The organism is Acetivibrio saccincola (genome assembly GCF_002844395.1).
Lineage (GTDB): Bacteria > Bacillota > Clostridia > Acetivibrionales > Acetivibrionaceae > Herbivorax > Herbivorax saccincola.
Genome location: NZ_CP025197.1, coordinates 57672 through 115342, shown reverse-complemented (window position 1 = coordinate 115342; position 57671 = coordinate 57672). Strand labels below are relative to the sequence as shown.

Genomic DNA, 57671 nt, shown 5'->3' with positions numbered 1-57671 from the left:
CACTCTTTAAAATTAGAAAAAAAGGATGGCAAATGGCTGATATCAAAGGAATGGTACACCGACCCTTTTGCAGATTCACTGAATTTAGATGATATAAAAAAAGAAGAATTTAAAGAATATGTATTAAACTCAAAGCCCGCTGATCTTTCCAATATAAATCCAAGAAGAATAAGTGCCGTAGAATATGCAGACAAGTATTGCGGGGCTGCGGCTGATGAGGAATACAGATACAGCTATAATAAAAAATATAAGGATTACAATCCTTTAGGAGGTGACTGTGCAAATTTTGCATCCCAGATTTTACACGAAGGGGGAGGTTTTAAAAAGGATTATACCTGGAAATATGAAAAAGACGGAAGCAAGGCCTGGGTAAATGCACAAGCTTTTAAAGACTACATGCTTTACAGCGGCAGAGGCTCCCTTATTGCAAGGGGTACTTACAATCAGGTATTTAAAAACTCCTTTAAACTTTTACCGGGTGATTTTATTGCCTATGAGAAAAAGGGAAAGGTAACCCATATATCAGTGATTACAGGAGTTGATTCTAAAGGCTATGCACTGGTAAACTGCCATAATACCGACAGATACAGAGTTCCCTGGGATCTGGGCTGGAGTAATAAGGACATAGTTTTTTGGCTGGTTAGGGTTAATTATTAAAATATACCGCCACATTTTTAAAATATGGCGGTATATTCAACTTTACCGGGCAGGGATGATAATTCTCATACCAGGATAGATAATATCCGGATTTTCTATTCTGTTTACTGCAATTAAACGCTGCAAGCTCACATTGAATCTATTGGCTATAGAAAATAATGTATCCCCTGGCTGTACAATATATACCTTTGGGAAACCAGGTCCAGGCTGCATAGGCATCCTTGGTATTATAAGCCTTTGACCGGGATATATTAAATCAGGATTTTCTATATTGTTGGCTCTCACAATTGCAGCAACTGTTGTGTTGAATCTATTTGCTATTGACGCCAAAGTATCCCCCGGGCGTACAATATAAATTGTCATAACCCCCGGCATACCAGGCATTTGCCTCATATCATTCCAGTACATGCCATTGCAGTACATGTCATCTTCATAGTATAAATAATCACAATCATAATCATAATACATGAAAACTCCCTCCTCGTTTACATAAATCCTTCTATTTTATATTATGAAAAGGGAGTGAAAATGTTTCCATTTCAAGAGGTCGCAAACTTTTTAGTTCCTGTTATCTATAGCATTATCCATACCACTCACACCTTTATAGCCAAAAGACCTGAAATCATATCCTGTAGGATTTTGAAATACCTTTAATTTAAACTCAGGAACTACAGCTAATATATGGTCAAAAATATCAGCCTGAATCCCTTCATATTCAACCCAGTTGGTGGTTTTTGTAAATGCGTAAACTTCTATTGGAAGACCGTATTCTCCCGGAGGCAGCTGTCTCACCATCTGAATCATATTCTTATTAATCCCGGGATGGTTTTTAAGATAATTACTGACATACGCCCTAAACACCCCTATATTAGTAAGTCTTCTTCCATTTACCTTTACAGAAGCATCAATATTATTTTTCTTGTTATACTCTGCAATTTCCTTTTGCTTTTTCATTATGTGGTCTTTTAAATAATGTATTTTTTTAAATTCGTCAATCATTTCATCTGTACAAAAAGTAATGCTGGATGTATCAATGTAAACAGAACGCTTTATCCTTCTTCCGCCTGTTTCCACCATTCCCCTCCAGTTTTTTAAAGAGTCTGATACAAGTTTGTATGTAGGGATGGTTGTAATTGTTTTATCAAAATTCTGCACTTTCACAGTGTTTAAAGATATATCAATTACATACCCGTCTGCACCGTAATTAGACATTTCAATCCAATCCCCCACCCTTACCATGTCATTGGAGGACAATTGAATTCCTGCTACAAGCCCTAGTATGGAGTCCTGGAAAATAAGCAAAACAACAGCGGAAAGCGCTCCTAAACCTCCCAAAAGAACCAAAGGGTTTTGCCCTATAATCTCAGCAATAATTAATATTCCCCCGATAACAAAAACAAAAACTTTAACTATCTGGATAAACCCTTTAATAGGTCTTGTTTTAGATATTTCAAAATTATTATAAATATCATTTACTGAATTTAAAAAAGCACTTATAACAAACATTACCACCAAGGTAATGTAAACCGTTACACCTGTGTATATTTTAGCTTCCACATTCTCCGGAAAAACCGGTGCAAAAGCGTATATAATTATAGCCGGAACAATATGGGACATCCTTTGAAAAACCCTTCTCTCAAGCATAATGGTATCCCATTTGAATCTGTTGTTTCTAATGTAGTGGGCCAGGATTTTTAAAATAACTTTTTTTGTTATTAAATTTGCCATAAAGCTTACCAGCCCTACAAAAACAGCCATCAAGATATAAAATAAATAATTTGCAATTTCACTATTCATCCCATATCCCGTTAATACATTTAAAATGTATTCCCTCATTGAATTATCCCTCCAAAATACTATGCCGGATTTATTTAATATAGTACATTATTTATGACTTATAAATTTATCTTGTATTATACGTTAATCCCTTCTTTCTGTAAAGCTTCCGGACAGAAATTTTAGTACTGCAAAAAACAAAGAAAAAGCAGCTTTTGCTGCCTTAAAGCCTGTTATTTAGTATTAAAACCAAATACTAAAATCCGTTTTTTATATTAGGATAGTACTTCAATTTTCCCTCCAGCATCTCTTATTGAATCAAGTAAGCCTCCTAATCCGCCCCCCCACTCAAAATTGGAAGGCGTAATATGAGGCATATACCTCCCGGAGAAGTAAGTTCTACCAAGTTTAGTAGGTTTATGGTTGCTCCTGGTGGTATAGAGACACGTAATACTGTACCTGGAAGTTGAGGGCAAAATTCTTTTTTAAATGAATTTGATTTTCCACAAGACGATGACCTACAATCCCTTGAATCAACCCAAAATCTGAATATTCCATAATAAAACCTCCTATATTTTCTTCTGTTATATAATATTCAGAGAAAACATAAAGTGTTAACATAAAGTTTTGGATTGTATGTCATCTTTTACAAAGCTTAAAATGAAAATACTTTATTTTTTTGCAGTATGTTTATATACAGAAAGACCATTCTAAATATTTAGAACAGTCTTTCTGCATATGTCTTTAAAAAAGCTTTATTTGTTTTTTAACAACTACTTCTTGCTTTAATTAAACTATTCTCCTACCACCATTTCATTGTATTTTGACCATTCTTGTGCAGAACCGTCATATATTTTTACATTCTTGTATCCTAGCATCTCTGTTAAGACAAATGCCACGCAGTTAGCATAACCGCCAACGCCGCAGTAAACGATTATTTCTTTATTTTGTTTGTTGCGTCCGATTACATTTTCCACAATTGCTTTTAACTCGTTTACACTCTTATATGACCAGTCTTCATTCCAAATCTCAGGTGCAGGTAAAGACTTAGCTGTAGGAATGTGTCCTGGAACCGGTGCATAAGGCTCAATAACTTCTCCTGTATAAACTTCATAATCCCTTGCATCTAGGAGTATTACCTTGCCAAGCTTTTTCTCAACATATTCCATTGAAACAATCATTTCATCTTTAACTTTGCTCTTGTACTTGGACGGACGTACATCAGGCACTTCAGTGGTAACAAATCTGCCTTCTGCAGCCCACTTGTCAAAACCACCATCTAAAATGGAAACTTTTTCAACACCTGCATATATTAAGGTATTTGCAGCCCTGTTTGCATTACCGATAGCATATGGATTTTCAGGTGTAGGAAGTGATGTAACTATTACTACATGTGAACCTTTCTTTAATCCTGCAGCACTCATAAAGTCAAATAAATCTTCTTTTTCAGGCATTTCAAGGAGAAGATCGTCTTCCATTGTAAGCCATGCTGAAAACGGAACTATGTAAGGTATGTTAATAGAGCCTTCTATATGCCCTGCTTGATATTCTTCTTCACTTCTGATGTCAATTATAACAAGATTTCCCTTTTTGATATTGTTAGCTAACCATTCTGTTGAAACAACCGGACCACCAGGACCTTTTCCTTCCGGCGGACCTCCCTTACCTTTTCCTCCCCCGCATGCAAACGCAACGCTGTTAAACATAAGTGAAACAATAAGTAGCACAATTGTTGAGAACCAAAATATTCTCTTTTTCATTTTTGTCCTCCTCTTTCTTTTTCTTTTTCTTTTTCTTTTTTCTATTCTTATAATACCCATTTTCTATTCTTATAATACCCATGGGTAAGAATAGCATAAATACAATGAAATTCAAAATACATGGTAAATTTTATTCTTATATAAAATTTTACCTGCCCTTACTAATTGGGTCAAGTACTATTTTTTCTAGGACATTGGCTATTTTATCCTAAAACCATGTTAAATACTGCTTTTTAACAAATAAAAAAAAAGACTTTCTTCAAAGTCTTGCTAAGGCCTTGCTGTTAGATTTTAGTGTTCATCAAAATGTTATGACAGCTAAAATAAACAAAAATATTTATATTTTGGCGCCCTTATTTTTTGACATAAAAAATCCAACCTATAACTAATGCTATAAGTCTGGAGTAAATGTATTAAACATTAAAAAATGTTTAATACTGGGCAGACCTGCGGTACCCTCCGCCACCTCTTTTTGACTCAAAGCTCTTTTTAATATCATGCATTCTTTCGTCACTATCTTTCATAAACTTTGCCAAAAGTTCTTCAAAAGAGCCTTTAACCACATTCTGCTGGCTCCAGTCAATCTCTTCCGGCCTGGATGACTTGGCAGAAGGTTTTTTTGACTCCTGGGCTCTTTTAATAGACAGACTAATTCTTCCTTTGTCATCTACGGAAATAATTTTCACTTTTACCATCTGATTTTCCTTAAGATGAGCTTTAATATCTTTAACGTACTCTTCAGCAACTTCAGAGATGTGAACCAGTCCTGTTTGGCCATCAGATAGTTGGACAAAAGCACCAAAATTTGTTATGCCTGAAACTTTTCCGTCAACAATTTTTCCTACTTCAACGAGCATAAAATAAATATTCCTCCTGATCAATTAAAGTACTTTGATTATATAATATGAAGCTGGCTTAAGTCAAGTACCAAAATTTTTAAAGCACAAATAAAAACATCATAATAAGTAAATGCAATATAATAACATGAATAAAAATACCTGGATAAATTACCTGTTTATATCAACAAATACCCTCTCCCCTTCTTTAACCAGCCCCAATTCCTTCCTTGCTATTGCCTCAATATATTCATCTGATAAAACTCTTTCCCTTTCTTCCAAAAGCTTTTCATTAAGCTCTCTTTCTTCTTCTATTTTTAAAGCCAGCTCTTCCATTTCTGCCCGTTGAGCGTTTAAAATACTCTGCTGTTTAATAATTATAACTGAAAGGTTGGTTACACCAATCAAAAGAACTATTATTAAAAACCAATTTGGTCTTTTTCTTTTGTTCATAGAAATTACTCTCCCTTAGTTATACTATCTTAAATATTCTACACCTGTTAGAAAAATCCTTCTTACTATATTTTTTTTCTTATAATATTTATAAACCTTTTAAAACCTTTGAATTTTCCCATGTTAATTTTACATAACTTTTTAGTTTTACAAAAGACCCTCCTTATACGTTTATAAACAAATCTTATCGGAGCCATACATACCCTGCAGACAATTTTAACCGGCAAAAGTAGTGCACTTAATATGCTCACTATTATTTTATAAATAATCCTTACGAAAAACAAAAATATTTTCATTACAAAACTGCTTAGTACCACAGCGTATAAAACTATCCCCAAAACCGTTCCAATAATAAGGTATCCCCGTATTTCCCCCTCATTGCTGTAGTAAAGCACAGCAAACAGGACAAGGGCTACAATTATCCAGTATATAAAATCTTCAAAGTATACCAAAATATTGCCGGACTTTATTGTCTTTCTTCTTATCCTGAAAATATCGTATATAAATGCAATAATCATTCCCCCAAGGATGGAGCACAAAAAAACATATGCCTGATTACTAACTGAAACCCACAATTTTCATCACTTATCCTCTACTTGAACATTTTTGCCCAAAAACCCGTTCCCTTTGACCTGCCCCCGTCCCTGTCACTGTAATAAAGCCCTGTGATATATCCTTCTATATTAAGTTCTGAACTGTCTATGCTTAATTTATTGATATGAAGATCCTCTCCTTTTATAACCAAGGTCCCCATTTCTGTTTCCACCACTACACTTTCCTCATCAAAACTTTCTACATCAAGTACCCCTGAAATGCTCATCCTCTCCCTGTTTTCCATCAAAATATTCTGAACAAGTGGTTTAGACATTTTTTTATCGTCAATCATCATCCATCCCTCCTCTTTAAAGGTATATTGATATGTATGCATGTACTATATTAAAAATGCCAAATTTGTTTATAAAATTGCTTATTATATTGTTTATTAAATAGTTCATTAAATAGTTTATTATATTGCTTATATTTTCTTAACTTGTGTTTTTAATTAATTTATGTTTATAAATATTTTTAAATAAAAAAAGCCGTCCATACTGACAGGCTCTTTTCAAGTATCATATTTTGTATTTCCCTTATTTTATTCTATACATTTCTTTTGCGTCCGCTTTAGAAACATGTTCATTTACAGATAAAACTTCTACTACTGTAGTGTTGTTTCCTAACTGGATTTCCACCACATCCCCCACCTTTACCTCTGTCCCGGGTTTAACAACTTTGCCGTTGATTTTTACTTTTCCCTGCTGGCAGGCTTCATTGGCCAATGTACGTCTTTTTATCAGTCTTGATACTTTCAGGTATTTATCTATCCTCATTGCAGCAAAACCCTTTCTAAATAATTTTAAACATTTTAAAATACATAAAATTTAAAACCTCTAAAACTGCGCAAAAAAAGGCTTCTAAAATGCAAGAAGCCCTTCTTTTTTACACTTGTTTTCAAATAATACCGCTTACATATTATTGATTTACTAAATCCTTTAAATTTTTTCCTACTTTAAACACAGGTGCTTTAGTTGCAGGAATTATTATTTCTTCTTTTGTCTGTGGGTTTCTGCCTTTTCTTTCTGCCCTCTGCCTTACTTCAAATGTTCCAAAGCCCACTAGCTGAATTTTTTCACCTCTTGCCAATCCTTCCTCAACACTTGCAATAAAAGCATTGAGGGCTTTTTCAGCATCTTTCTTTGATAGCTGACTCTTTTCTGCCATACTTGCTATTAATTCAGTTTTGTTCATTTCACAATCCTCCTGTTATTTTATTGTCTTTGCCACATGAAAACATGTGTTTCTTTTCATTATTTATTTTAAAGCTATTTTTATAACACTTATACACTTCTTTTATCTAAAGCATTATTCGATATATGTTTTTAAATTCCTTCTTAAATTCTAATTTTTTTGCAAATTTTTTTAGTTATTTGTATTTTGCCTTTTCCCACAGTTCTTCCATCTCGTCTAATGACATTTCCTCTAAGGTTTTCCCTTGTTTTTTTGCTTCACTTTCAATAAACCCGAACCTCTTTATAAACTTATTTATAGTACCGGTTAAAGCAAGTTCCGGCTGGACTTTTAAAAACCTAGATAAATTTACTATGGAAAATAATACATCCCCTATTTCATCATTTATTCTTGCCACATCTTTGCTGTTATATACATCTTTTAGCTCTTCTAATTCTTCATAAACTTTAGAAATTACATCTTCTATATTATCCCAGTCAAAACCTACCTGTGCAGCCTTCTGCTGAATTTTATAACTCCTCATTAATGCAGGAAGATTTGAAGGAACATCTTTTAAAACATCTGTATGACTGGTAATGCCCTTTTCTTTTTTCTTTATAGCTTCCCAGTTGGACACAACATCATCTGCCGTTTCTGCTTTTTCTGTACCAAAGACATGGGTATGTCTTGTAACCATCTTTTTGCATACCCCTGTTATAATTTCATCCATTCCAAATCCTTCATTTTCAGTGGATATCTGAGCGTGAAATACAATTTGCAAAAGAAGGTCACCAAGCTCTTCACACAGCTTGTCCTTATCATTTAAATCAATTGCTTCCAAAACCTCATATGTTTCCTCTATTAAGTACTTTTTTAAACTTTCGTGAGTTTGCTCCCTGTCCCAGGGGCAGCCCTTTTCACTTCTTAATAATTTCATAATATCAATTAAATCGGAAAAAGTGTATTTTTCTTTTAACATATAATTAGATCCTCCCCGTTTATTAGTATACCACCATTAATTTGCTGTTATCAATTATACCACTTCTCTGCCATGGGAGAAACTTTTTTGGGTATTGAATTTTTTGAGCATTAAAGGAAAAGAGTTTTGCAGTTATGTATGATTATACAATAAAAGGGAATATTGCAAAAGCATTTACTGCATTTTAAGCAATATTCCCTTATTCTAAAAACCTGGATACTTTTAATATTTTAATTACTGTTCCATCTGTTTTCCTAAGAAACTTGCAGCTGCCTGGGCAAGTTTTGCTTCCACCTCTCCCATTCTGATATTAGGGTCTGTTGATAAAAAGATAACTGCACCTATAGGATCCCCTTCTGATATTATAGGGCTTACCACTTGTGCAGAATAATGCCTGTCCGGGGATTCTTCCGCTAAAATATTAATGGTTTTTTCCCCCGGTGCTTCTACTATAAATGTAACCTTATCTTCCATTATTTTTTCCAAATCAGGACTTAGTGGTTTTTCCATAAATTCTTTTTTTGATGTACCGGAAACTGCTATTATTGTATCCCTGTCAGAAATACATGTTACATGACCGCTTGTTTTGTGGAGTGATTCTGCATACTGGGCAGCAAAATCGCTGAGCTCACCTATAGGCGAATATTTTTTTAATATAACTTCCCCTTCTCTATCGGTAAATATTTCGAGAGGATCACCTTCTCTAATTTTTAAAGTCCTTCTGATTTCCTTCGGGATTACTACCCTTCCCAGGTCATCTATTCTCCTGACTATTCCAGTCGCCTTCAATTTATTTGCCTCCTTTTTATCTTTTTTTACGTTTAATTTTAACTACAGTTTTATTATTCATTTTTTATTGGAGTTTTATACATTATAGGCGAATTATGATAACATTCTCTTTTAAAGCACAATTAAAGCAGGTTAAAAGCCCATAAATTACTTAAAATAAAATGCAAAAAAACCCCGCCTCCAAAAAAACGGGGTTTTTGTCATAAATTAATTTTCTTTTTAAATTTATTTTACTTTAATTTTATTTTAAACTTATCTAACTTTTATTTTATTTAAAGCCTTTTCATTTAATTCTAAATTATAAATAGAATCCTTTGCCCATTCATCCAGTATTTTTTCATATTTTTCACCGGCAACCACACTTCTGACATTGTCCCTTTCATCTTCAAAGGAGGTTAGGCTCAATATTTCTATCACATTAAAACCCAGGTCTGTTTCTATAAGTTCTACATCCCCCACATTGCTTTTTACAGCCCAGTCTATTATCTCCTGTTCCATATCAGCACCCATTTTAACTTCAGTATTTTCCTCAAGTTCAACTTTTTTATCTTCAGCATATTTTGCTGCTACAGATATAAACCTTTTACCGTCTTTAATTTCTTTTAAAGCCTCTTCAGCTTTTTTCTTAGATTCCTCTATTTCTTCGTCAGTAAGCATTGTGTACCCGTTTGGCACATCCCTTTTATAAAACTTTGGCACATCCCTTTTATAAAACAATAAAATATTTGCAGTAGCTTTAATAAAGTTTCCGCTATTTTCTTTGAAATGGTCTTTTAATTCCTGTTCAGTAACTTTTATATTATTCTCCTGCTCTTTTAGTGCAAATTTATAACCTAAGTGCAGCTTTTCTACTATATTCCTGTACTCCTTTACAGATATTCCAAACCATTCTTTAAAGCTCTTTTCCGCTTGTTTCCTCGTACCTTCAAAACCTGACATCTGCCCTAGCAAAACATTTATAGAATCTTCAATGCTTTTGTAGTCATTATCATTTAAAAATAATCCCTGCTCCTTGGCTTTAAAATATTGAATCTTATATTTTTTTGCATTTTCAAGTGCATTTTGTTTTACCACCTCTGTTGCGTCAACACCATCAATTTTTGAATTCCAAAGGGCATCTATCTCTTCCTGGGTCTTATCCATTTCCATTACTCTTTTCTCGCTATAAAGAAAAAAACGGTATTCTGCCTCGGTTATTCTTTCCCCATTAATTATAGCCACATAACTTGTGGCATTAGAATATGCAAAATAAGCCACTAAAAGTGCCAGAACCAGCAGCGATGCTATGGATATAATTGCTCTTTTCTTTTTCAACACGATATCTCCTCACATTCTTTATTAAATTTTAAATATGATAAAATAGTCAGAACCCTGTTTAAAAAATTCCTGACAATAAATATTATAATAAATTGCAGCGGCTACTGCAATTCAATAATTTCTTGTAACAAAATCTTAATATCTTTTAGAAGATTTTTCCTAGGAGTGTCTTTGACTATAAATGTTATATATGATTTATTGCTGGCAGTAAAAAGTATCCTCCTTCTGTGTTTTTCCGTTAACTTACTAATTATGTTAATGTCTACATGTTTGTTCTCCATGAACTGCAGTATTACATTTTCTCCTTTTTCTTGAATAGATGAAAACCCGCATTTTTTTGCCAGTACTTTTAAATGGGCAATTTGTATAAGTGATTCTACAGCATCCGGTATTTCCCCATATCTGTCAATTAACTCATCCCTTATATCCAGCATATCTTTTTCATCTTGTATTGACGCTATCTTTTTATACATTTCAATTTTTTGATTTTCATCGCCTATATAACTGTCATCTATATAGGCACTCACTTTCAGGTCTACAGAAATCTCCACTTCTTCCTCTTCAGGCGCCGTACCCCTTAATTCATTTATAGCTTCTGAAAGAAGCCTTACATACATATCATATCCTACCAGGTCTATATTCCCATGCTGCTGGGCTCCCAGTAAATTACCTGCCCCCCTTATTTGCAAATCCCTCATGGCTATTTTAAATCCGGAACCAAATTCAGTAAACTCCTTTATTGCCTGAAGCCTTTTTTCCGCCACTTCAGAAAGCACTTTATCTTTTTTGTATGTTATATAGGCATAGGCAAGCCTGTTGGACCTTCCAACCCTGCCCCTTAGCTGGTATAGCTGGGCAAGTCCCATTTTGTCCGCGTCTTCCACTATAATGGTATTTACATTTGGCATGTCAAGACCTGATTCAATTATTGTTGTACAAACCAGTACATCATACTCACCTTCTACAAATTGCAGCATTATGTTTTCCAAATCTGTTTCTTTCATTTGCCCATGAGCCACCGCCACCCTTGCATCCGGCACCAGGTCTTTTATCTGAGCAGCTTTTACATTGATGGATCTTACCCTGTTAAACAGGTAAAAAACCTGTCCTCCTCTGGCAAGCTCCCTGTTAATTGCCTCCTTTATCACTTCAGGATTGTACTCCATTACATATGTCTGCACCGGATACCTTTCTTCAGGGGGATCTTCAATAATGCTTATATCCCGTATTCCCATAAGGGACATGTGCAGGGTTCTTGGAATAGGGGTAGCAGTAAGGGTAAGTACATCCACATTGGATTTCATTTTTTTGATGCGTTCCTTGTGCCTTACACCAAAACGCTGCTCCTCATCTATCACTAAAAGCCCTAAATCCTTAAATGCAATGTCCTTTTGAAGAAGCCTGTGGGTTCCTATAAGTATATCCACAATTCCTGCCTTTGTATCTTTTATAATTTTTTTCTGGTCGCTTTTGGATTTAAACCGGCTTATAACCTCCACCCTTACAGGAAAGTCCTTCATCCTATCTTTAAAATTTTCAAACTGCTGCTGTGCCAAAACGGTGGTGGGAACCAGATACGCCACCTGCTTTCCGTCCATCACCGCTTTAAATATGGCTCTTATGGCAACCTCAGTCTTTCCATAGCCCACATCCCCGCACAAAAGCCTATCCATTGGTTTGTCAGATTCCATGTCTTTTTTAATTTCTTCAATGCATTTTAACTGGTCTTCTGTCTCCTGATACGGGAATAAATCTTCAAACTGTTTCTGCCACACTGTATCTTCACTGTATTTATATCCCTTTGAAGTTTCCCTCTTGGCATACAGCTTAATAAGGTCTTCTGCCAATTCCATCAAAGACTCTTTTGCCTTTGCCTTTGTTTTTGCCCAGTCATTCCCCCCTAGTTTGCTAAGTTTTGGCGTCTTTCCCTCCGAACCTATGTATTTTTGAATTAAATCCAGCTGGTTTGTAGGCACATACAAAAAGTCCCCGTCATAATACCGGATTTTTAAATAGTCCTTTTTTATACCCTCCACTTCCAGCTGTTGAATACCTACATATTTTCCTATTCCATAAATCTGGTGGACAACATAGTCATTTATATTAAGGTCTGTAAATACGCTTATTTTCTGACCCTTATTTTTTTTACTAAAAGTTCTCTTTTTCTTTTTCTTTTCTCCAAAAAAATCCTTTCCGCTTATAATTACAAATTTTATGTCCTGGTACTCAAAGCCCGTTTGAAGGCTTCCCCCTGTTATAACCACCTGTCCCGGCAAAATTTCACCTGAAAATTCATCATAATAATTTGCCTCTATTCCTTCTTTTTTTAAATTTTCTTCTAATATACGCCCTCTGCTTTGCCCTCCTGACATCACCAGAATTCTGTATTTGTTTTCTTTCCATTTTCTTATATCATCTATTAAAATATCAAAATGTCCTTTGTAGGAGTTTAAAAGCTTAGAAGGTACTCTCTCCTCTGTTTCCAAAATATCAAAATACACCGGCTTGTTTTTATTGATATTTTCTAATATATACTCTAAGCTAACATAAATCTCAAAACTTTCCGGCAGTAAATACCCCTTTTCAAGAAATGCCTTGCAAAGCTCATAGTTTTCAAAAAGAAGACTTTCATACCTTGTTTCAAATTTTTTTGGTTCGTCTAAAAAAAACAATGTTTTTTCCAAATCCATATAATGTGTAATAATTGAAGGCTTATCAATAATGTAGGATATATATCTGTCCATTCCTGGAAAATAGTACTCTTCTTTAAATCTTTCCATATCACCTTTTATTTTTTCTTCTATCTTTTCTTTAAAGCCTTCTACATCTTTTTTACTTAATTTTTTTAAGTACTCATTAAGACTATTGGATATTTTATCTAAAATCTCATCCCTTCTTTTGTCATCATATATCAGTTCCCTGGCGGGTAAAATGGCGATTTCTTCTATTCTTTCCAAAGACCTTTGGGATATAACATCAAAAGTCCTTATAGAATCTATTTCATCATCAAAAAATTCAATTCTTACGGCATTTTCACTGTTTATTGGAAATATATCAACTATCCCGCCCCTTATGGCAAACTGTCCTTCCCCTTCTACCACCGACACCCTTTCATAGCCAATTACTACAAGGTTTTTTGAAATTTCAGTCAAATCCACAGTCTCTCCCACAGTAAAGGAGATGATGCTTTTTAAAAACAATTCCTTATCTATAAGCTTTCTTCCTATAGCCTCAGGACTTGTAATTACTATTTCATATTCACCGTTTAGGATTTTGTGCAAAGCCCTTATTCTCTCATAAGAGGAATCACGGCTTTTTGCCTCTATATCGTGAAACATAATTTCTTCCGGTGGAAAATATAAAACACCCTCTTCAAAAAAGTTTAAAAAATCCTCATAGGTCTTTCTTGCACTAATATCATTATTGGCAATGAATACACCTTTTAAGTTTAAATGCTTTAAAATAGCATAACTCATATGGGCTTTTTGGGATTGGGATGATCCACCTAAAGAAACTGAACCATCACCCTTTTTTATATCATTTAAAATATCATGGTACCGATTCATTTCCAAAAGCGGATCAATTAAATATTTTTTTGTTTTTGTATTCCTCATTTGCACTCAGTCCTCTGATATTTATAAATTGTTGAATTTGTTCATTGCCTGGTTAATGCCTTGACCTATTATTGCCTCAACGGCATCAGCAGCATTAACAACCGCCTGTGAAATTTTATCCTTTTCTTCCTTAGAAAATTTGCTTAATACATAGTCTGCCAAATCCCATCCTTCCGGAGGCTTATCAATTCCAATCCTCACCCTGGGGAATTCATCAGACATTATCTGATATATGACAGACTTCATTCCATTATGGGTTCCTGCACTTCCTTTAGGCCTCACCCTAATTTTACCAACAGGTAAATCTATATCATCATATATTATTATAATATTTCCCACAGGTATCTTATACCAACTAATAATATCCCTTACACTTTCCCCGCTAAGATTCATATATGTCTGGGGCATGACCAGAAGTACCTTTTTTCCTGAAATTACCCCTTCCCCGTAAAGTGCCTTAAACTTTACCTTTGACATTTTTATTTTATGCCTTAGGGCCAAAAGTTCAACAACCCAAAATCCAACATTGTGCCTTGTATCAGCGTACTTTCTTCCAGGGTTGCCAAGCCCCGTGACAACAATTAACTCATCCAAATCTCCCACCTCCCAGGATTTTAGGACATATTCTAAATTTAGGACAAATATCAAAATAATTCATAAAATAATAACTGCCCATTTGAGTATATAAACAGGCAGTGTTTGTTATTATTTTCACAACATTTTTCTAAAATACATTAATCTTTTTGAGTAAAGAGTGTACTTATGGACATATCCCCATATATTCTTTCTATAGCTTCTGCAAATACCGGTGCAACAGATAAGGATTTTATCTTTGGACTTCTCTTTTCCTCAGTTAAAGGAATTGTATTTAAAGTGATTAATTCCTTTAGTTCTGACTTTTCTATCCTTTCCACAGCATTACCGGACAGCACCCCATGGGTACAGCAGGCATATACTTCTTTTGCTCCCATTTCAGTCAAAGCATTGGCAGCATTTATAATGGTACCACCTGTATCTATAAGGTCGTCCACCAGTATTACCCTCTTATTGTTTACATCCCCGATTATGTTCATTATTTCAGATACATTTGCCTTTGGACGTCTCTTGTCAATGATAGCTAATGGAACATCCAGCCTTTCTGCAAACTTTCTCGATCTTGCAACACTTCCCACATCAGGGGAAACAACCACAACATCGCTGGTATCTTCAAATTTTTCTCTAAAGTGATTAGCAAGAATAGGCACACCCAGCAAATGATCTAACGGAATGTCAAAAAATCCTTGTAGTTGTGGTGCATGCAAATCCATTGTCAATATCCTGTCTGCTCCAGCAGTAGTCAATAAATTAGCTACAAGTTTTGCTGAAATAGGATCCCTTGCTTTAGCCTTTCTATCCTGCCTTGCATATCCATAGTATGGGATAACAGCTGTTATCCTTCCCGCCGATGCCCTCCTTAAAGCATCTATCATTATCAAAAGCTCCATAATGTTGTCATTAACCGGCCAACACAGGGATTGTATCAGGAAAACATCAGAACCTCTTACAACTTCATTGATTCCTATTGCACACTCACCATCACTGAACTTCCCCACATTTGCAAGTCCTAAAGGCAACCCGATTTTTTCTGCAATCTCCAGTGCCAATTCACGGTTTGAGTTGCCGGCAAAAATTTTTATATCCTTACCATGTAGATTCATCTTAAGATCCCCTCTTACTTCTTAATATTTTAATATTTTAATATTTTAATATTTTAAAAATTTACTAATCTTTTTTTAACAAACCTTTTTTCAAAACCCAGTTTTCCTTTATTACCTGCCTGCTTCTTGCAATAGCTAATGAATTTTCAGGTACTTCATCGGTAATGGTGGAACCTGCTGCAATATACGAATTTTTCTTAACTTCAACAGGTGAAACCAGGTTCACATTGCATCCCACAAATGAATTGTCTCCGATAATTGTCTTGTGCTTCTTCTGCCCGTCATAATTAACCACCACTACGCCACAACCTAAATTGACTTTCTTGCCAACTTCTGCATCTCCTACATATGTTAAGTGGGATATCTTTGTGCCGTCCCCGATTGATGAATTTTTTATTTCAACAAAATCACCTATCTTGACATTTTTACCCACATTACTTCCTGGTCTTAAATATGCAAAAGGACCTGTTTTTGTCTCATCATCTATACAGCTTTCCAATACAACGGAGTTTTTTATCTCAACTCTATTTCCAATTTTTGAGTTTTCAATTGTGCTTCCAGGTCCTATTATACACTCTTCTCCTATTTTTGTTTCTCCTTTAATTATAGTTGAAGGGTAAATGATGGTATCCATGCCTATTTCCACTTCAGAATCAATATATGTAGAATCAGGGTCTATAATTGTTACACCACTGGCCATTATTTTGTTTAGTATTCTCTTTCTAAGGACTTTAGCTGCTTCTGCCAGTTGAATCCTATCATTTATCCCGGCTAATTCTTCTCTGTCTTCAATTTTGACAGCACCTACTTTAAGCCCTTTATTTATTAATATCTTTATGGTGTCGGTAAGATAGTATTCTCCCTGGTCGTTTTTATTGTCAAGTTCTTTTAGTGCATCCCTTAATGCACTTATATCAAAGCAATAAATGCCTGAATTAATTTCCTTTATCTTCTTCTGTTCACAAGATGCGTCCCTGTCCTCAACAATTTCCACCACTTCATTTTGGCTGTTTCTGATTATCCTTCCGTATCCGGCGGGATTTTCAAAGTCTGCCGTAATTATTGTCGCAGCATTTCCTTTTTCTTTGTGATAATCAACGGCAAGTGAAATGGTATTTGAAGTGACAAGGGGCATATCCCCATACATTATAACGACCTGTCCTTCCCTGTTTTCAAGATATTCCTGAGCCTGGATAACTGCGTGTCCTGTTCCTAGCTGCTGTTCTTGTTTTGCATAAGAAACTTTATTTCCCATATATTCTTTTACTTCTTCCCCATTGCGGCCAATGACAAGTACAATTTCATCCACCCCGGAATTCTTTACGCACTGGTAAACCCACTCTACCATTGGCTTTCCACATATCTCGTGTAAAATCTTTGTCTTTTTCGACTTCATTCTTTTGCCCTCACCTGCAGCAAGGATGATAGCCATTAAGCGTTCCATATTATTCTCCTCCTTCAGATATAAGCTGCAATGAATACCACTATCTGATACCTGAATATTACCACCTAATATATTCTCTCACTTTTCCTTAATTTTTTCAACATTATGAAACACAAAAAAAAATAGAAAGGTATAAATATATATGAATATATAAATATATATATATAATAAAAAATCGTCAAAAACATACGTTAGGCATTAACGTTATGCTTTTCACGATATCATATTATTCTCAAAAAAAAATCTGCACCTTAAAACATTTTTTTCTTTATGAAGGCATTTTTCTTATAATTTATTTTACATAAAATAATTTATTCTTCTTCTGTGCCTTCTGCTTCTTCTTTTTGGTTTTCTTCTAACTCGGCAGCAGCTGTAATATACTCATACTTGTCCAATATAGCACTTTGTATTTTCCCTCTTGTCTCTGCATTGATAGGATGTGCAATATCCCTAAACTCGCCATCAGGAGCTTTTCTGCTAGGCATAGCTATAAAAAGCCCATTTTGGCTCTCTATAACCTTTATGTCGTGGACAACAAATTCATTGTCAAAGGTTACAGAAACAACTGCTTTCATTTTTCCTTCTGAATCAATTTTTCTGATTCTAACATCAGTAATTTCCATAAGATGTTACCACCTTCCGTAAATAATTGTGAATTCTCCGTGTATATTAATGTATTCGTCATTTTTTTTATTTTTCCTGCTTATTTTTATCATTTTATTATTTTATTAAAATATGTCTTATAAATACGTTAATTGTAGCTATTCCTGCAATAAATAATTTCATCTTTTGTTATAGCATTTCTCTTTCTTTTTTATATTATTCATTTTATTATTCATACAAAAATGTAAAAACACATTCTCTATATTAACTGTATTTTAATTTTACATTAAAATTTTGATTTTAGGCTTATATTCTAGTTAATTTTTTCATATAATAGTAATTGGATATTTAATATTTAATTTAATTATTGAACTATTGAATATTTAATTTGTAACATGTCAATTATTGTATAAGACGGTTATTGCATAAGATTATGTTAAAATATAATTATGTTAAAATATTTAGAAGTTTATAAATAATTTTTTACACGAATAGGAGTGTTATTTTTTGTTAAAATCAAATATTTTAAATTTAAACAATGTTAAACATGTTCATTTTATAGGCATAGGGGGAGTGAGCATGAGCGGTCTTGCGGAAATCCTCCTTAATATGGGGTACAAAGTGTCCGGTTCTGACCTGAACTCCTCATGTCTGACTTCCAAACTCACTGAAAAGGGAATTAAAGTATATATAGGACATAGTGAAGAAAATATAAAAAATCCTGATCTGGTGGTGTATACAGCTGCTGTAAAGAAAGACAACCCGGAACTTTTGAAATGTGAATTATTAAATATACCCGTTATAGAGCGTTCTGTGCTTTTAGGGGAAATAATGAAAACTTTTCCCTACAGTATCGCCGTATCAGGTACTCATGGTAAAACAACCACCACTTCCATGGTCTCAATGATACTTTTAGAATGCGGGTTTGACCCTACCATACATATAGGCGGGGAATTAAATGCCATAGGAGGAAATACACGCATTGGAGGAAATAAGTACTTTGTCTCTGAAGCTTGTGAATACGTTGAAAGCTTTTTAAAATTTTACCCTTTCCTTGCCATTGTTTTAAACATTGAAGAGGACCATCTGGACTACTTTAAAGACATAGAGCATATAAAGTCTTCATTTTTAAAATTTATGTCCCTTGTTCCTGAGGATGGCTACATAGTTGCAAATTGTGATGATGAAAATGTCACTTCATTGTTAAAACATATAAACTGCAATAAAATCACCTACGGCATCACCTCAAATGATGCAATGTGGAATGCAAAAGATATTGTTTTTGACCATGCAGGATGTGCTGCTTTTGATGTATATAAAAACGGCAAAAAAGTCATTGACATTAACTTAAAGCTTCCCGGAATACACAATGTAAGCAATGCCCTTGGTGCAATATCTGCATGTCATGCACTAGGTTGTGATTTTAAAGGCATTAAAGCAGGTTTGGAAAATTACACAGGTACCCACAGGCGCTTTGAACTAAAAGGAATAATTAATGATATTAAAGTAATTGATGACTATGCACATCATCCTTCGGAAATTAAAGCTACATTAAAGGCGTGTAAAAATATTTCTCACAGAAAAATCTGGTGTGTTTTCCAGCCTCATACTTATTCCAGGACAAAGCACTTGCTGGATGAATTTAAAGATGCCTTTTGTGATGCTGACATGGTAATAATAAGTGATATTTATTCCGCCCGTGAAGTGGATACCGGTGAAATCCACTCTCTGCAGCTGGTGGATAAAATAAAACACTACAACAAAAATGTCCTTTACATACCTGAATTTGAAAGCATTGTACAGCTTTTAAACAAACATGCCTCTCAAGGAGATGTTATAATAACCATGGGAGCCGGAAATATCAACAGCGTGGGAGAAATGTTTTTAAGAACAAAAAAAATAATAGCCGTAAGTTAATAAGACTTCACTTTATCTAAAGTGAAGTCTTATGTATAGCCTTTTATTTTTTAATATGTTTTATTTTTACTTTTTATCCTGGTCAATCATTGCAAATTTAATTTCCCCCTGGGCAGCAACCTGGCCATCAACGGTGGCAGTCACTTTTACCTTTCCCATACCCATCTTAAAAACTAAAAATTCTGCTTCAAGCCTTAATACATCACCTGGCACAACCTGCCTTCTAAACTTCATGGACTCTATGCCGGTAAATACCCCCAGCTTCCCTTTGTTTTCTTCAAGCATAAGTCCTGCCACACAAGCCGTCTGAGCCATTGCCTCCACTATCAGCACCCCGGGCATAATCGGATTTCCCGGAAAATGTCCTTGAAAAAAGGGTTCGTTAATAGAAACATTCTTTATAGCAACCGCCCTCTTACCCGGCTCTACTTCCTCTATTTTGTCAATTAGCAAAAAAGGATATCTGTGAGGGATAATATTTTGAATTTCAATATTTGACAACATTCCAATGCCTCCCCGATTGTTTTCGTTATTTTAGATGATAACCTATACACTCTTTCATGTCAATAGATGGGAAGGCCTTATTCATCTATGTTAATCATTTATGGTTTCTGTCAATGTATTTTTGGTACTTTGTATCGCCCCTATTATATCTGATACCGTCTGCCCATGACAATCTACCACAGAAGCAAACTCTTCAGATGCTGCAACTGTTTGTTTTGCAAACACCGCCGTTTCTTCCATAAGCTTTATCATTTCATCTTTATCAATTCTCATTTTATCTAAAGATATGTTTACATCATTTATTTCTTTGGAAATGGAAAATACTGCATCTGTAATGTTGTGAAAGGATTGGTTGGTATCTTCAACTGACTCTGTTTGATTTTTTATTGATTCTTTTAAATCTTCAACTGACCGGTTTATATCTGCATACCCTCTCACAATTTTGTCCATTAACTGACTTATTCCGACTGTGTGGTTTTGAGCCTGGTCTGAAAGTTTTTTAAAGTTTCCAGCCACCACAGCAAAACCACTTCCATACTTACCTGCTTTTGCAGCCTCAATGGTTGCGTTTAAAGCAAGATGTTTTGTCTGTTTGCTAATATCACTCATTATATCAACAAATTCGCTTACGCTTTTTATAATATCTGTGAAGTTTCTTACAGATTCCGTTATCTGGTCAGTCATTTCTATCGTCAACTGAAATTTTTCTTTAAGAAGATTAATGGAATTAAGCCCCGTACTGCAAAGCTCTTTTATATTTAATGTATCTGTTCTTACGCTGTTAAAATTATCAGAAATTGAATCCATATGCTCTGACAGTTTCTTAACAAAATTTGTACCTTCGTCAAGAGCTGCAGCCTGCTGGTTTAAAGGCATGGAGATACTATCTAAAGATTCGAAAAGTTTGTTTATGCTCTGATATCCTGTCTCTGAAAGACTTTGTAAGGATAAAAATAAATCATCAATAGAATTTTTGGCAGCTGCATTCTTCCTTTTTAAATCGCAATATTTTTCTGTTATTTCCTCCATGACTGCAAAAATTTTATTGTCATAATCTTTTACCTGAAATTCTCCTATGCACTCCCTGCACTTTTCTATAAGCTTTTTATATACTTTTTTATACAATCGGTTGGTTAGAAATAAAGTTATTAAGCATGCTGATAATACTAATAATGCCGCCAGCACCCCAAGCTTTATTTCTTTTGACAGGTAATTTATAATAACTCCTGAAAAAACAGCAAATAAAATTATGGAAATCACCGCTATTAAATGGTTTTTTTCTATTTTTATTTTCCTAAACCTTTTCACATTGTATCACTCCAAATATGCTATGAAAAAATAATCATATCGCAGAAGCTGGATACTTCTGCGATATTCCTGATACATTATCATCCCTGATGCCTTATTTATAGAACTTTCTGTCATTATACCTTTCTGTTCCTGAGGGTTCTGCTAAGCTGCTTGTATAAGTCTTCTGCCAATCCGTAGCTCCTGTTTTTTGAAGCTTCTTTAACCAACTCATCATCAAGCATACTTTCAAATATTTCCCGTCCTACAGACTTTGGGATTAAATCACTTCTAAATACCGTTGCCCTCATTTGTTTGTATACCATGTTAAGAAGCAGACCTTCAAATTCCCTGCAAACCTCTTTCAGGGCTTCTTCATCCTGGTTCTCATAAGCATTTAAAAGTCTTTTTTCAAATTCACCATCCTGATTTATTTCCCTGGTGTTGTAATTGATGTTGTAAAAATTTTTATTTGTTAGATTTCCTACAACTTTATTCGCATCCATATCATTTCACTTCCGTTATCTCTTTAGGTTATTTGCTATACCCAGCATATCATCCGCTGACTGGATAGCCTTTGAATTTATTTCATACGCCCTTTGGGCTACAATAAGCTTAACCATTTCTTCAACCACTTGGACATTTGATGATTCCAAAAAGTTTTGCCTTATACTGCTTCTTTTACCCATTTGATCATCCGGAACCGGCTGTCCTGAGGCAGGAGTAATTGCATAATTGTTGTTTCCTATGCTTTCTAATCCATATCTGTTGGGAAACTTTACTAGACCTATTCTTTGCCCTAAAGAAACCACATTCCCCTCTTCATCAGTATAACTAAGCTCTCCGTCTTCCCTGACACTGAGCCTTGAGATATCAACATCAATTATTATTTCCATACCGTTTTCATCTAAAACAGGGTACCCGTCTGATGTTGTAAGCATGTTTCCAAAGTCCGTCACACTTATTTTAAAACTCCCGTCACGGGTATAAACTATTTCCCCGCCGCGTCCTGCTACCATGAAAAAACCGTCCCCGTCTATTGCAAAGTCTAAAGGGTTGTCCGTTCTTTCCAGATTTCCCATTTGGAAGTTTTTAGATGTGGCAGCGGTTACCGCCCCATGTCCTACCTGTAAATTCACAGGTCTTCCTTCACCATCTAAAACTGACGCCCTTGTTAAAGTTTCATACAGCATATCTTTAAACTCAGCTCTTTCTTTTTTATACCCTGTTGTGTTGACATTTGAAAGGTTGTTGGATATAACATCAACATTAAACTGCTGTGCTTTCATACCTGAACTAGCTATCCAAAGTGCTCTCATCATAGGGCTTCATCCTCCTGTTATATTACTCTTTATACTGGCCTTTATATTATCCTTTACATTTATATCAACTTGCACTTATATTATCCTTTGCATTTATATCATAACTTGCATTACATTATCCTTTACATTTATAATGTTTTTTTGCATTTATATTGTCTTTTGCATTCATATAAGTTTTAATTATACCCTTTTTAACTTGCTTCTGTCCTGCTTCTACCATTTACACTATTCTTCTTATCTTATTCTTCCCACTTCATTTACTGCCTTTTCCAAAGCTTCATCATGTGCATGCAAAACTTTTTGATTTGCCTCATAGGCGCGCATAACTGTAATCATATTTACCATTTCCGTTATTGCATTTACATTTGACTGCTCTATGTACCCTTGCTTTACCGCCCCGGTAAATTCATTGGGAGGTGCTCCTGCTGCTTCAACAAGGTTTTCACCTATTTTCCTCAATGCATTTTCATTTTCAAACTCACTTATTAAAAGCCTTCCCACCGTTTGACCGTTTTCTAAAATAGTCCCATCTTCTAAAACGGTAAAATCCTCACTTCCTAAAGTGATAATTCCTCCTTCTCCCATGACAAAATAACCTTCTTTTGTTACCAGCTGCCCATTAGCATTTAATAAAAAGGCACCATCCCTTGTGTACCTTTGTACAAAATTCCCATTGTCTAATGGAACTGCAACAGTGAAGAAGGCTAAATCTGAATCCGCTATTGCCATATCAAGGCTTCTATCAGTTTTTGTAAGCTGTCCCCTTGCGTAATAAGTGAAAACTTCCCCAACATCATTTCCTAAATGCATGCCTCCAACCCTGCCTGTAGGGTTGTCAGTGCTTTTGCTGTCATTTATCCTCTTTACAAGCACTTCAGGAAAGCTTTCATATACAACAGTGTCCCTTTTATATGCATTTGTATTTACGTTTGCCAGATTATTGGATATTACATCCATTTGTTTGGTATTTGCAAGCATACTCCATCCGGAAGTGTAAAGACCTCTAATCATATGTTCTCTCCTAACAGATAAAAGATTTTTAGTTATATCACACTAGTTATATCGGAAATGTTTAAGAAATGCTTAACAATATCTCGAAATTTTTTTAAATTACAATTTGGTGTCCCGGACAGGAATCGAACCCGTATTAGTAGAACCGGAATCTACTGTCTTATCCATTAGACCACCGGGACATACCATAAGAATTGAAAACTAAAATCCCAATCAATATTATTACTACTTATAGTGTGGCTACTATTTATAATTTACTTCTATTTTCAGTCTAATTGTTATTTATAATTCAATATTTATTATAACCCAATATTTATTATAATCCAACGTATCTTTATTTACAATATAAAAAATCAAGAAAATTTCACATAAAAAGTTTTATAAGCCATGCGTTAACCAGATAATCAACTGTATATCCAAGTAGCATAACCCATGTAGATACCATAAAAAACACCAAAATTTTAAGTTTTTTGTGAAATGTATAAATTACATATATGCCCCGGGTTACAATGGCTGACTGCCATAAAACAATTATTATTTTAATAATCAGAAAATAACCTGAATATATCCTAAGCCCTGCTACATTTTCTCTAAATACTATATGCAGCAAAATATATATAGGGATAATTAAAAAATAAGACACTATATATACTTTCATTAATTTAATAAATTGTCCCTTTATATCAGTTATGCGTTTTCTAAGGGCAAAATTCTTAAATGCATCAAATAGAGGCATTGCAAAAAACACTGTATCCAAAAGCCCTGTTAAAATTATAATACAGAAGGTAAGGGAAATATTGTACACCAATACTTCCGGGGGTTTGTTGAAAAAATAAAAAGGTATCCTGTAAATAAGGGACATACCCAGTTTAAACAATCCAACCAATGCCAGCCCTATATATAAAGTGTGTAGTTTACTTGTTAATTTTTTAAAATAACTTTTTGGAAACAACAGCCTGTCAATAAGAAATTTTTTCACAATAAAACCCCTTAAAAAAATTATTAAAAGGAGCATATAAATTATGCTCCTTTTAATAATACATTATTTCTGTTTATATGTCTATTTCCAAAGTTTAAAAGGGATCTTTATAGTTTTCCCAGTTCTTGCTGTGAGATATCCATATACCTCTGTTAAAGTAAAATTGTCCTTCTCCTATAAACATATCTTTACGCTCAGTTTCCCCGCCTAAATGCCATCTTAGCCATGCTATCGTTGCAGGAATTCCGTCAAATGGTCCGCTTCCATGACCGCCACCTCTCATTTCACCATACCATATTGGTACTGTTGCCTGCCTGAAGTCATTCCTTGTATTTTCAAGGGCTAAATCGTCCTCCAATCCGCAAACAAGAGCGGTGGGCTTTCTCATTTTACTTGCTCCTGTACCGTCAAGAGAACCGCCATTCATGTGAATTGTAGTTGATATTCTAGGATCACTTGCAACACCATAAGCAGCTACTGAACCAAGTGAGTGTCCTCCTGCCGCAATCCTGCTTGTATCCAGTTTATTGTAGTATGGGCTGGACGGGTTGCTGTTTTGCTGTATAATCCAATCCAATGCTGCTTTCATTTCATCTCCTGAAAATGATGATTCTTCACTGTAAACCACAAAACCATGAGAAGCAACCTTGGTCATAGGTGATTCATAATAACTTGGATGAGATCCCCCGCCTGGTCCGTATAAAAATATTGGATGTGCTTCAACACCTAAACTTCCAAGATTGGCCGGCCTGAAAACCCACCCTTTTCTATTTGGTCCCACATCTTTGTCTATCACTACTTGAAATGGACCATAATCCTCTACACTGTCAACAGGAGGCAAAATTCTGGCATTGACAGGAGGATTTGACAGAAGTAGGATCAGGTGATGGCCCAGGTCAGTATCCTTGACCTGGGAATCTATCAATAATTTCTAATATATATCTTTGTAGAAGTGTAGCATCATTAGAATTAATGATTCCGTCCCCGTTGATATCGGCATTTCTAAATGCCTCCCCTGTAAGGGTTGTAATTTCTAATATATGTCTGGATAACAATGTGTAGTCGCTGGTGTTTATAGTTCCGTCTCTATTTATATCGCCTAAATTTCCGGTTGGCGGATTTGTGGGAACTGTTCCACCGCTGAATTCAAACCAGTCCACATTAACAGGACCTGAGAATACAAGATACAAGTCATTTTCTCCTGTAACATTGCTAATATCACAGCTTAATAGTTGATATGTATCCCAGTCACCTGTTGAAGGAGCTGAAAGTGTCCCTATGCGTGTTCCTGAAGGACTGTTTAATCTAAGGTCAATATTTATATCCAAGGCACTTGCCACCATGGCTTTAAAAGATTTTGCCCCGCTTCCAAAATCTATTTTGCTATATAATACAGAATCCCCGCTTTCTATATACCCTATTCCGCCACCGCCGCCAGGAGTATCTATTACTCTCATTGATGAAGAATTAATAGCATTGTAATCCTCTGCTTCAATACGTGAAAATGCAGACCTTGGTGTTGGTGGTAGTGTTGGTGTTGGTGGTGTAGTCGGTCCGCCGCCACCTGGCTCTGTAAATCCTGCTGCACAGGCCATCCTTGCAAAATTCCACAAACTTGGTTTCCACACAGTCCAATCATGACCATAATTGTGAAGAAGCCACTCAACATGCGGTATATTATTTTTCTTACAGTAATCCACTAATCTGTTGTTGCTGAAGATTAGGTTATCTGCTGTACCACAGGAAAGAAACAGCAACTTTATATTCTCTCTTACTTTAGTCCCGCCGTCAGGGAATAATTGATTGTTTTGCTTCATAATTGGTGATGATGAAAAACCGCCTACATAATGAAATTTATCTGCATTTGGCAAACCAATATTTACAGCCTGTGCCCCACCCTGGGAAAGACCAGCAATAGCCCTGTGCTTTGCATCAGTATAAACTGAATAGTTGCTTTCTATATAAGGTATAAGGCTTTCTAATAAATCTTTGGTGAAATTCTCCCAGCCATCCACTCCAGGTGCACTTGCATTACCATATGGCAATACCAAAATAAAAGGATCTATTTCGCCTGCTGCAATGAGATTGTCAAGAATTACATGTGGTACACCATTTTGATACCACTCATCTTCATTTCCTCCGATCCCGTGTAGCAAATACATAACACTGTATTTCTTATCTGGGGAATATCCCGGAGGCAGGTAAATCCTTGCCCTGCGCTGACTGTTTGTAGCCTTGGAAAAATAATTAATATAACTTACCTGGCCATGAGGAATGTTGTTATTCACCCTGTCATAGCCTGCAGGCGGCATAGTTGGCTGTAAAGCCGCTGTAGAAATAAACGTAAAAGTGTTTAAAAATGATGCTACCAACAAGATGCATAAAAAAATACTTAAAATGCTTTTTTTCATAAACTTGACCTCCTTTTTAAATCTGTGCAATGTTTATATACCTTCTTAAGTATAAATTTCGCAACAAAATAAAAAATGAATACATGTTTCATTTTGTTTTAATTATATGTAACTTCTAATGTGTAATTTATGCCGCAACATGTATATAAATCATACATGTTGCGACAATGAAAAAGGGGAAAATCACTGTTTGCGGCAATTGGCTGCGGTACTATATTGCCGTAAAATTGCTGTAATGATAATTTAAATATAAATTTGTATGTTTGTATGCTATCTTTCAAGTGCCTCTTTTAAAGCATCTATTATTGCATTGTATGCTGGCTTTGGATTGTAATTTCTATCAAAAATCAATGGATTGTCAGTACCTGGGAATACTCCCGGAACCCATGAATATTGATCGGTAAATCCCCAAAATACAAAAGTTTTAACATTAGGATTTCTCAGGCAAATTTCCATAAGTGATTTGTAATTGTCCGCCTGTACCTGAAACGCCTGGTTTTGATTCTGGGAAGATGGTATTCTTATATCAATTTCAGTAAAAGATACCAAAAGTCCAAGATCAGCATAGCGTTTTACATTCCTCTCTATATCAGCCAATTGTTGAGCACTCATACCGTTGATAAAGTGACATTGGAAACCTACACCGTCAATAGGTACTCCTCTTTCCACCATACCTTTAATCATATTATATGTGTAATTGGATTTAGCACCTAAATCTTCTATATTGTAGTCATTGTAGAAAAGAAGTGCATCAGGGTCAGCCTTTCTTGCTGCATGGAATGCAATGTCTATAAAGTCTGGACCAATTACCCTTGTAAACACACTGTTTCTAAGGGAATTGCCGCTGTCATCCACAGCCTCGTTAACTACGTCCCATTCCTTTATTTTGCCTTTGTAGTGTGTTAATACTGTATTTATATGATTATTTATAACAGCAGTCAGAGAATCCCTTGTCCAGTTTCCATTTTGTACCCATCTTGGAAGCTGGTTGTGCCACAATAGTGTATGTCCGCGTACTTCCATATTGTTGCGCTGGGCAAATGAAACCAGCCTGTCACCGTTTGCAAAGTTAAAATTGTTTTGAGATGGCTGAAGGGCATCAAATTTCATTTCATTTTCAGCAACCACCATTGCAAACTCTCTTTTTAAAATTTCTTCGTAAATAGGGCTTGTCTGATTATAAAACCATTGGCTGTTAACACAAGAGCCTATTACTTTCCCGTTAGCCGCTCCATAGTCCTTCAGGGCCGTTCCTGTAAGAGGCGGATTTGACGGAGTTGGCTGATGTGGTGGCAACTTGTCTTCCGCCGGGAATTTATCAATAACTTCTAATATGTATCTGTTAAGTAATGTTGCGTCCATGGAGTTAATTAGACCGTCCCCGTTTAAGTCAGCAGCATCAATTTTTGGTATGGAAGTTGAAATCTCCATAACGTATCTGTTAAGCAACGCTGCATCCATAGAATCAATTACACCATCACCGTTTAAATCACCAAATTTAATTACAGGTCCTGGTCCCACGGTAGGTACCGGATCACTTCCGCCTCCCTTTGTAAAAGTAAACCAGTCAATATTTACAGGACCTGAAAATACCAATACAACATCATTTACCCCTGTAACAGAAGTTATATTTGTGGAAAGCTCTGTATAGTCATTCCAACCTCCTGTTGAACCCACTTGTAAAGAACCTATGCGTGTTCCTGTTGAACTGCCTATTCTTATATCAATTGTTGTAGGATTATCCACATCAGATGCAACATTTGCAGTAAACTTACTTGCACCGCTTCCAAAATTTATGTTTTTAAATGTAAGTGTGTTTCCGCTTTCTATATAGCCTATACCTTCTCCGCTTCCCGTTCCTATAATTTCCATGCTTGAAGAGTTGTAAGCGTTGTATTCTTCTGCTTCAATTCTTGAAAAAGCGTCTCTTGAGTTAGGACCGTTATTCTCCGGCATTGTAGAACCACCTGGACCTCCTGGTTCCACTGGATCTATTGGGTCGTTAGGTATACTTCCGCCAATGGTAATTACGTTTTTATAAACGTCTGCAGAACCACTGCTCTGGTATCCCTCTACTGTAGTAGCAACTTCATACATTTTACCCATTTTCATACCCATGCTTTCCCAAGCTCTGAAGTGCTGGCTTACAGATACAGTACCGCTTGTTTTTTTAGATGTTCTAACACTCCAATACTGTTGGAAAGTTGCAGTACCTATAATGGAAGGCTGGTTAACCCTTGTAGTCTCATAAATATCATATGTACCGCCGTCCACTGTAATCATACCCTTTGACTGTGCTCCTGGAGGACGCCAGTTACCCCAGCTTTCAATAATATAGTATTCTACAAGGGGGTCTACCGTCCATCCATAGATACACAAATATGAGTTCCCGTTTGGACGGTAGTCAGCCGCATATTCCACCACAATATTCCCAAGCTGCTGATGCGTCTTGGTTTGGTCAAATTTGCGTCCTTTACGGAATAATATATTATTTATATTACTCCATTGACAGCTAAAAGCTCCGCCGTCTTTCAAAGTCATAGAGCCTGAACCGGAATCTACCCAAAATTCAAAGTCATATCCCCCGTGGGTGCCTATTTCATTTGATGTGACAGTACGTGCTTGTACATTTGGAGCCGCTAAAAGTGTAATGCACATTATAAGTGCCAGAATCAGCGTCACTTTTTGTTTCATAAGTGAACTCCCCTCTCTTTATTTTTAATTTTAATTTTAATAAAATTTTATTATCAACCTTTAGAGATGTACTTTCAGAATTGTAATACGATAACTAGCTTTGACTTTTTTAAACTTGAAATAAGCACTTTTTAATTCCCCTAACTTCCTGTGTAGTATATTAAAATATACACCTCTCTCTTTATATTTTATCCCCTTCTTACATAAAATTCTATGATTTATATTGAAGAAAAGTTGACTTTTTTTCTTTTTTAATTTATAACATCAACAAAACTAAAAAAATTAACCCGTTTAGCTTTGGCTAAACGGGTGCATTATAAGAGCTTTGCAACCATCAAAATCAGAAGAACTATACTTCCTAACATAACAATGTTTACTATGGCATTTGCTAACATTCTGAGTTTAAAGAAGTTTGGCTTCAAATTTAACCCCACCGCTAAATTATTTAAATTTCTCTTCCCATAAACACAATTTTTTATAACCTCTTCCGCCTCCTTAATGATGTACTGGTTTTTTTTGTATTCGCTATCTTTGCTGCCTTTCTCCCCATTTTTTGAATTTCCCTTTAAAATTAAAATTGCTTCTTCAACTAAGTTTGAAGGTATATTTTTTACAATTATGATTTTTTTAGTCTCATCATATACCATACAGTTCCTCCGAAATATATATTCAGCATTAGTTTGTTTCGGAATTGTGAAAATTATACATATAATATGTAATTTGTTTAGCTCCCCCGGCTCCATATTTTTGCTACCATGACAGTCATGTCATCCAAAGGCCTTTCCCCACAGTTAGAAAGGGCTTTATCCAATATTGTATCCGCAATTTCCTGGGGATTGATGCTTTTAATACCGTCAATATAATCTATCAAACCCTGCTCCCCTTCTTCTTCTTTCATAAATGAGTCTATTACCCCGTCAGACATCATTATAATAAAATCCCCGTTTCCAACTTCTTTAGAAACAAGTTCTGTTTCAATATTACTAAGTATTCCTGCAGGCAGTGAAATGGATTTTACAACTTCAACGGTTTCTTCTTTTTTTATAAATGTCGGAACTGCACCTATTTTAACAAACTCAACCTTCCCATCATATAAATCAACTGCTGTAAGGTCAATTGTTGCAAAAGAATCTTCATCGGATTTCAGCACAAGAATGGAGTTTATCAGTTTTATTGCAGTGTCTTTATCAAAACCGGTCTCTATAAACTGCTCCAACAAGTTTATAGCAGCATTGCTTTGGTTGAAAGCTATTTGACCTGCCCCCATTCCATCACTCAAAGCCAAAATATATTTTCCGTCCCCTGTATTCATAAATGTGTAATTATCCCCGCAAACCTGTCCTTCATATTTTGGTCTTCTGGCCACCCCTGTGGTAACACTCAAAACCTCCTCTTCAACCAGTTTTAAATTGCATATATTTGTTTTATGGTTGTAAATACATTCAGTCCTGTCTTTAACCATCTTTTTGCCTAAAACTTCAGATGCTTTGTTTTCCATTATATCTATACACCTATTTTTTCCCCTGCAGTCTTTATGAAAAATATTTACCTCAAATTTTCCCCATTTATTTTCATATATTATTACATCCTTAACTTTCACACCTGCCATATCCAATTCCAATAATAAGCTGTCCTCCAGCTCCCTTTTGAATTTAATGTCTGTGTTAATTTCCGAAGCAAGATTTGATATAACCTTTGACAGCCCGTCTAATTGCTGGGATATAATACCCCTGCTCTCCCCCATTTTACTTTTCCACACCATATCCACCTTAAATAATTCGTATATATTATTAATTTGCTTTACAAATTCCACTACATGCTCACATTTCTCAATAAACTGCCCGGGTATATCCTTTTCATTAATGCAGCCCTTCTTTTCTAAAGCCTCAACTATTCTAAACATAACCTGATAGGTACTGTAAAAATTCCTGTCCCAGCAGTACATACACAAACTGCAGTCTTTGCATACCTTTTCAGCCACCCTGTCAAATAAAGAGGATATATCCTGCTTATTAGTAATCATTTTTGTTTGAGATATTTCATTAAAAGTTTTTGCTATTTCACTAAATGCCAGTGCAAAATTATTAAGTTTATTCACAGTAAGTTCCCTTATTCTTTCACTGTAGCTAATTTTGTCTTTTACTTTGGATTTATTATCTAAAAACCCAAATGTATTTTCCATTACTTTTTCAGGAATAAGTATAAAAATCATAGACGCCATAGATATATCTTTTATATGTATGAGAATTTCTGTAGAGCCATTTAAATACAGTGTAAGCAAGGCATTTGCCGCTATAAACCCAATGCTTGCCCCTATTTTTCCAAGATTTTTAAAAACACCTGTCAAAAGCCCGCAAAAAGCATAAGAAGCAATTATAACAGGTGGTGCTGCAGGGTTGGCCATGCTTATTACAAGCCCTGTTATCACCCCCACAGCTGCCCCGGCTCCGGAACCAAGCTTTGTACTGAATATTAATATTGATAAAATTCCTAATATATTTGTCAGTGTAAATCCCAAAAAACTAATATCACTGACAGCTGAAAGCATCAAAGCCGCCATCACTGCCATGCTTATTATTTCTTCATTTGAATACGTATCTTTCTTTTTTACACCATCTGATAAAAGTCCGCTGCTTCTAAAAATAAAAATTAATGAAAAAACCAACCCTGAATAAAAAATTGCCATTAATAAATCATATAATAAAAATCCATTTAAATACACCATATACATTTGTGGTATCAGCGCACTTACAATCCCTGTAACTGCTATCTTGTAGTCTTCTTTTATTTTAATGTTTTTTAATACCCTGGTTAAAATTGAAAATATACCAATAAAAAGAAGTGCAGTAAACAGCTCTTCCACAGCCCCTCCGGTTATCATTCCTGCCAAAACGGCAACTGCCATTAAAATCTTGTTAAATGTTTTTGTTGAGGCTGCAGCAAAAAAAGCTAGTCCAAATGGCATAGTTCCTTGAAACAGTGAAACCCTTCCTAAAAGAAAACTTGCTAAAAACATTAAAATGTTGGTTTTTGAAAAGCCTATGTGTGAAAGGATACTTTCCCCTATCTTTCCATAAGCTTTTCCTAAACTCCCTGACTTTTCATAAGAAAAAATTTCTGGCTTCATCTTTTGTGACCCCCTAATTTATTTTTTGGTTTTGGCGTTTTTGCACAAAACTGATTATATACAACTTCCAAAAAAATATTTGTCATTTTAAGTTGCAAAGACAGAAAATATTTATGACATGTATCCACAAAACACATCTAGAGATTACATCAGACTAAGTTAAAGAAGGAAGTTCAATATAGAAATATAACTTTGAACACACAGATATTTTTAAATAATTATGTAACATTTAGTCAAAACTTTTTTAAACTTTTTTAAAACTTTTTTAATTTTTGAATACAGGTTTTTAAATACAGGCAAAAATAAAGCCTTTTTATTATGCCGGTTTTTTGGAACATAATAAAAAGGCTTTGTACCTTAACTATGCATTTTTTATAAATAAGTGGTGGGCGCTACAGGGCTCGAACCTATGACCCCCTGCTTGTAAGGCAGGTGCTCTCCCAGCTGAGCTAAGCGCCCACACATGTGGTGACCCATAGGGGACTCGAACCCCTGTTACCGCCGTGAAAGGGCGGTGTCTTAACCGCTTGACCAATGGGCCATATTATAAAATTTAAGGCGCTGGTAGCGGCGATTGGACTTGAACCAACGACACTACGGGTATGAACCGTATGCTCTAGCCAACTGAGCTACGCCGCCATGTCACTGTTGTATCTCCAGCACGCTTTAATATTGTAGCAGATAACCTAAGTAAAAGTCAAGTGATTTTTTAATAATTTTTTTTGGAATTTGCTTCTTTTAAATTGCAGCCCAAATCCCGCCATTGTTTTTAAGCACAGATGCAAGCTTTTTTAAGTATAAAAACAAGCTGCCCAACACCCTCAAGGCTCCCTGTTGTATAGCTTTAGTTCAAACTCCCTAAGGGTACTTTTCAGTCTTTTTCTCTTATGCATTTTATTTTTAAATTTTTTACCTTCTGTAAACAGTTTTTCAATGACATCTGCATCCTTAATCACTTCATCATATAAAGACTCCTCAACCTTTTTATTTGCATGATTTCTTATAGCCCGGCATATAATTTCAATTTCCTCCTCATTAAAGCTATTTAAGTTTGTCAATACTTCTTTTGCTATTTTCTCACCTTCTATACAGTGACTATAACTGTTTTCTTTATCTGTATCTGTTTCCAATTCTTTTGTTTTTAATTTACCTATGTCATGTAAAATTCCAATAATAAATGCCAACTCCATATCAAGTCCCCTGACCTTTGCAATTGCAGCTGAAAGATATGCCACCCCATATGTGTGCAGCAAATATTTTAAAAAGGGTTTTTGAGGCTCCTTTTCGCCTTTTTCAAAATATTCATTTACTGCCTTTATTACTTTAAGTACCCTGTCCATAATTAAACCCTCTCATATTTTTAAAATTATTTGTTTTAATTTTACTACCATATATTTTCCCACATATTAATAAAATATAGATTATTTAATATTTAGTTTTAAAAACATTTAACTATTCTAATTATATCAAAAATGGAAAATTAAATCTAAAATATTCTGCCTTAAGCACTTGGAGATTTTAGATAAAAGTGCTACAATGTATAGTGTATAAAGAAAATTTACATGACAGGATTACACTTTAAAATTAAAAAAGGGGTTATGGTTATGAAATTGAAAAAGATTTCTCTAATTTTAATAGGCATCATTCTTGTTATTTCAATGTCAGCATGTAGCAATAAACATGAAACTGACACTATTTCGGGAACACTTAGGAACATTAGTTTTGATGATAACAATCAAGCAAAACATGTCTTTTTGACCCAATATTTAGAAGAGTCAGATGAGTATGCCACATTTGCTTTTTCCGTATCTGAAAAAACAAAATTTTTAAATAGTAGTGGTGAAAGCATCTCTCCTGATTCACTTGAAGAAGACGTAAAAATAGAAATTGTTTTTTACAAAACTGACGCTGAATCTTTTACGGCTGAAGCAGCAGAAATAAGAGTTTTAGACTAATTAATAACTGTGATTTCTAACTGTAAAAGTAATTATAAAAGACTTTATTTGTACCCTATTAAAGCATTTTAACTTTAATAGGGTATTTTTATATTTTGTGTGCTTGATTTTTTTAAAATAGTATATAATATATAGAAATTTTCTAAATTTTTATGCACAAATACAATAGAAATGTTAACGTTTCTGATATAAAATGTATATATTCAATATATTGTCTATTTTTAAATTTATTTTTAAGGGAGCAAGGAAAAATAATGGATAACAGTGTAGACATTAAAGATCCTAATAGTTATACAAAAAGGCTGGACTATTTAGCTGAAAAATTAGAAAAGACAAAAGAATGCAGAGAAATTAACAACCGCTACTCTAAACTATACAAAGCATTGGAAAACATCATTCCTGAAGATAAACAGAATCTGATAAGGCAGCTAGATGATACATATATGGAGCTATTGATACTTCACGAATATTACTTTTACATACACGGTCATAAGGACAGACCTGAATTTCAAGGAATCTTCAAAAAAATAAAGAACTGGCTGTTTGGAATTAAAGGTGTAAAATAAAATTTCAGTTAAAATTGCAATTTTGCTTCTTTGAATATTTTTAAATTAATAAAACCCTAGAGCCTTTTGACTCTAGGGTTTATTTTTCTTGGTTGCGGGAGAGGGATTTGAACCCCCGACCTTCGGGTTATGAGCCCGACGAGCTACCGGACTGCTCCATCCCGCGATGTCATTGGTGCCGGAGACCGGAATCGAACCGGTACGGGAATTTGATTTCCCGCAGGATTTTAAGTCCTGTGCGTCTGCCTGTTCCGCCACTCCGGCTTAAACACACTACTTCGATATGACTATATCAGTATAATACATGTTTTAATAAATGTCAATAGTTTTTTTGATGTTATTTTTTGTACATAATAATATCATGTACAAAACCTATAATATTATATCACATAATTAAGATATCACAAGGTAAAGGATGTATGTATATGCAAAAAACTCTTATATTTGATTTTGATGGAACAATAGTTGATTCAACAGATTCTGTAGTTGAAATGTACAATCTGCTTGCCGGTGAATACAACTACAAAAAAATAACCCCTGACGATTTTTCTACCTTAAAGAAAATGTCAGTTATTAAAAAATGTGAATACCTTTCCATCCCCATTTATAGAATACCTTTTTTATACCGTAAGGCAAAAAACAAGTTTAAAAATCACTTTCCTGATGTTAAAGTCTTTAAAGGAATGAAAGAAGTTATTGAAACTTTAAAAAAAAATAATTATAACATTAATATTATATCTTCAAATTCAGAGGATATAATAAAAGAAGTATTAAAGAAAAATGGAATTGACGTGTTTAATAAAATCCATTCATCTAAAAATCTTTTTGGAAAACATCTGACTATAAACTCATTTATTGAGCAAAATAATCTTAAAAAAGAAGATGTTATTTACATAGGTGATGAGGAAAGAGATATTGTGGCTTGTAAAAAATGCAAAATTAGTATTATTGCTGTTACATGGGGATTTGACTCAAAAGAACTTCTTGAAAGCAAAAATCCTGATTACTTAGCTGATACACCGGAAAAACTCCTTGAAATTATAACAGGGCTATAAACAAGTTTTATAAAAGTTATAAAATAAATAAAGTTACTGCCGCTGCAGCTACTGCTGTAATATTATTTGTGATATCATTATAATAAACTATTTAGTAAAAGGAGGCCAACTATGAAATACAGAGTTCTTGGAAAGACGGGTTATAAAGTTTCTGAAGTATCTTTTGGTGCATGGGCAATAGGAGGAACCTGGGGCAGCGTTGATGACAATACAAGTATGAAAGCCTTGGAAAAGGCTCTTGAAGTGGGAATTAATTTCTTTGACACCGCAGATGTTTACGGCGACGGCAGAAGTGAGAGACTGCTTTCTAAGCTTTCTAAAAGCACAAAGGAAAAATTTTATATAGCAACCAAAGCAGGAAGACGGTTAAATCCTCATACAGCTGAAGGCTATACAAAGGAAAATATTGAAAACTTTATAGACAGAAGCCTTAAAAATCTTGATGTTGAGAAAATTGACCTTTTACAGCTTCACTGCCCCCCAACGGAAGTTTACGACAACGAAGAACTCTTTTACGGTATGGATGAAATTGTGAAAAAGGGCAAAATTGCTTATTATGGTGTAAGTGTAGAAACTGTGGATGAGGCTTTAAAAGCAATAACCTACCCTAATGTAAGTACCGTTCAGATAATATACAATATGTTCAGGCATAAGCCCAATGAAGTGTTTTTCAAAAAAGCAAAGGAAAACAATGTAGGTATAATTGTACGCGTTCCTTTAGCCAGCGGGCTTCTTACCGGAAAAATGACAAAGGACACCACTTTTGAAGATGATGACCACAGGAAATTCAACCGGAAAGGGGAAGCCTTTGACAGGGGCGAAACTTTTTCCGGAGTAGATTTTGAATTAGGACTAAAAGCCGTTGAAGAACTTTCTAAAATAAAGCCTGAAGGTTATACAATGGCACAGTTTGCCCTTAAGTGGATTCTTATGGAGGACGCTGTAAGCTGCACTATACCTGGAGGTAAAACCCCGGAACAGGTAATGCAAAATGCCGCTTCATCAGACATGCCCGATTTGTCAGCAGAGCAAATGGAAGCGGTGAAGAATATATACGACAAATACATCAAGGACAGTGTTCACCATCTGTGGTAAAAATTTTGATTTTAAAAGGTGTTGTTGAAAATAGCCCTTCAACAACACCTTTGTCTTTATACCGTCTCTTATATTTCTATATGCAATATACTATATTTTTTATCTGTATATACTTGCAAAATATATATATCTATATTATATCTCTTATATTATATATTATATCTTTATTTCTGCACCAAGTACTTTTAGAAGTTTAGCAAGCCAATCCGGGTGTGCCGGCCAGGCCGGTGCAGTAACCAGATTACCCTCCACGTGGGCTTTATCCATGTCTAAATTTATGTACTTGCCACCTGCAGCTTCTATATCCGGGGCTACAGCCGGATATCCTGCACATTCTCTGCCCTTTAAAACACCCGCTGCAGTAAGAACCTGAGGTCCATGGCATATAGCGGCAATTGGTTTATTCTCGTTGTCAAAATGCTTTACCATTTCCAATACTTTTTTATTCAGTCTTATGTACTCCGGAGCACGTCCGCCGGGTATAACAAGGGCGTCATAATCTCCAGCTTCAACCTCATCAAAGGTGGCATTTAAAGCAAAATTGTGTCCCCTTTTCTCACTGTAAGTCTGATCCCCTTCAAAATCATGAATCGAAGTACGAACCACCTCCCCCCGGTATAACACGGCTTGACGCAATAAAGGCTATTTTAATGCCATTTTCTTCAATAAAAACAGGTCTGGCTGCTTCATCCATATTCATGCCCGCCCCGGCATATTTAATACCATAATCTCTTAAATTTTGAAAGGTATCCAAAAGAGCTTCCACTCCAAAATCCAGGGTGTGATTGTTGGCAAGGCTTACTATATCCATTTTGGAAAATTTTAAAACATCAAGGGTTTGGGGCTTTGCCCTAAAGGTAAACTGTTTGTCCGGCGCTTTGGTACCTATTTCACTAATGGCACATTCTAAATTTACCATTGAGATATCTGACTCTTCAAAGATGTGTTTCACATCTGAAATGATAAATTCCGTTCCCTTTTGCTCTATAAGTGACTCCACCCCGCTTGCAAGGAGAACATCACCGGCAAAAGATATTTTTACACTTAATTGGGTATCCTCTTCAGTTTCAGTATTCTCTCCGGTTTCTGAATTCTCTTTAGGCTCAGTATTTTCATTTGAATTTATATCTTTTCCGCTATCTTCAAATTCCTTGTCCTGGTCATCATTTGAAGTTTTATTATTTGAGGTTTTGTCTTTCAAGTTGTTTTTGTCAAGTTCTTCAGAGCTTTTAGGCTCTCCGGGTGCAAAACTTATCCTCCTGTCACTTAAAATAAAAATACTGCTGACGGATAAAACTAAACCCAGTAATACAATGGCAAAAATTTTGGTAAAAACTTTACGCATATTTCCCTCTCTTTTATTTATTTTTTTCACCTTACCCATTAATTTTTTGCTTTACTTATAAAAAAATACAAACCGGGCAAAGAAAATTAATTCCTTGCCCAAATTTTGAATTTATCCTGCTGTTTTGGATTCTTTTTTTGTTTCCTTCTCCCGGATTGCTACTCACCTATTATTTTGACAAGTACACGTTTTTGACGTTTGCCATCAAACTCTCCATAAAATATCTGTTCCCACGGACCAAAGTCCAGCTTTCCGTTGGTAATTGCCGCCACCACTTCTCTTCCCATAATCTGACGTTTAAGGTGAGCATCTGCATTATCCTCATACCCGTTGTGCTTATATTGACTATACGGCTTTTCCGGCGCTAAGCCTTCCAACCATTTCTCAAAATCCTGATGCAGCCCCGGTTCATCATCATTTACAAATACACTGGCTGTAATATGCATTGCATTAACTAAAACTAATCCTTCTTTTACACCGCTTTCGTCAATGCAATCCTGAACCTGTTGTGTAATATTGATATATGCCCTTCTTGCAGGTACGTTGAAAACCAATTCTTTACGGTATGATTTCATTTTTTATTCCCTCCCACAATACTGAAACTACCTTATTTAGATTGTTAATCCAACTATCATTTTATACTTTAAAAAGTATAATTTGCTGCTTTTACTGTTTTAAGCACAATTTTTATTTTTAATTATATATTAATTCTTTTTGTTTATCAAATTAAGTAATTTCAGTATCTATATCTTTGTATTCAAAAATACAGAGGGAATATTAAATCTTTTACTTTTTTTGCCTAATCCAATTCTATAACTAAATCCGTTCCCATATGAATGGCTTTAATATCATCCGGATTAATAGGTTCATTTAATATAATCTTTACAACCCCGCTTTTACCCCTTTGAGTGCCGCATCCTTGCATAGCACCTTTATATGCAGACTCATATATATCCGGATATCCGACTATACTCCCATCCTTCATTTCAAGCCAGACGTGGAAAGTGTGGGTTGTTAAATAGCCTCGATGTGCAGTGAAGGTAAACTGAAAGCTGAGGGCATCAATGGTTACATTATTAATCTCAACTTCGTCATAAATGTACTCGTCACCGGATGTGTAATCAAACACCATGTTTCGCAGCATTTTTGTTTTTTTATTTACATCCAAATTAATTACCTTTAATTCTTGTTCCGGTACGGTGAATTTTGCTTTCCAGACACCTTCTTTTATAATTTTACCATCCTTACTAATTGAGTTAATTGAAAGCACCACAACAGAACCCGGATAATCGCAAATATTAAGAGTCTCACAGTAAGCAATACTCATACGGTTGTCAAAATCATTTCCGTCATAAATATCCAGAACAGACGCACCTCCATCAAATAAAACAAATCCATTTATTCCATGCCCTGCCATTTCATTTAACTTTATCCGGTCTTTACTTTCAATATTAAAGTCAAAAAAGTGGTTTGAATAACGGTTAGGGTTATGTAAATTCACCTCATTACCAAGTGAAGTAACATATATTGAACCTTCATGTATATCCGTAGTATCAAATATCGTCCCGTCAAGTGCAACAAAGTCAAAAAGCACATACAAACTGTTTTTTGTTGCCACCACACCTTTCACTTCTATTTCCAAATCTTCAAAAGTATTAACCATTACATCTACCTCTGGATATGAATATATATCTGCCACATTATCCACACTGTCACCAAATATTTTTCTGAAAACCTCCAGGTACTCCCAATCTTTTGCGGCACTGACTCCTAGTGTAAACATCAATACAGCCGCCATTGTAGCCACAGCAATAAGCAACCCTTTTTTATTTGAGACTTTTATGCTGTCCCTTTCATCAAGGCTTTCAAGATTCTCACATGTTTTTAGTATACGCATTTTAAGTTCATCACTCATAACTGTCTCATTATATTCTTCTTTCACATATCTGTCCTTCATAATCTCCACTCCTTTCAATTTTTTCTTTTAACAATTTACGTGCCCTGTGAAGGCTTACGGACACATTGCTTTTAGATAGTCCTGTTATTTTTGCAATATCCTTTGTTTTATAACCCTCATAATAGTACAAATATACTATTTTACGGTATCCGGCAGGCAACTCTCTAATTAAATCAAGTACATCACCCCTGCCTTTATCTATGTAAGAAAGTTCCGCCACTTCTTCAAGGGAAACGTCACGGCGTTTTGAAGCAGACTTTAAAAAATCCTTGCAAAGATTTGTTGTAACACGTATAAGCCAGGCTTTTTTGTGCTCATAACTCTTAAACTCTTTACTGCTTAGAAATAGTTTTAAAAAAACTTCCTGAGTTATATTCTCTGCGTCAGCTTTATTTTTCAGATAATTCATTGATATACTCATTACCATGTTGCCAAACTCTTGTAAGTCTTCATTAATTTTTTGAGTTTTAATAATGATCACCTTCTTTCTGAAGCGCGCTTCAACAATAATACGATATACATTTAAAATTTCTTACATTTTATCATAAAAATATTTAATTATTTTTATAAGCCAAACTTTTTAACCCTGTTTTTTATCTAATAAATGAAATAAAATAACCGGTTATTTTATAATTGACTTAAGAACTTTTATTTACTTTTTTAATTCTTCTTTTAATATACTCAGCTATTTCATTGCTGTAGAAAAAACTTATAAGAAAAGTTTTCCCTATAAAACCAATCTCTTCGATGGCTCTGGCAGCACCAAAAAAGCCCATTCCAGGAACCAATATAGCACGTATATTACTGTTTTCTCTAAGTATATCTTTTGTTACATTATATGAGACTTCAATATCATCTGCACACTGAACCTGTGCTGCAACTTTTATATTCTTATGTTTTTTAAGCTCCGGTAAAATAGTATGCCTTCCAAAGCTATTTCCTTCACCTGTAAAAACCGCCACCTCTCCTTTTCCTCCCAGGTACTTTGCCAATATACGAACAGCAACAATCCCCGTTGAGTCAAAATTTGCACCGAAATAGGCAACACGTTTGGTTTTCATAGGCAAATCTTCTGCAATCAACATTACCGGAATATTCTTACTGTCAGCAACCTCAATTAAATCAGCAAGATCCGGGTCAAACCCTGGTACAATAATTCCGTCTACATCATTTTCTATAGCGTCTTTTACTGTTTGTTTAATTTGATCGCCTACATTGTCTTCAAAACCATAATAATCTATTACTACATTTTTTTCAGATAACTCCCTTTTTGCATATAAGACGCCTTTACGAATAATATGCCAAAAATCATTATCTAGGGGACTCACAAAAACAATGCGTAATTGTTTTTTGCTATCTTCTTTAACAGGAAGTACAGATATATTAAATATTCCGGCTAATCTTTCCAATTTATTAAGCATTATTTTTAAATTCAAAGTACTTTCGTTAATATTCTGAAGTTCGTCTAATTCTGTTTGAGTAACCGCTGAAACCTCAATTGTTTCCTTTGATATATCTTCTGAAATATTATAGAGTTCCTCACTTTCCTTATATATTTCTTGAATATTTGAATTAATTAAGTACACCTCATTACGAACATTTTTTATGTCTGATTCAAGTATATTAGCATTATCATTAATAATCTCAAAAGAACGCTTAACAGATTTAAAAATATCTTTACTAATATCATAGCTTTCAACACAACTGTCAATACCGGCATTTACATGTCTACTTCTGGTTTGGATACTTTTTATTATGCTGCTTATTTTACCAATACTTTCTTTAGTTGCTGTTGACAATAAATTTATTTCATGGGCAACAACGGCAAAACCTTTTCCTGCCTCACCTGCCCTTGCAGCCTCAACGGAGGCATTAAGTCCCAAAAGCTTTAACTGTTCACTGGTTTTTTTGATAAACCTTCCTATTTCATCTATCTTGTTTATATCATCATTGAGTTTTTTAATATATTCAGAAGTATTATTCAAATTATCTGAAATAACATTAACTTGGTTATAGTACTCATCTAAATTTCTTACTCCCGTTGAAGTTGCTTGTACAGACTCTTCAACAAATTTCTCAATCTGTTCCACACTCTGTGTAATAATTTCTATCCTGGTTTTCACTTCATTTATTTTAGACATGGCATTGCCCATAAGGCCGGCTTGTTCTTTTGCTTTTTCAGCCACATCTTCCATACTGGCCGCAATTTCCTCATTGCCTAAGTAACTGCTGTTCATGCTTTTAGATACATTTTCAATGGCATCTGAAATAGATATTATATTGACTTTTGTCAAGGCAATAAATCTTAACATGCTGGATTTCATATCATTGAAAACATCTGTCAGTATACCTAGTCCAAAGGTTTCCTGCTCTAGCATATCGTCTATCCTAAGATTCCCTTTGGCAATTTGTTTAGCGTGACTGTTAATCATATCAATAGATTTAACTTAAATCATAGAATTTTACTTAACAAAACATATTCACACTGGTCTTCTATTGCCCCTTGTGCATAATGTTCCACAGCCCTGCCCTTTTTAATAAGTGCCCCTATTGAAGTTGCCTGCCTCTCTATGAGATTTTTCATAATAACATATGTCATAGCCTTTCCAAGCCCCGGGTGGCTGCTGTCCACTCCCATATACAACATTACATAATCAGTACTTTTTTTCTTTATTTTCAGAATCTCAAAAAGAGTAAGTAAATTAATCCTTTTATAAAGCTTATTGTGATAATTTGGCATTCCAATAAAAAAACCAACTGCCTCATTCTGGTAATATGCTATTTTTACCATGGACATGTCTAAAATCATTTTTAAAGGTAAATAGATTTTTTTAAAATCTTCCTCGCTTATATACTTAAATACAGGAAAATTACTATATAGTTTCATTATAAGTCTGTATACTTCACTTATAGTTTTATCCCATGTTTTTTTATTCAGTGATACTATTTTGTAGCCCTTTTTTAAAAATTTCTCATATCTTTCTTTTATCTTTCCCTCTTCAAGATTTTTTGCTGTAAGTTTTGAGTAAATATTAGAAATGTATCTTTCTTGTATATCGTAGCCATTATTTAGAAATAAATTAAGATAATATTCCTTATTGTAAGGCTCTGAAAAATATGGACGCCGGTGAAAAAGATTTGTTTTCATTCTGTATTTTATCCAAAAACTTGCATCCATAGGTCCAATCATTTTAGTCTTCCCTTTTTCCCTTGCTAGTTTTTCCGCTTCTAAAAACATTAAAAGTGCACACTTCTCATCATTAATACATTCAAAAAAACCCACATAGGCATTTGTATCATCAGGATATATGGTAACAGCAAGCCTTCCTACTATCTTCTCCTTGTCATAAGCACAAAGCTTGTATAATTTAAAATATTTATTTAAAACATGTTTTCCAGTTAAAAGTTTCCGTTCTTCACTTTCATTTTGCATAATATCTTTTTTTCCATACAGCATTTTAGGCAATGCAAGAAAATCTTCTATATATTTCTTTTCACCGTCAAACCATATCACTTCCATTCTTTAAGCCCTACTTTCTATTCTAATCTCACCGGTACTTCCGTTCATATAAATTATATCGCCGTTTTTTAACTTTTCAGTAACCCCTTTTATACCTACTATTGAGGGAATTTTTAGTTCTCTTGAAATGATTGCCGTGTGTGAAAGAAGTGAGCCTTTCTCCGCTATTATTCCCTTTGAAAGAGTAAGGATAAAAACCCATCCGGGATCAGTCATTTTGGTAACAAGAATTTTATCTCTTACATCCAAATCCTTACCTATATCCTCAATAACAATTACCTCACCTGTTACTTCTCCATTTGAACAAGGAGTTCCTGTTAATATTTTTTCATTATATGAATTATTTTTTTCACTGTTTGCCGTTTTCACCGTTTTATCAAATTCATTCCCTGCAAAAACCAACCTGGAGTAAGGGGGTAATTGCTCAAAACCTTTATATTTTCTCTTTCTCTCCCTCACTAAAGAAGAAAAGTCATAGGTGCCACCATTTATATGTGCAAATATCTCTTCCACTCGCAGGTAGAATATATCATTCCTTTCTTTTAGCAGCCCCTCTTTTACCAGATTGTTTCCTATTGAAAAAAATATACTTCGTACCATTCCATAAATCCTGCTTCTGTTAAGCCTTGATATTTCCCTGTTTTTAATGCCCAGCATTGCTTTTTTTGCAAGTATGTGTATAATTTTTTTGTCTCTTTTCCCAATACCTTCTGTATTTATCCCTGTTTTTATATCATCCTTATTAAGCAAATTATACAGATTGTTAAGTTTTTCTATATCTTTCCCGTACTCAATGATTTTGTCTGCCAAAAGTTTTGGACTTGACCTGAAAGTTTTTGTCTCAAGCTTTAACTCCTCTGTGGTTCTGTCCCCGTATAATTTGATAAAATCATTAAATCTATTGGTAAAATCACCTTTATTTTGTAAAATTAATTCTTTTATTTTCTCATCACTATTAATGGATTCAAGTTTTTTAATCCAGCCTTCATCCACTGCCGTTTTAGCTAAAGATACCATCTCTCTTACAGGCTTCATACTTTCTATATTGGCTATTCCGGATATGTAATTATTGGTCTCCTCCTCATAGTTTGGCTTTCCAAGCTTTTTTAATTTCCTCTTTAAAAGCCCTGTAAACACAAAGCTGTAAATATCATTTAATAGTGTTATATCCCAATTTTTCAGTACCGCATCACCGATTTTGTTGTATAACTTCATTAATTCTTTATTGCTTAATTTTTTATTGAAACTGTCTGAAAACAGTTTTTCAACATCATTAAAATTTGCATTAAGCTTTTCCATTCCCTTTTGGACACGGAAAGCTTCATATATTACGTTAAAGTATACCCTTATCCTCTGAATAATTGAAATATCGTTTTTTTGTACATCATGTTCCTTAATGGATACCCCCATCATTTCCTGCCATATGGGAATAATTTTTTTACTTAGGGGAAGAAATTTTAAAACTGTATACCAATTGCTTATTTTATAATATACTCTTCCATTTGCGCCAGCCACCATTTGCCTGAAAACAGGATCGTACTTTTCAACCAGCTTTTTGTTTTTAAGGCACCTATATGCAACACCTTTAAATACACTATAGTAGGCATGCTCTATAAAGGACTGTGTCAGAGGAAGGGTTATTCCAGGATAACTTTCTACAATATTGCTGTTATCTAAAATTGTCTCTTTGGTATTTTTTATAGTTGTTATAGGGCGGATTTGAAGTATGTATATTTTCTCATCTTCAATTGTAAATTCTATATCCAGGTATTCCCCAAACAGATCTCTTAACTCTTCACCGTATGAAATTAGCTTTTCAACCTGTTTTTTATCTATTACAGGTGAGTATTCCATCTTTTCGTAATAGTACAGCTTATCTGTATTATTATAATAGTATGATGTTACAGGTACCTTTTCCTCAACAACCCCGTCCCCTCTCCCATAACCAATTATAATAACAGATTCGTTTAAAATTCCCTGAGGATTGGCTGTAAACATTACCCCGGACATGTCACCCTTTATCATTTCCTGTACAATGACACTCATAGATAGCTTTTCTGTTATCTTCTTGTGTTTTAAATATGATTCCACCCTTTCGTTACTTAAAGACTCTGTGCATTTTTTTATTTTTTCAACCACTTTATCAACAGGTACATCCAAATAAGTGTCAAACTGTCCTGCAAAGGAATTTTCCTCCCCATCCTCTCCTATTGCTGCAGAACGTACAGAAAACAGCCGGGATTTGGGGAAATTTTCTTCTAAATATTTGTTAACAATATGCTCCATGTCCTTACTTTTTAATCCATTAGCGTCAATTGCAAAAAGTCTTGGTACAGGCAAACCTTTTTCCATGGCTTTAAAAAGGTTATATGCTTTTTGGCCTATTACAGCGTTTTTAAAATTATGTGTATTAATAATTTTCATTAAATATACCCCACCAACAAATATATTGCTACAACTAAAACCATGGTGGTTTCAAGTACATATGTATACCTTTCAACCTTATTCACTATTTTATATTGCGTAGGATCTTTCATATAGGAAATAAATTTCCATGTAATCCATGCCGCATTAAGAGCCAGTACCAAAACTGCAATTCTGTTTAACCTGTATACAAGCAGAAAGTTTGTCACAACATCAATTAATGTCAAAATAAGCACAAACCTGGTTACTTTTTTATATCCAAACAATTTAGAATAAGTGGTATATTCCGTTTCATCCTTAGGTGCACGTATTTTACGGGATATTTCCCATATAAGGGCAGGAAAGTATAGAGTTAGTGCAACCAAAAAACTTGTCAGGGTAAAAGGATATAAATCATACTTTATACATGTGTATGATATTATGTATATGTTCATAATCATCTGTACCGGATTATGTGTTACCAATGCCAATGGAAGGCTTTTTTGTATTTTGTGTTTTTTAAAAAACCAGACGGACATCAATCCCCCATATATGTACAGAATGATAAAAAAAGGTATATTGTTCATAAAAGCAAAATTTAAAATACATGTTATAAAAATTAAAATTGTAACAAATATTTTTAAGTCCTTTTTTTTCACACGTCCCGAAGGCAGTGCCCTTTTAGGAAACAAAACAAGATCTGTTTCGTAGTCTTTTAAATCATCGGCAATACGCAGGGTAAAGAGAAAACTAAATATAGTAAAACTCCCTACCACTTCTCCAATACCTATTGAAAAAGTTTTTACGCCATAGTTTAAAAGTAAAATAAAATGTATTTCTAAAAATATTATGATTCCTAGAAGAAGTCTAGGAACTATTGGGTACATTTCTTTAAAATAAATATTTAACCTCTTTAACATATTTCTTACCTATCCTTTCGCCATACTTAACTTTAGTTTCAAGTCCTCTGTAGGAGTTTGAAACAATATCCTCATCAATTTTTACAGTGTTCTCCTGAAAAAACAATATTATTGTAGAGCCCCCCAGCTCAAACCACCCTTTCTCTTCCCCTTTTTTAAATTCCAGCTTTTCCATGTTGACAATTTTCCCAACCAACAGCGCCCCCACTTCCATCTGAACTGCTTTACCAAAATTCTCAGTAAGAAGAACAGAATATTCCCGGAAGTTTTCACAATAAACTTTATGCCTTTTTTCCGAAATAGCCCTTACGGTATGAAGCTTCCCATCTATATGTTTTCTTCTCATCAGCCTGCCGTTGTCAAAATAACAATAGCGGTGGCAGTCATCAACGGTAAGGCGGAACACCAGGCAAGTTCCGTTTTTAAATTCAGCTGCCAGTTCTCTGTCCCCTAATAGTTCTTCAACGGTGTATATGCTGTTTTTTATTTTTATACTTAAGTTTTCTTCTATCTTATAGTACCTTAGCTTAGAATCCGCAACGGAAATAAGTATGCTGTTATCCTTTGGAACAGGTCTTTTTTCAGGAATTATCTTTCTTGTAAAAAACTCATTAAAAGAGCGGTATTCTTTTTTTTCGTACTCTTCCATATCTATGCCGTATTTTTCTATAAAGGGCTTAATTTTAGCAATTGATTTTCTTTTGCTGTTTTTCTTTCCGCTATACCGGGAATACCACTTTCCTGAAATAAATTTTAAAATAATACGGCCGGGCAGGGTTTCATATAAAAACTTTAACTGTTTTTCTTTAAACTGTTTTTCTTCATAGACATTTTTGGTTTCCCGGTTATATACGTATACACTCATATTTCTTTTCACCTATCCTGCAAATATAATCTATCCTGAAAATATAATAAAACAACTAACTGCAACTGCAATTAAAGCAAAAACCACATAAGCCGCCCCTTTAGGCTTCGGCACTTTTATCTTAAGTACAAACAGCAGTGCCACAACAAGCATCAGCAGACTGTATACTACATTAAAAGATTCTTCACTTATATAAAAATTTAAAAACCAAAAAATTGTGAAAATTAGAGCTGAAAAAGTTACCGGAAGTCCTGTATAATACTTAAGAGGAGTTTCTGTACCGGATTTTTTTGCATTAACGTTAAAGTAGGCTAATCTGGTAACGGCAGCCAAGGCATAAACTACATAAATTATTATGTTGTACAGGCTTGTAAGTCCCATACCACAGAATATAGCTATAGGTAGTGCCACAAAATTCATAATATCCGCTAAAGAATCTATTTCAATCCCAAAAAGTTTTTCTTCTTCAGTACGTTTGCACTTTCTTGCAACGGCTCCGTCAAAAAGATCGCAAACACCGCAAATTATAAGACATAATAATGTGTACCTGATATTTTTCACAAAAGAAAAATAAATACCCAAAACCGCCGCTGCTATTCCTATATAGGTGAGTATTACTGACTTATTGTATTTTCCTATAAACATAATTATCCCCCTTCCTTTATAATCTCCCCGGTAGCACCGTCTATGGTTATTTTACTTCCGTCTTTAATGAGTTTAGTGGCATCTTTGGTACACACCACACATGGAATTCCGTACTCCCTAGAAACAACAGCTGTATGACACAGCACTCCCCCATATTCAGTGACAATCCCCTTTAAGGCAGCAAACTTAGCCGTCCACCCTGTATCGGTAAACCTTGTCACCAGTATATCTCCTTCTTGAATGCGGTGTATTTCTTCAATATTTTTAATTACCCTTGCAGTTCCTGTAGCCCTTCCGTCATTACATCCTATTCCTTTAATTATGTGAAGCTTTTTGGTTTTTTTGTTTAAATTATATTTTGTCTTTTCCCTGTCGTGTGTGATGAATATAATTTTTTTACTGTTAAGCTTAGTGGTACCGCCAATTTCATTTTCGCTTAAAAAATTGCGGAAAGACTGATAGTATTTTTTGTTTCTTGAGATTATGCCTTGAAGCTCCTCTTTTGTAATTTTATTATCTATAAAATTAAATACATCCTCCATCTTTGTATACCAAATGTCCTCCGGGGTGTTTATAACCCCTTCTTCAACATAGACCTTTGCAAGCCTCATTGTATAAAGGCGTATTATATAGTAAAACCTTGTGGAAATATCCCTGAATTCCTCACGCCACCAAAGCATATTCCGCATTTTTTTTATGGCTTTTTCATATTTTAAATACTTCCTTTTTCCCAGCTTCTCTTTTAGCTTTTGCATCTGGTTTTTAAAGGCTTCTTCTTGCTTCCTTCTTTTATATTCCGGGTTTAATCTGTCATCCATATTAATGATTTTCTTAAGGGTTTTAATAACACTTTCTATGTCTTCAGAATAGCATGGGTATGTTATGTCAAGTTCTTTATCTGAATGGTAGCCGTACTTTTTAATAAAGTCATCCAGCAAGGGAATACAATTTTCCCTGCTGTTTTTGTAATATTCTTCTCTAATTTCATCCACAGAAGAGTTGCACCAAAAATCAAAGGAATTTTTGTTTTCAATTATATTTCTTGATATCTGCCACATTTCATAAAAAGGAAGCATATGAGATATGTTGTCAAGCCCTCCGATAAGGTTAAAGTACTCACTTTCACTTACAAATTTTCTTAAACGCTTTTTAAAAATTGGCTGGTTTATAGTGTTAATAAAAATTTGCCAAAAATAAGTACCCTGACTTAAAAGGTAATCATCTTTAACCAGCCGGTACCATATTTTTTCTAAATTATGTGTATTTTCTTCATCTATATTCTCTTCATTTTCAAAAATTTTAAGATAACTAAAATATTTATCCAAAAGCTCCCTTTTTAGCTTCCCTACATTTTTCATTTGGTTTTTAGCTATTTTTTTCTGTGCCATGGCCATTCTCAATATTCCAATTAAAGTTTTCGGTGTTATTTGGGTAACATGCCCGTCACCTTCATAACAAGGTTCAACGCCTAAATCATTATCAAATTCCCTTTCTTTATATCCAGGTACCTTCGCCATAGCTGTCTTAACCAAACTTAAATTCCAGTACGGCCTCCCAAAAAACATATTGCCGGCTTTACGCCATTCACTTTTTTTTAGGATTTTCCCATCCAGCACAAACTTCTTTAAGGTGTATTCCCATATATATTCATAAAGGCTCCACATAAAAGGGGTGCAAACTCCTGCAGATACCCCGTCCTTAAAATTTGCTGTTGTCCACTGCTCTTCTATTCCCCCATAAGATATTTTGGTTATGGGACGTGCCTGGAGAAAATATATATCTTCACCTTTTACGGCAAACTCTATATCACATGGATATCCGTATAATATTTGTATATCAAGTACCTTTTGGGAAAGCTTTAAAAATACTTCCTGGTTTAAAAGTTTATTATTTTTGTTATAAAACTCCTCCTTGTAAAACCAACTGTATATATAGCGTTCAGGGTTAACTTTTCCCCCCACAACTTTTTCTCCTGCCCCCTCTGCCGCTTCTATAACAATTTCCTTATCGCTGCCGCTTAAAGGGTTAACTGAAAATGCCACCCCGCTTACATCAGCTTCAACCATTTCCTGTACAATAACAGCCATTTTCATATTCTTTAAATCCATCCCGTTGTCTAACATATAGGACAGGACTCTTTCCTCATACATTGATTTATAGCATCCTATAACGGCTCTGCAAATTTCATCAATTCCTTTTACATTTAAAAAAGTGCTGTACTGTCCTGCAAAAGCAAAGTCAGCAAGATCCTCTTTAAACCCGCTGCTTCTTACTGCATATTTTTTGTTTTTAATAAGTTTTGATATTTCAGATACAATGTTTTGGGGAATTTTTACTTCATCAAACAATTTTAATATACTAAAGCTAATTTCTTTGGCATTTTCTTTACTGATATCAAAACACAACTTATTAATCTGAAGATCAAGCCGGTTTTCCTTTATTATTTCATCATAAACATCAATGTCAAGCACAAAGCCATCCGGCACACAAAACCCGTTATTTTTAAGATGCATAAGGGATTTTGCTTTATTTCCCACCTTATCTAAGTTGACGTAATTGTCTAGACCAACAAACATACCCTTCCCCCTAAAACATATTGTCTCTAAGTTTTAGTGAGTACAGCAAAATATTTATAACAATATGCGTCACTGCCCCCATTAAAACATAGAAAAAATAAAACCATAACGGCATTTTGTAAACCATATTTACTACCAGCACACATCCTAGTATAGAATCAATCTGGTCGATAAACATAAATATTACTTTTTTAAAACCTTCGGCAGTCTTTCCCGGAGTAATACCCACTCTTCTTTTTATAAAACTATTTGGAAGTTCAAAGACAGCATATACAAATCCCAATGAAAGTCCCATTATTCCGTTATACCCAATGGTATTTTCCCTTGTGGCGTACATAAAATTGTTAACCTCAAAAAACTCATTGGTACCACAAATCAGCCCCCAGATTATAGTCAGAAAAGTACCCCCCAGCATCATCCCAAAAAAACCTTTCCAGGTCTTATTGTCACCAAACAGTCTTTTGCCGTCCCATATACACATTCCGCCGTCAATGGGCTTTTTCATAAAGTTAAATATAGGTGCTTTGCACCAAATCATATTAAATATCCCAGCCAATATAACCGGGAACAAAGTTATGTACATTTGTGCAATCTTTATAAGCAGTTTTTCTCCCTCTTTTCAATTAAGCTTATTTCTCTTTTTTTCATTATACTACCATATCATTTAACTTCCTAGATGCCAAAAGTCATTTCTTTTCGTGACTTTGGTCACGTTTTTTCGTGACCTTCCGTGACTTTTTAAAAAAAACATGACTAAAGTCATAATGACTTTAGTCATGTTTTTTAAAAAAGCATTATCTCAAGTATTATCTACGGATCATTAACAGCTCGGACGTTTTTGGCAATAGTATATAGATACAAAGAATTGTGTGAAAATTCAGGGCTATAATCTATTTTTAGCAACCTGTCATGTTCTTCTCTTGTCTTGGTAACCTTTTCTATCCTTGAACCATCGGTTATTAAAATATTGTATTTATCCCTTTCAATAAGCTTAAGTTTTTCTATCATTTCTTCTGTATTTGAATTTTGTACTGCCCTTTGTGCTCCTCCCTGGGATAATTCTCTTATTGCAGTTTCAACTGTTATACAGCACCAGTCATTCTTAGTAAGATTCATCTCCGTTTCAATCTTTCCAATAAATTCAACATCTATTTCATAATATGAAGTTGTATATATATACCAAGCTAAAAAACTTACCACTGCTAACGCAAATACAACAAATATAACTGCTATGCTCATTTTTGATTTAGCCTTTCCCTTATTCATCGTAATTCCCGATCTCCCTCCATGTTATTGTATTTCTATACATTACTGACATGTTTCCCTTTTTATCTTTATAGTATATAACAGAACCAAATGGCTCAGGTTTTGGAAGCCATCCACGAGGCGCAAATATGTAGCCATAGGTTCTCGAGGGCTTTATTTTTCTTATGTTTTCTAAATATTCTAAATAATTATAAAAAGCACTTTGGTTTATTGCTAATCTTTATTACATGTAAGTAACTCAATTCTTTTTATCTTCTTTTTTTGTAGATTCCTTATATGATACGCTTCATATATAGTTTTGCCCCTTCCTGCAAAACCACCCGGACTGACAGTTAAATACTGTCTATTGGAAGAATCAATAAAAATAGCATGATAATCACTATGAAAAAGAAGTATTACATCGTCAATAACTCCTGTATCAGGATGTCCCTCCATGTTATTCCATACCTCTTCAAATTCTTTAGTTGTTTTTATGGCATGAAATTTAACTTGTTCAATATTTTTGTATCCGTTAAAAAACTTGGTTTGTTTTCTTACAAATTCAGCTTGAGAGCTAAAGTCATCAGGACAGTATAATACATAACTTGAACCCTTTGCATCGTTAAACCAAATTCCTCTTATGTAGTCTTCATTAAATACTAAAGAGTCAACCTCTATCCGTTGACCGTTATATAAATCTTCAACATCAAATTTTACATTGTCAATTAATACAGCAGTAGTATATATTGTATCTACAGCATCTTCGACACTAAATTTTAAAATTACATTTTGATTCCGATAATCTTTTATGTCAATTTCTGTCGTTTGCCACCCAGTCATCCAGACATCACCTTTGTCAAAGACTATGTCTGGTGAAACAGATATCAAATTACCACTATCGTATTGTGTGGCATTAAACATTTCAGCTATTTTATTAACATTAATATCTAAAACTTTAATCTCTTCATTATTCTGTGTTTCTAAGGTTATTGAAACCACAAAAGGATCATCAAATTTGCTTCCGATGAACTCCAAAAATTCTTCTGACAAAAAAATTCCAATTAAAAGATATTGTGTTGACTGTTTCTGGAATGTAAATGCTTTGATTAAGTATTCCCTGTACCAGAGTATAGCCCAATCCTGTTGATATTATACCCATTCTATTTCCTTCTGTTGGTCGGATTGAACCTAGCTGGGTAATAGATCTTCCATCTCCATCTTTTTGCCATCCCGCCAAACCATTTTCAAAACCACCGTTAATTAGTCCGGTTGGAAGTTTTAAATTTGCGTGTCCTTTAATTATAAGCATTCCTCCATCATTATAATACCTATCAAGTGACGGATTGTAAGCTTCAAGTGTACTCTTTCCCCCAAGTATTATTTCTGATAATAGTTTAATTGATTGAATTACTACATATTCATTGGTAATTTTATCAGTGTATCCATAATATGTGGATGCGCCTTTTTTTTGAAAACATCCCATAGTAACTCTGTTTTTGCACTTTCACATGAATTGTTTATAATTATACTTTTTGGAAATGTTCCTTGTATATTTCTTTCAAACCATTTCGAATTAACCATATAATAACTTTCTATATTTCCTTCTTTTTTATCAATTATATTATATATAGACACTTCTCCTCTTTGCTGTTCAGTTCTGTACTTTTGGCTGTCTTCTACTTTCTCCCCTGTTACAATCCAGTCTCCGTTAATACCATGTGTTGAAAATACAATTATTCCATACTCGCATATTTCTTTTAAGGATTCTATATTCGCATATTCATCTCTTAATATGTCTAAATTATATTTATAAACAGATTCTTTAACAATTTCCTCTATGTAAACAGTTTCTGCTGCTTCACTCCATTTAGTATCAAAAGGAGACCATATAAGAATGTCTTTTGACATTAAGAAGTCATAATCTGTAATTTGATATTCTTCTTCACTGATTTCTTGGAAATTATTTATTTTCTGAAGACTATTGGAGCTTCCTCTAGGCATAGTTTCCATATCTTCGTAATTTACTACTTGTATAAAAGTACGTAATCCGCTTGATAGTACAATTTCAATAGTACCATTTAAGTTATTTACTTCTTTTATCCGCTCATCCTGAGTTAAAATACTTTGGAGTTCTTCTACCAGTTCTTCTATATTGGCATTTTCATTGTTACTAAAATACTCTGAGGCGTACTTAGTTATGTATTTATTTATATTTAAAACATTTTCAAATATTTCATCTGGTAAAGGTTCTAACACATCAATTGAAAATTCTTTACTTAGTTTTTTTCCATTTTTCATGGAAACAACAACCTCATCTACATCGAGAAGAATATTTTCTTTTACTATACTCTTGTATCCTTCCTTTTTAACAATTATTTCATATTCTTTTTTTGATAAAATGTTAATCTTAACATACCCGTTTTGGTCACTTTTTGCCGATATTTCTTTCAAATTCTTGTCTTTTGGAATTGCAATTATTTCCACTTTTTTTTTAGTGGCTCTTGATTGTTATTGTAAACATATATTTCTAGATCAGATGTTTCGTTCTTTTTCGGACTAGTCCCAGATGATTTGTTACTTCGGGGTGTTGGTGTGCTTGTAGGTGTTGGTACTGTCTGATGTGTATTTTCAGGCTCATTTTCAGGTGCTGATTCTGGAGCAGCAGGTATTTCTTCTCTGTCTAATTCAGTTGAATTTAGACTTTTGACATAGTTTGCAACTAATGTAAATGCCTCGCCTCTTGATGCGTAGTTATGAGGTTTGAAAGATTTATCAGAATATCCATTTATAATTCCTCTTTCTTTACATATCATTACAGGACTATAGAACCAAGAGTTTTTTTCAACATCTATAAAATTATCTATTGTTAAATTAAGCTCATCTAAAGTCCAATTGTTTAGTTTTACCAATAGGGCTGCAATTTCTGCCCTTGTAATAGGATTGTTAGGTTTAAAACTTCCATCTGGATAACCTTCTAGTATTCCATTACTTGAAGCTATATCAACCATTTCCTTAAACCAGTTATTATCTTTTATGTCTGTAAACTCCTTTGTTTTTTCTTTTATAACTTCAAGTTTCTTTGTTTTTAAAAGCACTGCTAAATATCCTGCTCTTGTTATCTTTGAGTCCGGTTTTATTACATATCCTTCATCAGTTACATATCCACTCACATAATCTTTTTCTGCTAAAAAATTAATGGATTCTTTTGCCCAATGATTTGTAATATCACTAAACAATTTTTCGGTATGATCTTTAGAATTGTTTTGAGAATATGTTATATTCCCCATTAACCCCTGTACCACAATACTAATAAGTAAAACTAACATAATAAACTTTTTACTTTTTTTCATCATCGTTCTCCCTGTTTATATAGTTTGATATTATAACAATTTTAAAATATATATGTATAAAATGTCAATAGATTTTTGAATCCTTTGATTTTTTTACTAATTCAAGATAGGGTTGAAAACCCGCTTTTACCATTCAATTAAGTCAATATATATGGTAAAATTCCCTTCCCCTATTATCTCACATTGGACACCTATTTGCTGTTCTAATGTCATATCCAAATCTTCAGGCAGTTTTATTACAAATTCATTCCATGCATCTTTTTTGAGGCTTCCATACCTCTGCCATGAAGAATACCACCGGTAATTTTCATAATTGCCTTCAAAAGTCATGATATATGGCTGTATAGCCCTTACCGGAGCACCTAACGGTACCCATATTTTGAAAGTTATGGTTGACCCGGCTGGTATTATATCATACAAATCCCTGCAAACTTCCAATATTTCTTCACCAGAAGCCGCTATATCCCATTTTAAAGACCTGGTACCTTCATAACTTTTCTCTGTTGTGTTGGATATAGAAGATGAATCGCTGCTTACAATAAATCCTTCAGTACTGCCGTTTTCCCAGTCAAATTTTGTTTTATTGCTTGAATTTAATTTTACGGTTATTTTTTCTGTATAAGTACCTGTAACGCCTAAATTATTTGTAACGCTTAATTTTACCAAATAATTGCCAACTTCTGTATATCTATGCTCCACAGTTTTTCCAACTCCATTGGCACCATCCCCAAAGTCCCATGAATATTGAGAAATGCTTCCCTGTAGGGCTTCTGAATCTGTAGCATCAAATTTCACAACATCGCCAATTGTTATTTCCTCCGGGGTATAAGTAAATGCTGCTTTAGGTTTTATATCTTCCTTTGTGTCGTCTTCAGGTCTTTGGGTGAGTTTTCCCAACATATAAGATACATCTTCGGTTTTGATATCTTCAATACTGTATTCAAAGCCCCTCTTTTCAAGCTCTTTAAACAATACATACCTTGACATTGATACATTGTTTTCTTTAGCCTTATTAAAAACTTCAGACGGAACCATTAAAGTATGGGCATTAATCTTAATATCCCGGTAGTTGGAGGTCAGCACTTTTAAATTATCCAAAATTCTGTTTAAATTCTGTACCTCCTTTTTTTCATTTGAATACGTTTCTGCTAAATGTGCACAAATAATCACATTATTAGATTCTTCATTAATTAAAGCTGACTCAACGGACTTTTCCAAAATGTCTTCTACCGC

Annotated in this window: 54 protein-coding genes, 6 tRNA genes and 1 pseudogene (2 of these 61 cut by a window edge); 6 read left to right on the top strand and 55 right to left on the bottom strand. The window is 34.4% G+C overall.

The genetic code is table 11. From position 1 onward, the window contains the following. Positions 1-657, top strand: the 3' portion of a protein-coding gene (locus HVS_RS00610) for an amidase domain-containing protein (RefSeq protein WP_101298547.1). Its footprint begins 453 nt before the window's first position; 657 of the gene's 1110 nt are visible here — the last part of the coding sequence; its start codon lies off the left edge, out of view; the stop codon is at positions 655-657. A gap of 42 nt (positions 658-699) precedes the next feature. Here the strand turns inward: HVS_RS00610 and HVS_RS00605 are convergent, their stop codons facing one another. From HVS_RS00605 to spoVG, 18 genes are all read right to left on the bottom strand, one after another. Beyond that, entirely contained in the window at positions 700-1125 is a 426-nt protein-coding gene (locus tag HVS_RS00605) for a LysM peptidoglycan-binding domain-containing protein (protein ID WP_101298546.1), read from the bottom strand. 90 nt (positions 1126-1215) lie between these two features. Then, entirely contained in the window at positions 1216-2493 is a 1278-nt protein-coding gene (locus HVS_RS00600) for a mechanosensitive ion channel family protein (RefSeq protein ID WP_101298545.1), read from the bottom strand. 357 nt (positions 2494-2850) lie between these two features. Further along, a complete protein-coding gene (locus HVS_RS16315) occupies positions 2851-3054 on the bottom strand; it encodes a hypothetical protein (RefSeq protein ID WP_159063327.1) in 204 nt (67 codons plus the stop codon). Between the two features lie 173 nt (positions 3055-3227). Beyond that, complete coding sequence (locus HVS_RS00590) at positions 3228-4193, bottom strand: sulfurtransferase (protein WP_159063326.1); 966 nt, start codon at positions 4191-4193, stop codon at positions 3228-3230. A gap of 431 nt (positions 4194-4624) precedes the next feature. Continuing rightward, positions 4625-5050: a S1 RNA-binding domain-containing protein gene (locus HVS_RS00585; protein WP_101298543.1), complete on the bottom strand. Its 426-nt coding sequence runs from the start codon at positions 5048-5050 to the stop codon at positions 4625-4627. A 150-nt stretch (positions 5051-5200) separates the two neighbouring features. Beyond that, entirely contained in the window at positions 5201-5482 is a 282-nt protein-coding gene (locus tag HVS_RS00580) for an FtsB family cell division protein (RefSeq protein WP_101298542.1), read from the bottom strand. A 65-nt stretch (positions 5483-5547) separates the two neighbouring features. Further along, entirely contained in the window at positions 5548-6000 is a 453-nt protein-coding gene (yabQ, locus tag HVS_RS00575; RefSeq protein WP_235827390.1) for a spore cortex biosynthesis protein YabQ, read from the bottom strand. Positions 6001-6074: 74 nt separating this feature from the next. After that, positions 6075-6368, bottom strand: a complete 294-nt coding sequence (yabP, locus tag HVS_RS00570) for a sporulation protein YabP (protein ID WP_101298540.1) — start codon at positions 6366-6368, stop codon at positions 6075-6077. Positions 6369-6609: 241 nt separating this feature from the next. Next, positions 6610-6849, bottom strand: coding sequence for an RNA-binding S4 domain-containing protein (locus HVS_RS00565; RefSeq protein ID WP_101298539.1), 240 nt, complete (start codon positions 6847-6849; stop codon positions 6610-6612). A 142-nt stretch (positions 6850-6991) separates the two neighbouring features. Beyond that, positions 6992-7267 (bottom strand): HU family DNA-binding protein, encoded by a 276-nt coding sequence (locus HVS_RS00560; RefSeq protein ID WP_101298538.1) that lies wholly within the window; start codon positions 7265-7267, stop codon positions 6992-6994. A gap of 175 nt (positions 7268-7442) precedes the next feature. Next, a complete protein-coding gene (mazG, locus tag HVS_RS00555; protein WP_101298537.1) occupies positions 7443-8225 on the bottom strand; it encodes a nucleoside triphosphate pyrophosphohydrolase in 783 nt (260 codons plus the stop codon). A 234-nt stretch (positions 8226-8459) separates the two neighbouring features. After that, on the bottom strand, positions 8460-9014 hold the full coding sequence (gene spoVT / locus HVS_RS00550; protein ID WP_101298536.1) for a stage V sporulation protein T: 555 nt from the start codon (positions 9012-9014) through the stop codon (positions 8460-8462). 252 nt (positions 9015-9266) lie between these two features. Then, the gene (locus HVS_RS00545) at positions 9267-10328 is read right to left on the bottom strand and encodes a peptidylprolyl isomerase (RefSeq protein WP_101298535.1); all 1062 of its coding nucleotides are present in this window, start codon (positions 10326-10328) and stop codon (positions 9267-9269) included. 104 nt (positions 10329-10432) lie between these two features. Continuing rightward, positions 10433-13945 carry a transcription-repair coupling factor gene (gene mfd, locus HVS_RS00540; protein WP_101298534.1) on the bottom strand — a complete coding sequence of 1171 codons (3513 nt, stop codon included), beginning with the start codon at positions 13943-13945 and terminating at the stop codon, positions 10433-10435. A gap of 21 nt (positions 13946-13966) precedes the next feature. After that, a complete protein-coding gene (gene pth, locus HVS_RS00535; protein WP_101298533.1) occupies positions 13967-14539 on the bottom strand; it encodes an aminoacyl-tRNA hydrolase in 573 nt (190 codons plus the stop codon). Between the two features lie 140 nt (positions 14540-14679). Beyond that, on the bottom strand, positions 14680-15642 hold the full coding sequence (locus tag HVS_RS00530) for a ribose-phosphate pyrophosphokinase (RefSeq protein ID WP_101298532.1): 963 nt from the start codon (positions 15640-15642) through the stop codon (positions 14680-14682). Positions 15643-15706: 64 nt separating this feature from the next. After that, positions 15707-17086: a bifunctional UDP-N-acetylglucosamine diphosphorylase/glucosamine-1-phosphate N-acetyltransferase GlmU gene (gene glmU, locus HVS_RS00525; RefSeq protein WP_101298531.1), complete on the bottom strand. Its 1380-nt coding sequence runs from the start codon at positions 17084-17086 to the stop codon at positions 15707-15709. 311 nt (positions 17087-17397) lie between these two features. Continuing rightward, complete coding sequence (spoVG, locus tag HVS_RS00520) at positions 17398-17709, bottom strand: septation regulator SpoVG (RefSeq protein ID WP_101298530.1); 312 nt, start codon at positions 17707-17709, stop codon at positions 17398-17400. Positions 17710-18196: 487 nt separating this feature from the next. Between spoVG and murC the strand changes: the two genes are divergently transcribed. After that, positions 18197-19606 (top strand): UDP-N-acetylmuramate--L-alanine ligase, encoded by a 1410-nt coding sequence (murC, locus tag HVS_RS00515; RefSeq protein ID WP_101298529.1) that lies wholly within the window; start codon positions 18197-18199, stop codon positions 19604-19606. A gap of 66 nt (positions 19607-19672) precedes the next feature. Here the strand turns inward: murC and fabZ are convergent, their stop codons facing one another. The 16 genes from fabZ to HVS_RS00435 form a co-directional block, all read right to left on the bottom strand. After that, positions 19673-20110 (bottom strand): 3-hydroxyacyl-ACP dehydratase FabZ, encoded by a 438-nt coding sequence (gene fabZ / locus HVS_RS00510; protein ID WP_101298528.1) that lies wholly within the window; start codon positions 20108-20110, stop codon positions 19673-19675. A 90-nt stretch (positions 20111-20200) separates the two neighbouring features. Beyond that, on the bottom strand, positions 20201-21418 hold the full coding sequence (locus HVS_RS00505; protein ID WP_101298527.1) for a methyl-accepting chemotaxis protein: 1218 nt from the start codon (positions 21416-21418) through the stop codon (positions 20201-20203). Positions 21419-21534: 116 nt separating this feature from the next. Then, a complete protein-coding gene (locus tag HVS_RS00500; RefSeq protein ID WP_101298526.1) occupies positions 21535-21903 on the bottom strand; it encodes a rod-binding protein in 369 nt (122 codons plus the stop codon). Positions 21904-21918: 15 nt separating this feature from the next. Continuing rightward, entirely contained in the window at positions 21919-22719 is an 801-nt protein-coding gene (flgG, locus tag HVS_RS00495; protein ID WP_101298525.1) for a flagellar basal-body rod protein FlgG, read from the bottom strand. A gap of 234 nt (positions 22720-22953) precedes the next feature. Beyond that, positions 22954-23730 (bottom strand): flagellar hook-basal body protein, encoded by a 777-nt coding sequence (locus HVS_RS00490; RefSeq protein ID WP_101298524.1) that lies wholly within the window; start codon positions 23728-23730, stop codon positions 22954-22956. 107 nt (positions 23731-23837) lie between these two features. Beyond that, a tRNA-Arg gene (locus tag HVS_RS00485) sits at positions 23838-23912 on the bottom strand. A gap of 182 nt (positions 23913-24094) precedes the next feature. Next, on the bottom strand, positions 24095-24709 hold the full coding sequence (locus HVS_RS00480; RefSeq protein WP_235827392.1) for a hypothetical protein: 615 nt from the start codon (positions 24707-24709) through the stop codon (positions 24095-24097). Between the two features lie 94 nt (positions 24710-24803). Beyond that, on the bottom strand, positions 24804-25505 hold the full coding sequence (locus HVS_RS00475; protein WP_207654790.1) for a poly(ethylene terephthalate) hydrolase family protein: 702 nt from the start codon (positions 25503-25505) through the stop codon (positions 24804-24806). 100 nt (positions 25506-25605) lie between these two features. Next, positions 25606-27120: a carbohydrate-binding protein gene (locus HVS_RS00470; RefSeq protein WP_101298521.1), complete on the bottom strand. Its 1515-nt coding sequence runs from the start codon at positions 27118-27120 to the stop codon at positions 25606-25608. Positions 27121-27390: 270 nt separating this feature from the next. Then, positions 27391-29814 carry an endo-1,4-beta-xylanase gene (locus HVS_RS00465; RefSeq protein WP_101298520.1) on the bottom strand — a complete coding sequence of 808 codons (2424 nt, stop codon included), beginning with the start codon at positions 29812-29814 and terminating at the stop codon, positions 27391-27393. 314 nt (positions 29815-30128) lie between these two features. Next, positions 30129-30461 carry a hypothetical protein gene (locus HVS_RS00460; protein WP_101298519.1) on the bottom strand — a complete coding sequence of 111 codons (333 nt, stop codon included), beginning with the start codon at positions 30459-30461 and terminating at the stop codon, positions 30129-30131. A 77-nt stretch (positions 30462-30538) separates the two neighbouring features. Beyond that, the gene (gene spoIIE / locus HVS_RS00455; RefSeq protein ID WP_101298518.1) at positions 30539-32941 is read right to left on the bottom strand and encodes a stage II sporulation protein E; all 2403 of its coding nucleotides are present in this window, start codon (positions 32939-32941) and stop codon (positions 30539-30541) included. Positions 32942-33324: 383 nt separating this feature from the next. Beyond that, positions 33325-33400: transfer RNA gene (locus tag HVS_RS00450), tRNA-Val, on the bottom strand. Between the two features lie 7 nt (positions 33401-33407). Beyond that, a tRNA-Glu gene (locus HVS_RS00445) sits at positions 33408-33482 on the bottom strand. Between the two features lie 21 nt (positions 33483-33503). Next, positions 33504-33580: transfer RNA gene (locus HVS_RS00440), tRNA-Met, on the bottom strand. 182 nt (positions 33581-33762) lie between these two features. Further along, the gene (locus HVS_RS00435; protein ID WP_101298517.1) at positions 33763-34281 is read right to left on the bottom strand and encodes an HD domain-containing protein; all 519 of its coding nucleotides are present in this window, start codon (positions 34279-34281) and stop codon (positions 33763-33765) included. Positions 34282-34545: 264 nt separating this feature from the next. Here HVS_RS00435 and HVS_RS00430 point away from each other — a divergent pair, with 264 nt between their 5' ends. Together HVS_RS00430 and HVS_RS00425 are read left to right on the top strand one after the other, a co-directional pair. Then, a complete protein-coding gene (locus HVS_RS00430) occupies positions 34546-34896 on the top strand; it encodes a hypothetical protein (RefSeq protein ID WP_101298516.1) in 351 nt (116 codons plus the stop codon). 254 nt (positions 34897-35150) lie between these two features. Next, complete coding sequence (locus HVS_RS00425) at positions 35151-35462, top strand: hypothetical protein (protein ID WP_101298515.1); 312 nt, start codon at positions 35151-35153, stop codon at positions 35460-35462. Positions 35463-35551: 89 nt separating this feature from the next. Here the strand turns inward: HVS_RS00425 and HVS_RS00420 are convergent. Together HVS_RS00420 and HVS_RS00415 are read right to left on the bottom strand one after the other, a co-directional pair. Continuing rightward, positions 35552-35628: transfer RNA gene (locus tag HVS_RS00420), tRNA-Met, on the bottom strand. A gap of 7 nt (positions 35629-35635) precedes the next feature. Then, positions 35636-35726 (bottom strand) — tRNA-Leu (locus HVS_RS00415). A gap of 161 nt (positions 35727-35887) precedes the next feature. On the opposite strand from HVS_RS00415, the gene HVS_RS00410 reads away from it, so the two are divergent. Next, positions 35888-36517: an HAD-IA family hydrolase gene (locus HVS_RS00410; protein WP_101298514.1), complete on the top strand. Its 630-nt coding sequence runs from the start codon at positions 35888-35890 to the stop codon at positions 36515-36517. A 111-nt stretch (positions 36518-36628) separates the two neighbouring features. Continuing rightward, positions 36629-37612: an aldo/keto reductase gene (locus HVS_RS00405; RefSeq protein WP_101298513.1), complete on the top strand. Its 984-nt coding sequence runs from the start codon at positions 36629-36631 to the stop codon at positions 37610-37612. Between the two features lie 156 nt (positions 37613-37768). Here HVS_RS00405 and HVS_RS00400 read toward each other — a convergent pair. From HVS_RS00400 to HVS_RS00310, 19 genes and pseudogenes are all read right to left on the bottom strand, one after another. Further along, a pseudogene (locus HVS_RS00400) lies at positions 37769-38224 on the bottom strand (DJ-1/PfpI family protein); the annotation flags it as partial. Beyond that, positions 38196-38957, bottom strand: a complete 762-nt coding sequence (locus HVS_RS00395; RefSeq protein ID WP_159063325.1) for a CapA family protein — start codon at positions 38955-38957, stop codon at positions 38196-38198. The pseudogene HVS_RS00400 and the gene HVS_RS00395, both read right to left, overlap by 29 nt. Before the next feature lie 158 nt (positions 38958-39115). Next, positions 39116-39532: a secondary thiamine-phosphate synthase enzyme YjbQ gene (locus tag HVS_RS00390; RefSeq protein WP_101298510.1), complete on the bottom strand. Its 417-nt coding sequence runs from the start codon at positions 39530-39532 to the stop codon at positions 39116-39118. Between the two features lie 224 nt (positions 39533-39756). Next, entirely contained in the window at positions 39757-40914 is a 1158-nt protein-coding gene (locus tag HVS_RS00385; protein WP_101298509.1) for a hypothetical protein, read from the bottom strand. Then, positions 40883-41395, bottom strand: a complete 513-nt coding sequence (locus tag HVS_RS00380) for an RNA polymerase sigma factor (RefSeq protein WP_207654789.1) — start codon at positions 41393-41395, stop codon at positions 40883-40885. Before HVS_RS00380 ends, HVS_RS00385 begins: the two co-directional genes overlap by 32 nt. 157 nt (positions 41396-41552) lie before the next feature. Next, the gene (locus HVS_RS00375; RefSeq protein WP_101298507.1) at positions 41553-43346 is read right to left on the bottom strand and encodes a substrate-binding domain-containing protein; all 1794 of its coding nucleotides are present in this window, start codon (positions 43344-43346) and stop codon (positions 41553-41555) included. Positions 43347-43366: 20 nt separating this feature from the next. Further along, positions 43367-44434 carry a hypothetical protein gene (locus tag HVS_RS00370; RefSeq protein WP_101298506.1) on the bottom strand — a complete coding sequence of 356 codons (1068 nt, stop codon included), beginning with the start codon at positions 44432-44434 and terminating at the stop codon, positions 43367-43369. A gap of 3 nt (positions 44435-44437) precedes the next feature. Beyond that, on the bottom strand, positions 44438-46858 hold the full coding sequence (locus tag HVS_RS00365) for a phosphoenolpyruvate synthase (RefSeq protein WP_101298505.1): 2421 nt from the start codon (positions 46856-46858) through the stop codon (positions 44438-44440). After that, a complete protein-coding gene (locus HVS_RS00360) occupies positions 46858-47757 on the bottom strand; it encodes a UbiA family prenyltransferase (protein ID WP_101298504.1) in 900 nt (299 codons plus the stop codon). The genes HVS_RS00365 and HVS_RS00360 overlap by 1 nt, the downstream gene beginning before the upstream one ends. Then, positions 47729-48622 (bottom strand): phosphatidylserine decarboxylase, encoded by an 894-nt coding sequence (locus HVS_RS00355; protein ID WP_101298503.1) that lies wholly within the window; start codon positions 48620-48622, stop codon positions 47729-47731. The genes HVS_RS00360 and HVS_RS00355 overlap by 29 nt, the downstream gene beginning before the upstream one ends. Positions 48623-48652: 30 nt before the next feature. Next, on the bottom strand, positions 48653-49267 hold the full coding sequence (locus tag HVS_RS00350) for a CDP-alcohol phosphatidyltransferase family protein (protein ID WP_101298502.1): 615 nt from the start codon (positions 49265-49267) through the stop codon (positions 48653-48655). 2 nt (positions 49268-49269) lie between these two features. Then, complete coding sequence (locus HVS_RS00345; RefSeq protein ID WP_101298501.1) at positions 49270-51843, bottom strand: PEP/pyruvate-binding domain-containing protein; 2574 nt, start codon at positions 51841-51843, stop codon at positions 49270-49272. 10 nt (positions 51844-51853) lie between these two features. Beyond that, on the bottom strand, positions 51854-52348 hold the full coding sequence (locus tag HVS_RS00340; RefSeq protein WP_242971618.1) for a CDP-archaeol synthase: 495 nt from the start codon (positions 52346-52348) through the stop codon (positions 51854-51856). A 305-nt stretch (positions 52349-52653) separates the two neighbouring features. Beyond that, the gene (locus HVS_RS00335; protein ID WP_101298499.1) at positions 52654-53109 is read right to left on the bottom strand and encodes a hypothetical protein; all 456 of its coding nucleotides are present in this window, start codon (positions 53107-53109) and stop codon (positions 52654-52656) included. A gap of 213 nt (positions 53110-53322) precedes the next feature. Then, positions 53323-54138: a hypothetical protein gene (locus HVS_RS00330; RefSeq protein ID WP_159063324.1), complete on the bottom strand. Its 816-nt coding sequence runs from the start codon at positions 54136-54138 to the stop codon at positions 53323-53325. Beyond that, a complete protein-coding gene (locus HVS_RS00325; protein ID WP_101298497.1) occupies positions 54098-54571 on the bottom strand; it encodes a hypothetical protein in 474 nt (157 codons plus the stop codon). The genes HVS_RS00330 and HVS_RS00325 overlap by 41 nt, the downstream gene beginning before the upstream one ends. Next, positions 54499-55572: a carboxypeptidase-like regulatory domain-containing protein gene (locus tag HVS_RS00320; protein WP_101298496.1), complete on the bottom strand. Its 1074-nt coding sequence runs from the start codon at positions 55570-55572 to the stop codon at positions 54499-54501. Before HVS_RS00320 ends, HVS_RS00325 begins: the two co-directional genes overlap by 73 nt. Further along, positions 55563-56438 (bottom strand): S-layer homology domain-containing protein, encoded by an 876-nt coding sequence (locus HVS_RS00315; RefSeq protein ID WP_159063323.1) that lies wholly within the window; start codon positions 56436-56438, stop codon positions 55563-55565. The genes HVS_RS00320 and HVS_RS00315 overlap by 10 nt, the downstream gene beginning before the upstream one ends. A gap of 126 nt (positions 56439-56564) precedes the next feature. Then, a protein-coding gene (locus HVS_RS00310; protein ID WP_157942932.1) for an anti-sigma-I factor RsgI family protein crosses the window boundary here: on the bottom strand, positions 56565-57671 show its 3' portion. The gene runs 411 nt beyond the window's last position; 1107 of the gene's 1518 nt are visible here — the last part of the coding sequence; its start codon lies beyond the right edge, outside the window; its stop codon occupies positions 56565-56567.

What these genes read in the sequence shown, in the direction of transcription:
- spoIIE (WP_101298518.1), bottom strand. Translation starts at nt 32,941, where the DNA reads ATGAAGCCAGAAATTTTTTCTTATGAAAAGTCAGGGAGTTTAGGAAAA.
- glmU (WP_101298531.1), bottom strand. Translation starts at nt 17,086, where the DNA reads ATGGAACGCTTAATGGCTATCATCCTTGCTGCAGGTGAGGGCAAAAGA.
- HVS_RS00355 (WP_101298503.1), bottom strand. Translation starts at nt 48,622, where the DNA reads ATGAGTGTATACGTATATAACCGGGAAACCAAAAATGTCTATGAAGAA.
- HVS_RS00390 (WP_101298510.1), bottom strand. Translation starts at nt 39,532, where the DNA reads ATGAAATCATACCGTAAAGAATTGGTTTTCAACGTACCTGCAAGAAGG.
- HVS_RS00470 (WP_101298521.1), bottom strand. Translation starts at nt 27,120, where the DNA reads ATGAAAAAAAGCATTTTAAGTATTTTTTTATGCATCTTGTTGGTAGCA.
- HVS_RS00560 (WP_101298538.1), bottom strand. Translation starts at nt 7,267, where the DNA reads ATGAACAAAACTGAATTAATAGCAAGTATGGCAGAAAAGAGTCAGCTA.
- HVS_RS00370 (WP_101298506.1), bottom strand. Translation starts at nt 44,434, where the DNA reads ATGGAAGTGATATGGTTTGACGGTGAAAAGAAATATATAGAAGATTTT.
- HVS_RS00360 (WP_101298504.1), bottom strand. Translation starts at nt 47,757, where the DNA reads ATGTTAAAGAGGTTAAATATTTATTTTAAAGAAATGTACCCAATAGTT.
- fabZ (WP_101298528.1), bottom strand. Translation starts at nt 20,110, where the DNA reads ATGTTGTCAAATATTGAAATTCAAAATATTATCCCTCACAGATATCCT.
- HVS_RS00335 (WP_101298499.1), bottom strand. Translation starts at nt 53,109, where the DNA reads ATGAATAAGGGAAAGGCTAAATCAAAAATGAGCATAGCAGTTATATTT.
- mazG (WP_101298537.1), bottom strand. Translation starts at nt 8,225, where the DNA reads ATGTTAAAAGAAAAATACACTTTTTCCGATTTAATTGATATTATGAAA.
- HVS_RS00465 (WP_101298520.1), bottom strand. Translation starts at nt 29,814, where the DNA reads ATGAAACAAAAAGTGACGCTGATTCTGGCACTTATAATGTGCATTACA.
- HVS_RS00435 (WP_101298517.1), bottom strand. Translation starts at nt 34,281, where the DNA reads ATGGACAGGGTACTTAAAGTAATAAAGGCAGTAAATGAATATTTTGAA.
- HVS_RS00580 (WP_101298542.1), bottom strand. Translation starts at nt 5,482, where the DNA reads ATGAACAAAAGAAAAAGACCAAATTGGTTTTTAATAATAGTTCTTTTG.
- yabP (WP_101298540.1), bottom strand. Translation starts at nt 6,368, where the DNA reads ATGATTGACGATAAAAAAATGTCTAAACCACTTGTTCAGAATATTTTG.
- HVS_RS00600 (WP_101298545.1), bottom strand. Translation starts at nt 2,493, where the DNA reads ATGAGGGAATACATTTTAAATGTATTAACGGGATATGGGATGAATAGT.
- HVS_RS00325 (WP_101298497.1), bottom strand. Translation starts at nt 54,571, where the DNA reads ATGGGATGTTTTCAAAAAAAAGGCGCATCCACATATTATGGATACACT.
- spoVG (WP_101298530.1), bottom strand. Translation starts at nt 17,709, where the DNA reads ATGGAAATTACTGATGTTAGAATCAGAAAAATTGATTCAGAAGGAAAA.
- HVS_RS00430 (WP_101298516.1), top strand. Translation starts at nt 34,546, where the DNA reads ATGAAATTGAAAAAGATTTCTCTAATTTTAATAGGCATCATTCTTGTT.
- HVS_RS00425 (WP_101298515.1), top strand. Translation starts at nt 35,151, where the DNA reads ATGGATAACAGTGTAGACATTAAAGATCCTAATAGTTATACAAAAAGG.
- HVS_RS00375 (WP_101298507.1), bottom strand. Translation starts at nt 43,346, where the DNA reads ATGATTAACAGTCACGCTAAACAAATTGCCAAAGGGAATCTTAGGATA.
- HVS_RS00345 (WP_101298501.1), bottom strand. Translation starts at nt 51,843, where the DNA reads ATGTTTGTTGGTCTAGACAATTACGTCAACTTAGATAAGGTGGGAAAT.
- HVS_RS00350 (WP_101298502.1), bottom strand. Translation starts at nt 49,267, where the DNA reads ATGTTTATAGGAAAATACAATAAGTCAGTAATACTCACCTATATAGGA.
- HVS_RS00585 (WP_101298543.1), bottom strand. Translation starts at nt 5,050, where the DNA reads ATGCTCGTTGAAGTAGGAAAAATTGTTGACGGAAAAGTTTCAGGCATA.
- yabQ (WP_235827390.1), bottom strand. Translation starts at nt 6,000, where the DNA reads ATGATTATTGCATTTATATACGATATTTTCAGGATAAGAAGAAAGACA.
- HVS_RS00405 (WP_101298513.1), top strand. Translation starts at nt 36,629, where the DNA reads ATGAAATACAGAGTTCTTGGAAAGACGGGTTATAAAGTTTCTGAAGTA.
- HVS_RS00395 (WP_159063325.1), bottom strand. Translation starts at nt 38,957, where the DNA reads ATGCGTAAAGTTTTTACCAAAATTTTTGCCATTGTATTACTGGGTTTA.
- HVS_RS00500 (WP_101298526.1), bottom strand. Translation starts at nt 21,903, where the DNA reads ATGGATGCGAATAAAGTTGTAGGAAATCTAACAAATAAAAATTTTTAC.
- HVS_RS00565 (WP_101298539.1), bottom strand. Translation starts at nt 6,849, where the DNA reads ATGAGGATAGATAAATACCTGAAAGTATCAAGACTGATAAAAAGACGT.
- HVS_RS00340 (WP_242971618.1), bottom strand. Translation starts at nt 52,348, where the DNA reads ATGAAAAAGCCCATTGACGGCGGAATGTGTATATGGGACGGCAAAAGA.
- flgG (WP_101298525.1), bottom strand. Translation starts at nt 22,719, where the DNA reads ATGATGAGAGCACTTTGGATAGCTAGTTCAGGTATGAAAGCACAGCAG.
- HVS_RS00590 (WP_159063326.1), bottom strand. Translation starts at nt 4,193, where the DNA reads ATGAAAAAGAGAATATTTTGGTTCTCAACAATTGTGCTACTTATTGTT.
- HVS_RS00315 (WP_159063323.1), bottom strand. Translation starts at nt 56,438, where the DNA reads ATGAAAAAAAGTAAAAAGTTTATTATGTTAGTTTTACTTATTAGTATT.
- mfd (WP_101298534.1), bottom strand. Translation starts at nt 13,945, where the DNA reads ATGAGGAATACAAAAACAAAAAAATATTTAATTGATCCGCTTTTGGAA.
- HVS_RS00385 (WP_101298509.1), bottom strand. Translation starts at nt 40,914, where the DNA reads ATGAAGGACAGATATGTGAAAGAAGAATATAATGAGACAGTTATGAGT.
- HVS_RS00490 (WP_101298524.1), bottom strand. Translation starts at nt 23,730, where the DNA reads ATGATTAGAGGTCTTTACACTTCCGGATGGAGTATGCTTGCAAATACC.
- HVS_RS00460 (WP_101298519.1), bottom strand. Translation starts at nt 30,461, where the DNA reads ATGGTATATGATGAGACTAAAAAAATCATAATTGTAAAAAATATACCT.
- HVS_RS00605 (WP_101298546.1), bottom strand. Translation starts at nt 1,125, where the DNA reads ATGTATTATGATTATGATTGTGATTATTTATACTATGAAGATGACATG.
- HVS_RS16315 (WP_159063327.1), bottom strand. Translation starts at nt 3,054, where the DNA reads ATGTTAACACTTTATGTTTTCTCTGAATATTATATAACAGAAGAAAAT.
- HVS_RS00530 (WP_101298532.1), bottom strand. Translation starts at nt 15,642, where the DNA reads ATGAATCTACATGGTAAGGATATAAAAATTTTTGCCGGCAACTCAAAC.
- HVS_RS00365 (WP_101298505.1), bottom strand. Translation starts at nt 46,858, where the DNA reads ATGAAAATTATTAATACACATAATTTTAAAAACGCTGTAATAGGCCAA.
- HVS_RS00410 (WP_101298514.1), top strand. Translation starts at nt 35,888, where the DNA reads ATGCAAAAAACTCTTATATTTGATTTTGATGGAACAATAGTTGATTCA.